41 protein-coding genes and 21 tRNA genes are annotated in these 43,129 nt (G+C 36.3%); 3 read left to right on the top strand and 59 right to left on the bottom strand.

Annotated features, from left to right (window positions below; all coding sequences use genetic code 11):
* Window positions 1-54: 54 nt before the first annotated feature.
* From FD688_RS00800 to FD688_RS00675, 26 genes are all read right to left on the bottom strand, one after another.
* The gene (locus FD688_RS00800; protein ID WP_225426080.1) at window positions 55-234 is read right to left on the bottom strand and encodes a ribose-phosphate pyrophosphokinase-like domain-containing protein; all 180 of its coding nucleotides are present in this window, start codon (window positions 232-234) and stop codon (window positions 55-57) included.
* Window positions 235-314: 80 nt separating this feature from the next.
* Window positions 315-2,873, bottom strand: coding sequence for an ATP-dependent RecD-like DNA helicase (locus FD688_RS00795; protein WP_138741402.1), 2,559 nt, complete (start codon window positions 2,871-2,873; stop codon window positions 315-317).
* Window positions 2,874-2,898: 25 nt separating this feature from the next.
* Window positions 2,899-3,612, bottom strand: coding sequence for a tetratricopeptide repeat protein (locus tag FD688_RS00790; protein ID WP_138741397.1), 714 nt, complete (start codon window positions 3,610-3,612; stop codon window positions 2,899-2,901).
* A gap of 16 nt (window positions 3,613-3,628) precedes the next feature.
* Window positions 3,629-4,285, bottom strand: a complete 657-nt coding sequence (locus FD688_RS00785) for a histidine phosphatase family protein (protein ID WP_138741396.1) — start codon at window positions 4,283-4,285, stop codon at window positions 3,629-3,631.
* Between the two features lie 105 nt (window positions 4,286-4,390).
* Complete coding sequence (gene mnmA, locus FD688_RS00780; RefSeq protein WP_041152391.1) at window positions 4,391-5,518, bottom strand: tRNA 2-thiouridine(34) synthase MnmA; 1,128 nt, start codon at window positions 5,516-5,518, stop codon at window positions 4,391-4,393.
* A gap of 141 nt (window positions 5,519-5,659) precedes the next feature.
* Window positions 5,660-5,998: a DUF1831 domain-containing protein gene (locus FD688_RS00775; protein WP_034531775.1), complete on the bottom strand. Its 339-nt coding sequence runs from the start codon at window positions 5,996-5,998 to the stop codon at window positions 5,660-5,662.
* A gap of 1 nt (window position 5,999) precedes the next feature.
* A complete protein-coding gene (locus FD688_RS00770) occupies window positions 6,000-7,154 on the bottom strand; it encodes a cysteine desulfurase family protein (RefSeq protein ID WP_138741395.1) in 1,155 nt (384 codons plus the stop codon).
* A gap of 17 nt (window positions 7,155-7,171) precedes the next feature.
* Window positions 7,172-7,864, bottom strand: a complete 693-nt coding sequence (locus FD688_RS00765) for a 5'-methylthioadenosine/adenosylhomocysteine nucleosidase (RefSeq protein WP_138741394.1) — start codon at window positions 7,862-7,864, stop codon at window positions 7,172-7,174.
* Window positions 7,865-7,874: 10 nt separating this feature from the next.
* Complete coding sequence (locus tag FD688_RS00760; RefSeq protein ID WP_138741393.1) at window positions 7,875-8,126, bottom strand: hypothetical protein; 252 nt, start codon at window positions 8,124-8,126, stop codon at window positions 7,875-7,877.
* Between the two features lie 22 nt (window positions 8,127-8,148).
* Entirely contained in the window at window positions 8,149-8,703 is a 555-nt protein-coding gene (locus tag FD688_RS00755; protein WP_138741392.1) for an NUDIX hydrolase, read from the bottom strand.
* A 66-nt stretch (window positions 8,704-8,769) separates the two neighbouring features.
* Complete coding sequence (locus FD688_RS00750; RefSeq protein ID WP_138741391.1) at window positions 8,770-8,973, bottom strand: cold-shock protein; 204 nt, start codon at window positions 8,971-8,973, stop codon at window positions 8,770-8,772.
* A gap of 51 nt (window positions 8,974-9,024) precedes the next feature.
* Entirely contained in the window at window positions 9,025-11,823 is a 2,799-nt protein-coding gene (gene ileS / locus FD688_RS00745; RefSeq protein ID WP_138741390.1) for an isoleucine--tRNA ligase, read from the bottom strand.
* A gap of 228 nt (window positions 11,824-12,051) precedes the next feature.
* A complete protein-coding gene (locus tag FD688_RS00740) occupies window positions 12,052-12,693 on the bottom strand; it encodes a DivIVA domain-containing protein (RefSeq protein WP_138741389.1) in 642 nt (213 codons plus the stop codon).
* A gap of 17 nt (window positions 12,694-12,710) precedes the next feature.
* Window positions 12,711-13,493 (bottom strand): RNA-binding protein, encoded by a 783-nt coding sequence (locus FD688_RS00735; RefSeq protein ID WP_138741388.1) that lies wholly within the window; start codon window positions 13,491-13,493, stop codon window positions 12,711-12,713.
* A gap of 1 nt (window position 13,494) precedes the next feature.
* A complete protein-coding gene (locus tag FD688_RS00730) occupies window positions 13,495-13,899 on the bottom strand; it encodes a cell division protein SepF (RefSeq protein ID WP_138741387.1) in 405 nt (134 codons plus the stop codon).
* 38 nt (window positions 13,900-13,937) lie between these two features.
* Window positions 13,938-15,173 carry a cell division protein FtsZ gene (gene ftsZ / locus FD688_RS00725; protein WP_138741386.1) on the bottom strand — a complete coding sequence of 412 codons (1,236 nt, stop codon included), beginning with the start codon at window positions 15,171-15,173 and terminating at the stop codon, window positions 13,938-13,940.
* A 29-nt stretch (window positions 15,174-15,202) separates the two neighbouring features.
* A complete protein-coding gene (gene ftsA / locus FD688_RS00720) occupies window positions 15,203-16,564 on the bottom strand; it encodes a cell division protein FtsA (protein ID WP_138741385.1) in 1,362 nt (453 codons plus the stop codon).
* Between the two features lie 106 nt (window positions 16,565-16,670).
* Entirely contained in the window at window positions 16,671-17,462 is a 792-nt protein-coding gene (locus tag FD688_RS00715; protein WP_190242853.1) for a cell division protein FtsQ/DivIB, read from the bottom strand.
* 118 nt (window positions 17,463-17,580) lie between these two features.
* Window positions 17,581-18,672, bottom strand: a complete 1,092-nt coding sequence (murG, locus tag FD688_RS00710; RefSeq protein WP_138741383.1) for an undecaprenyldiphospho-muramoylpentapeptide beta-N-acetylglucosaminyltransferase — start codon at window positions 18,670-18,672, stop codon at window positions 17,581-17,583.
* Window positions 18,672-20,051: a UDP-N-acetylmuramoyl-L-alanine--D-glutamate ligase gene (gene murD / locus FD688_RS00705; protein WP_138741382.1), complete on the bottom strand. Its 1,380-nt coding sequence runs from the start codon at window positions 20,049-20,051 to the stop codon at window positions 18,672-18,674. The genes murG and murD overlap by 1 nt, the downstream gene beginning before the upstream one ends.
* Before the next feature lie 23 nt (window positions 20,052-20,074).
* Window positions 20,075-21,031, bottom strand: coding sequence for a phospho-N-acetylmuramoyl-pentapeptide-transferase (gene mraY, locus FD688_RS00700; RefSeq protein ID WP_138741401.1), 957 nt, complete (start codon window positions 21,029-21,031; stop codon window positions 20,075-20,077).
* Window positions 21,032-21,052: 21 nt separating this feature from the next.
* On the bottom strand, window positions 21,053-23,206 hold the full coding sequence (locus tag FD688_RS00695) for a penicillin-binding transpeptidase domain-containing protein (RefSeq protein WP_138741381.1): 2,154 nt from the start codon (window positions 23,204-23,206) through the stop codon (window positions 21,053-21,055).
* On the bottom strand, window positions 23,203-23,580 hold the full coding sequence (gene ftsL, locus FD688_RS00690) for a cell division protein FtsL (RefSeq protein ID WP_138741380.1): 378 nt from the start codon (window positions 23,578-23,580) through the stop codon (window positions 23,203-23,205). The genes FD688_RS00695 and ftsL overlap by 4 nt, the downstream gene beginning before the upstream one ends.
* 20 nt (window positions 23,581-23,600) lie before the next feature.
* The gene (gene rsmH / locus FD688_RS00685; protein WP_138741379.1) at window positions 23,601-24,548 is read right to left on the bottom strand and encodes a 16S rRNA (cytosine(1402)-N(4))-methyltransferase RsmH; all 948 of its coding nucleotides are present in this window, start codon (window positions 24,546-24,548) and stop codon (window positions 23,601-23,603) included.
* 18 nt (window positions 24,549-24,566) lie between these two features.
* Entirely contained in the window at window positions 24,567-24,992 is a 426-nt protein-coding gene (gene mraZ, locus FD688_RS00680) for a division/cell wall cluster transcriptional repressor MraZ (protein WP_034531808.1), read from the bottom strand.
* Window positions 24,993-25,164: 172 nt separating this feature from the next.
* Complete coding sequence (locus FD688_RS00675) at window positions 25,165-25,515, bottom strand: DUF3397 family protein (protein ID WP_138741378.1); 351 nt, start codon at window positions 25,513-25,515, stop codon at window positions 25,165-25,167.
* Window positions 25,516-25,631: 116 nt separating this feature from the next.
* On the opposite strand from FD688_RS00675, the gene FD688_RS00670 reads away from it, so the two are divergent.
* Window positions 25,632-25,751 (top strand): DUF4044 domain-containing protein, encoded by a 120-nt coding sequence (locus FD688_RS00670; protein ID WP_080695541.1) that lies wholly within the window; start codon window positions 25,632-25,634, stop codon window positions 25,749-25,751.
* Window positions 25,752-25,789: 38 nt separating this feature from the next.
* Here the strand turns inward: FD688_RS00670 and FD688_RS00665 are convergent, their stop codons facing one another.
* The 6 genes from FD688_RS00665 to FD688_RS00640 all read right to left on the bottom strand — a co-directional run bounded on the left by FD688_RS00665 (window position 25,790) and on the right by FD688_RS00640 (window position 31,980).
* The gene (locus tag FD688_RS00665; RefSeq protein WP_138741377.1) at window positions 25,790-28,162 is read right to left on the bottom strand and encodes a DNA translocase FtsK; all 2,373 of its coding nucleotides are present in this window, start codon (window positions 28,160-28,162) and stop codon (window positions 25,790-25,792) included.
* A gap of 19 nt (window positions 28,163-28,181) precedes the next feature.
* Window positions 28,182-28,694 carry a tRNA (cytidine(34)-2'-O)-methyltransferase gene (locus FD688_RS00660; protein ID WP_053795643.1) on the bottom strand — a complete coding sequence of 171 codons (513 nt, stop codon included), beginning with the start codon at window positions 28,692-28,694 and terminating at the stop codon, window positions 28,182-28,184.
* Between the two features lie 14 nt (window positions 28,695-28,708).
* Window positions 28,709-29,560: a methyltransferase domain-containing protein gene (locus FD688_RS00655; RefSeq protein WP_138741376.1), complete on the bottom strand. Its 852-nt coding sequence runs from the start codon at window positions 29,558-29,560 to the stop codon at window positions 28,709-28,711.
* Window positions 29,561-29,655: 95 nt separating this feature from the next.
* A complete protein-coding gene (locus tag FD688_RS00650; protein ID WP_138741375.1) occupies window positions 29,656-30,543 on the bottom strand; it encodes an RluA family pseudouridine synthase in 888 nt (295 codons plus the stop codon).
* A complete protein-coding gene (locus tag FD688_RS00645) occupies window positions 30,536-31,345 on the bottom strand; it encodes an NAD kinase (protein ID WP_034531818.1) in 810 nt (269 codons plus the stop codon). Before FD688_RS00645 ends, FD688_RS00650 begins: the two co-directional genes overlap by 8 nt.
* Window positions 31,346-31,347: 2 nt before the next feature.
* The gene (locus FD688_RS00640) at window positions 31,348-31,980 is read right to left on the bottom strand and encodes a GTP pyrophosphokinase family protein (protein WP_138741374.1); all 633 of its coding nucleotides are present in this window, start codon (window positions 31,978-31,980) and stop codon (window positions 31,348-31,350) included.
* A gap of 178 nt (window positions 31,981-32,158) precedes the next feature.
* Here FD688_RS00640 and FD688_RS00635 point away from each other — a divergent pair, with 178 nt between their 5' ends.
* A complete protein-coding gene (locus FD688_RS00635; RefSeq protein ID WP_190242851.1) occupies window positions 32,159-32,800 on the top strand; it encodes a DsbA family protein in 642 nt (213 codons plus the stop codon).
* 41 nt (window positions 32,801-32,841) lie between these two features.
* On the opposite strand, the gene pepF is transcribed toward FD688_RS00635, so the two are convergent.
* From pepF to FD688_RS00615, 4 genes are all read right to left on the bottom strand, one after another.
* Window positions 32,842-34,641, bottom strand: a complete 1,800-nt coding sequence (gene pepF, locus FD688_RS00630) for an oligoendopeptidase F (RefSeq protein ID WP_138741372.1) — start codon at window positions 34,639-34,641, stop codon at window positions 32,842-32,844.
* 38 nt (window positions 34,642-34,679) lie between these two features.
* Window positions 34,680-35,762, bottom strand: a complete 1,083-nt coding sequence (locus FD688_RS00625) for a competence protein CoiA (protein ID WP_190242850.1) — start codon at window positions 35,760-35,762, stop codon at window positions 34,680-34,682.
* Window positions 35,763-35,826: 64 nt separating this feature from the next.
* Entirely contained in the window at window positions 35,827-36,888 is a 1,062-nt protein-coding gene (locus tag FD688_RS00620; protein WP_138741370.1) for an adaptor protein MecA, read from the bottom strand.
* Between the two features lie 60 nt (window positions 36,889-36,948).
* A complete protein-coding gene (locus FD688_RS00615) occupies window positions 36,949-37,710 on the bottom strand; it encodes an MBL fold metallo-hydrolase (protein ID WP_138741369.1) in 762 nt (253 codons plus the stop codon).
* A gap of 92 nt (window positions 37,711-37,802) precedes the next feature.
* Between FD688_RS00615 and FD688_RS00610 the strand changes: the two genes are divergently transcribed.
* Window positions 37,803-38,255: a hypothetical protein gene (locus tag FD688_RS00610; protein ID WP_138741368.1), complete on the top strand. Its 453-nt coding sequence runs from the start codon at window positions 37,803-37,805 to the stop codon at window positions 38,253-38,255.
* A gap of 38 nt (window positions 38,256-38,293) precedes the next feature.
* On the opposite strand, the gene FD688_RS00605 is transcribed toward FD688_RS00610, so the two are convergent.
* From FD688_RS00605 to FD688_RS00495, 23 genes are all read right to left on the bottom strand, one after another.
* Complete coding sequence (locus tag FD688_RS00605; RefSeq protein ID WP_190242849.1) at window positions 38,294-40,594, bottom strand: heavy metal translocating P-type ATPase; 2,301 nt, start codon at window positions 40,592-40,594, stop codon at window positions 38,294-38,296.
* Between the two features lie 41 nt (window positions 40,595-40,635).
* A complete protein-coding gene (locus FD688_RS00600) occupies window positions 40,636-41,046 on the bottom strand; it encodes a CopY/TcrY family copper transport repressor (RefSeq protein ID WP_225426077.1) in 411 nt (136 codons plus the stop codon).
* 110 nt (window positions 41,047-41,156) lie between these two features.
* Window positions 41,157-41,244: transfer RNA gene (locus FD688_RS00595), tRNA-Ser, on the bottom strand.
* A gap of 8 nt (window positions 41,245-41,252) precedes the next feature.
* Window positions 41,253-41,325, bottom strand: a tRNA-Glu gene (locus FD688_RS00590).
* A 55-nt stretch (window positions 41,326-41,380) separates the two neighbouring features.
* Window positions 41,381-41,455 (bottom strand) — tRNA-Asp (locus tag FD688_RS00585).
* A 4-nt stretch (window positions 41,456-41,459) separates the two neighbouring features.
* Window positions 41,460-41,533 (bottom strand) — tRNA-Met (locus FD688_RS00580).
* Between the two features lie 25 nt (window positions 41,534-41,558).
* Window positions 41,559-41,631 (bottom strand) — tRNA-Glu (locus tag FD688_RS00575).
* A 14-nt stretch (window positions 41,632-41,645) separates the two neighbouring features.
* Window positions 41,646-41,733 (bottom strand) — tRNA-Ser (locus FD688_RS00570).
* A 2-nt stretch (window positions 41,734-41,735) separates the two neighbouring features.
* A tRNA-Ile gene (locus tag FD688_RS00565) sits at window positions 41,736-41,810 on the bottom strand.
* Between the two features lie 7 nt (window positions 41,811-41,817).
* A tRNA-Gly gene (locus FD688_RS00560) sits at window positions 41,818-41,888 on the bottom strand.
* A gap of 32 nt (window positions 41,889-41,920) precedes the next feature.
* A tRNA-Phe gene (locus tag FD688_RS00555) sits at window positions 41,921-41,993 on the bottom strand.
* A 7-nt stretch (window positions 41,994-42,000) separates the two neighbouring features.
* Window positions 42,001-42,075, bottom strand: a tRNA-Asp gene (locus FD688_RS00550).
* Window positions 42,076-42,079: 4 nt separating this feature from the next.
* Window positions 42,080-42,153: transfer RNA gene (locus tag FD688_RS00545), tRNA-Met, on the bottom strand.
* Window positions 42,154-42,162: 9 nt separating this feature from the next.
* Window positions 42,163-42,250: transfer RNA gene (locus FD688_RS00540), tRNA-Ser, on the bottom strand.
* A gap of 26 nt (window positions 42,251-42,276) precedes the next feature.
* Window positions 42,277-42,350: transfer RNA gene (locus FD688_RS00535), tRNA-Ile, on the bottom strand.
* 9 nt (window positions 42,351-42,359) lie between these two features.
* A tRNA-Met gene (locus FD688_RS00530) sits at window positions 42,360-42,433 on the bottom strand.
* A gap of 34 nt (window positions 42,434-42,467) precedes the next feature.
* Window positions 42,468-42,541, bottom strand: a tRNA-Pro gene (locus tag FD688_RS00525).
* A gap of 5 nt (window positions 42,542-42,546) precedes the next feature.
* A tRNA-Arg gene (locus FD688_RS00520) sits at window positions 42,547-42,620 on the bottom strand.
* A 3-nt stretch (window positions 42,621-42,623) separates the two neighbouring features.
* Window positions 42,624-42,712 (bottom strand) — tRNA-Leu (locus tag FD688_RS00515).
* A 19-nt stretch (window positions 42,713-42,731) separates the two neighbouring features.
* A tRNA-Gly gene (locus FD688_RS00510) sits at window positions 42,732-42,803 on the bottom strand.
* A gap of 4 nt (window positions 42,804-42,807) precedes the next feature.
* A tRNA-Thr gene (locus tag FD688_RS00505) sits at window positions 42,808-42,880 on the bottom strand.
* A gap of 17 nt (window positions 42,881-42,897) precedes the next feature.
* Window positions 42,898-42,970 (bottom strand) — tRNA-Lys (locus tag FD688_RS00500).
* Window positions 42,971-42,977: 7 nt separating this feature from the next.
* Window positions 42,978-43,050, bottom strand: a tRNA-Val gene (locus FD688_RS00495).
* Window positions 43,051-43,129 lie beyond the last annotated feature (79 nt).

Genomic DNA, 43,129 nt, shown 5'->3' with positions numbered 1-43,129 from the left:
ACAGAAAATCAGTTGCCCAATTAAATAGTTAGAAAGCTGCTTTTATTTATTTGTTCAAAATAATAGTTGCAGTTCCTCCCCTCGGATACTTTCATCAATTTTAATTTGAATTTCACCATCACTAAAACGATTAATCGTTGCTTCACCAAGCTTAAGTCCGCAAGTTTGGGCAATCTTTTCTGCTAACGGTCTGTTAGAACTTAAGGAAAAGATTTTCATATTTTTATTATCCATTAACTCCACCATGAAAGTGCTCCTCTCGAGTTCTTTTAATGCTTAAATTTTACCACAAAAAAAGCAAATTGATATAACAATTATGGTTTGATTCCATGCATCCCAATCATCGGATCAACCTGATTCAATAAAATCATGTCCTTAGTTAAGCGATATGATTTTGGCTTGTCATCAAATGTTGCTTCATCAAAAGGTGATTGATCATCCTCATCAGTTGCCACATTATTTTGCTTAGTATCTGAAACTGAATCAGCTTTAAGTTTTTCCACCGGTTTATTATCAACAAGTGCTTGTACCTTCTTTTCTTCAGCAACTTCTTTAACGATACTACTTTGGTTGTTTACAGACGTTGTAACTGGTTTGACTTCACCATCCAACAATGATTGGATGCGTTGCATCAAACTAGTATTTCTGTTGTCAGATTCACTTTGTGCACATGATAGAAATGAATTGTAATCACCAATCATAATCAAAGTATCACTGGCACGAGTAATCGCTGTGTACAACAAGTTCTTTTTCAACATCTTGGTAAATTGCGGAACAATTGGCAAAATGACCATCTTAAATTCGCTACCTTGAGCCTTATGGATGGTTGTACAGTAAGCCAACGTGATTTGAATCCAATCTTTACGTTGATATGTTACCTCGCTTTGGTCAAAGGCAACCGTAATCTTATCTAAACTTTGTTTGCTACCCTTTTCGATATCGATAATTTGTCCGATATCTCCATTAAAAACATTATCTTCGGGACTATTTACCAGTTGTAAAATCTTGTCGCCAAGACGGTAATGAATGCCACGATATTCGACTTGGTTATCGGTATTGTTAGGATTCATGATTTGTTGAATGACTTCGTTTAAATGGTTAACCCCAGCATTACCTCGATACATTGGTGATAGGACTTGAATGTCGGTTGCACTAAATCCCTTTTGTTTAGCCCGTTTGACAATTTGTTCAATTACAGAACTCATTTGGTGAGCATTACATGGAATGAAACTACGGTCTGATTGTTTATCGTTAAAATCATCAGGCAGTTTTCCCTGTTGAATACTGTGAGCTAACGGAATAATTGTTGAGTTACTATCTTGACGATAAATAGTGGTCAATTGCATGCTATCAATTCTCTTCGAATTCAATAAATCAGTGAAGACCTGTCCTGGTCCAACTGATGGTAATTGATCCTTATCACCAACAAATACAACTTTCATTTGGTTTGGAATGGCACGTACTAAAGCTCTAAATAAGAAAGTATCAACCATCGACATTTCATCAACAATTAACAAACCACCCTCGATGTCTTGAGTACCTTCATCACTATCTTCATAACCGTTTAATCCAAGCAAACGGTGAATGGTACTGGCAGGAATTCCTGTGGTTTCCTGCATTCTCTTGGCAGCACGACCAGTTGGAGCTGCTAAAAGAATTGGAAATTCACGTTCCTTGTACTTATTAATATCCAAAGATAGGTCGTTTAAATAAGCGTACAAGTAAATGATTCCCTTGATGATGGTGGTCTTCCCTGTTCCTGGACCACCAGTTAATAGGAACATTTGTGACTTGATGGCCTGTTTTAAAGCATTAGTCTGTGATTCATCATAGCTAATATTTAATTTCTTTTCGATTAAACGAATCTTCTTATCAATTGTCTCATCATCAAATTTTTTAACGACCGGATTCTTGATAATTCGACTGATATGTTCGGCAATGCGCCACTCATCATCATATAATTCTTTTAGGTAAACACGATCTTCTTCACCAACAATCTTTTGATTCTTGGCTAACTCTAAAAATTGAGCAGATAAATCTTCACCACTAACTGGTTCAGCATTACCGTTATTCAATAATTTTAGCGTTTCTTCGAGGATTGGACCGGTTTGAGTGTAAGTATCCCCATTACGTAAAGAAAGCGTCTTAAGGGCAGAAATTAGCCCCGCACGAATTCTTCCAGGATTGTTGGCAGACATCCCCATTTGTTTGGCAATATCATCGGCCTTTTTAAAACCAACACCGTCGATATCTTCAACCAGCTTGTATGGATTTTCTTGGATTACCTTTAGGGTGTCACCCTTGTACTTATTATAGATTGCAGAAGATAGACTACTCCCGAACCCATAACTGTTTAATCCAATAATCACCTGTTCCATCCCATTGTTCTTGTTCAATGTTTCTAACACAGTTGATTTTTGTTTATCGGATAATCCAGCTCGATCCAATAATGAGTTGTTTTCCAACACGTCTGAAATTAAATTGGTGCCTAAAGCATCCACCATTCGTTTAGCGGTTTGCTTACCAACTCCCGGAAAATTATCACCAGATAAGTATTCCACAAGTCCCTCTTTAGACGTTGGAACCGTACTTTGATAGTTATCTGATTTGAATTGCTTTCCATACTTGGGATGGTCGACTAATTCACCATAAAATTGATATTCGCTTTCTTCAGCGATATCCGCAAAATTACCAGTAATTACAATTTCATCTTCATGCCAATCTGAAATGTTTGTTTCAGAAATTTTTACCAATAGCACCTTAAAGAAGCTATCGGGACTTTCAAAGAAAGTAGCCGCAACTTTACCTTTTATAAATAGCTCTTGATTGTCTTCAATATGTTCGTCATTATCGTCTACTGAGAACAAATTCATTGATTCTGCCACGGCTTATCTCCCCTTATTTTTTGCCATTTTTTACTTGAATAAACTTTTCGATATCTGCTAAACGCTTTTGACCTTTTTCAAAGTACTTAGGATCTTCTCGTTTAGCGATTTCAAAGTATTGGTTAAAATCTTCTTCCAATACCATTGCGACGATTCCACGATCAAAGTTAGCCTTACCATCCTTTGGTTTCGATTGTAATACCTTATCATAGAATTCCGCTGCTTCAATAAAGTTTCCTAAAGCTAATAAACTACTTGCTAGTAAGTAATTTATTTCTGGGTCTTGTCTTCTAAAACCTTGTGCAGTTAAAGCAAAAACTACCGCTTTTTTGTAGTCTTCTTTAGCCATGTAACTTTGTGCCAACATGATATAAGCATCTGTCTTCATGTCACCATCCGATAAATTATTGAATTGTTCAATCGCCTTATCGTATTCTCCTGCTGCATAGTAGACATTACCTAATCCGTATACCAATGTTTCTTTGGCTTTCTTACTTCTGTCAGCGAATAAACCTAAGGCTTTCATCATTAATTCTTCGGCTTGGGTATAATTATGTAATTGAACTAAAAAACTACCTAAGTCATAGTAAGTTCGGTAATCATCTGGATGATTATCAATATCTTCAACTAATTTATGAAGAGTTTCATCAGCCTTTTTTTGTTGTTCTTCGCGTTTCTTTTCAACAGCTTGTTGTTTTTCTTTAATTTCTTGAGACTTTTGATCCATTTTAATCACCTACATATTAAATTACGTCAGTTTTATCAGTTTTCTTTGTAAGATATTCAGTATTATTCCAAATTACTAGTGCAAAAGACTTTCCGCCATCGGTTGTTTCTAGAATGGTTGTACTAGTGTTAGCTAGTCCACCACGTTTTCTTAGATCCTTAATCTCAACACCCAAAAGTGAATTGATTAGTGCGTTTAGGGCAGCACCGTGGCTGAAAATAATAACGTTATCTTCATTATCGTTTTCATTTACAACACGTTTAATAGCATACTGCATTCTGCTAATTACGTCATTAAAACTCTCTCCACCAATTTCATCAGCATCGTATTTTTCCGGATGATTTCTGAAATTGTCAAAACTTTCTGGAAATTGTTTTTTTACATCGTCAAACTTTTGGCCTTCCATCTTACCTAAATGAAACTCTTCCAATCGGTTCCATAGACTCAATTGAGGTTTGCGATGGAAGTGTTGGATAACACGGTAAGCAGTAATGCGTGCACGCTTAATTGGACTGGAATAAGCATGACTAAACTTAACATCTTTTAGGTACTCACCTAATTGATCCATTTGTTTATAGCTTTCCGGCAACAATTCTGAATCTCCTCCGGCTCCTTGATATCTGCTTTCTAGATTCCATTCAGTTTTTCCATGTCTTACAAAGTAAAGTTTCACTTTTATCCCTCGTTCATTTTGATTTATATATATTATCTCAATTTATGCGGATAAATTCAAAGTTTATATAAAAAAAGATGCTTAATAAATAAGCATCTTTTGGTTTTAAATGTATTGTAATTCTTTATCGTCTTGATATGCTGCATCGATAATTGCTGAACCTAGACATTCATCACCATCGTAGAATACAACGGCTTGTCCTGGTGTAACGGCTCTTGCAGGATCATCAAAATCAACACGTAGTGACTTCCCGTCATCGTTTAGATGGACAGTAACGCCAACGTCTTTTTGACGATATCTGAATTGAGCTGTACAACGGAAGTCGTTGCCACGATCAGCAATGTCATTAATCCAGAAAATATCTGAAGCTTCTAGGTAATCTGCGTATAGGTGCTTGTTTTCATAGCCCTTACCAACATACAAGATGTTCTTTGAAAGGTCTTTTCCAACTACGAACCATGGGCGGTTATCTTTACCGTCTCCACCGATTCCTAATCCCTTACGTTGACCAATTGTGTAATACATTAGGCCATCATGGTTACCCTTTACTTCACCATCAAAAGTCATCATCTTACCAGGAGTTGCTGGTAAGTAGTTACTTAAGAATGACTTGAAGTTCTTTTCACCGATGAAACAGATTCCCATTGAATCCTTCTTTTCAGCAGTGGCTAGACCAGCTTCTTTTGCAATTTCACGAACTTTAGGCTTTGGCATGTCACCTAGTGGGAACATAACACGGTCTAATTGTTCTGCGGATAATTGACTTAAGAAATAAGTTTGGTCCTTGTTGTCGTCGCTTCCGCGAAGCAAGTGGTTGTGACCATCTGCATCACGTTGTAAACGAGCATAGTGACCAGTAGCGATGTAGTCTGCACCTAAATCTAAGGCGTAGTCTAAAAACGCTCTGAACTTAATTTCCTTGTTACAAATAACATCGGGATCTGGAGTTCTACCTTTTTTGTATTCATTCAAGAAATAAGTGAAAACGCGATCCCAATATTCTTTTTCAAAATTAACAGAGTAGTAAGGTATTCCGATTTCTGAGGCAACTTTGGCTACGTCCTTGTAGTCTTCTGTTGCGGTACAAACACCGTTTTCGTCAGTGTCGTCCCAGTTCTTCATAAATACACCTACAACGTCATATCCTTGTTGCTTCAAAAGGTATGCGGTAACGGATGAATCCACCCCACCTGACATTCCGACAACAACACGGGTATTACTATTGTCTGCCATTTAAAATCACCATCATTTCTTTTAGATTCTTAGAATCTACGATTTGAAGGTCGTATATTCCATAAAAAGTATAATAACCCATTTAAGGCACCAATTGCAATGAAGATGCAAAAAAGAGGGCTATAAAAGCCCTCTTTTTAATTATTTTCTCACGAAAACTTTTCTTTCCACAAAGTTATCCATCAAGAAATTGAATTGTTCCACTAATGCATCAGCATTTTTGTTGGTAAAAATATTAACCTTATTTAAACCATTTGCAGTAATGGTGCTCATCTTGAATGTTTTTAAATCACTCTTAAAAATAATCTTTAACTTGATACCATTGTATGGATCTTCAGGATCTAATGTTCTTTCAAATTGAAAGTTACCAGCATTAGTCTTTACAAAACCCATGTCAGATAGTGTGAATTTTTTGATTTCAGGACTAACTGCGTATGTTTTAGAATCACCTTGTAATTGATTTGCTGTTTCAAAAGCCATATTAGTTAACCTTCTTTATTCTCTTAATTACCTTTACTAATGCAGTGGTAAAGGCATCGATTTCTGAATTTGTTGTAAATTTACCGAAACTAATTCGAATTGATTGAGATGAACGATTGGTATCATTACCAAACATTGCCATCAAAACGTGTGATGGTTCAATGTTTCCAGCGGTACATGCTGAACCAGCTGAAATCGCAATTCCTTCCAAGTCCAAATTAGCCAAAATAATGTCTGAAGAAATTCCCTTAATCCAAATGTTAAATACATGTTGGACCGGATTATCTTCAACAGTTCCGTTAACAACGAAATCAATATCATTATCATTTAAAGCATCAATGATTTGATGTTTGAATCCATAATAACGATCGTGTAGTTCGTGCTTTAATTCAGGTGTAATTTGAGAAACCGCGGTCGCAAATCCGGAGATTGCAGGAATGTTTTCTGTTCCAGCACGACGCTTCTTTTCTTGGTCTCCACCTTTTACAAAACTTGGAAAATCTACCCCAGTTCGTCTGTATAGGAAACCAGTCATCTTAGGACCATTAATCTTATGAGCAGATGTTGATAATAAATCAATGTGGTCCTCATTTACATCAATATCTAACAATCCATAAGCTTGGACGGCATCAGTATGGAACCATGCCTGATGGTCCTTTAAGATTTCACCAATTTCGTGAATTGGCATGTGAGAACCAACCTCATTGTTAGCAGTCATGATGGTTACCAAGATGGTATCATCGTCTAATGCATCCTTGAAGTCGTCTAAACTAATTACCCCAGTTTCATCAACTGGTAGATAAGTTACTTTAAAGCCTTGTTCTTCAAGATATGCAAGTGGTTTTAACACTGCTTCGTGTTCAATTGCAGTTGTAATAATATGGTTTCCTAAATTCTTTCTCGCTTCAGCAGTTTGAAGAATCGCGGTATTATCACTTTCACTACCACCACTTGTAAAAATAATTTCGTCTGGCTTCGCATTAATACTGTTGGCGATAATGTCTCTACTATCTTCCAATACAGTATGAGCCTTTCTACCGATGCTGTACAAGGTAGAAGCGTTACCGTAAACGTTTTGCATCTTATCATACATGTCATTCAAAACGTTTTTATCCATTGGAGTGGTAGCGGCATTATCTAAGTAGATTTCAGTCAAGTATACCTAAACCCCTTCTATTTTTGATTTGCGAATAAGTCTAATAACATTTGAGCAGATTTCTTACCTGCATCAATGATGAATTCGTCAAAGCTACGATCAGCATCGCCATTGGCATTATCTGACATTGCTCTAACTACTACGTATGGGATATCAAATTGGTTAGCAACTTGTCCCACAGCTGCACCTTCCATTTCACATGAAAGTGCGTCAGGGAAGTTCTTTAGAATGTTATCAATCACTGCTTGGTCGGCAACGAATTGATCACCTGTAACGATTAATCCCTTTTGAACATTTAAACCAACTTCTTTAGAAGCTTCAGTAATTTCTCTTACCCATTTTTCTGACGCTTTAAATCTTGCTGGTTGCCCTGGTAATTGACCGTATTCGTATCCAGCTGCTCTAGCATCAACGTCGTGGTATGCAGTTTCAGTTGAAACAACAACATCACCGACAGCTAATCCTTGGCCAATTCCACCGGCTGAACCTGAGTTGATAACGATATCAACATCAAAGCTAGTAATTAATTGAGCAGTTGTTAAACCAGCTTCAACTTTACCGATTCCTGAACGAACAAGAACAACTTCTTGTCCTGAAATGTTACCTTCGTAGAAAGTCATTTCTTTGATGTCGACTTTCTTAGTGTTATCTAAGTTATCTAGCAATGATTTGATTTCTTCGTCCATTGCACATAAAATTCCAAATTTCATAAATATCTCCTTAAGGATTAACGTAGATTAGTATTAAGTAAACGACAATGATTGCAAGGATTAAAAATGCAATTGCCCAGTTAAGTCTTCTACCTAAACGTTTTGTCTTTTGTTCAGTTGTCATTACATGAGCCTTACCCTTTTTTTCTTCGGGTCTAATTCTCTTCAATGAAGGTTGCTCAACTGGTTCGTCTCTTTTTATAAAATCATCGTCAATAGAATTTCTTTTTTGACTATTTTGATACTCTTTTCTAGTTATCATATTGGACTTGCTCCTTTATTAATTAAAGACCAATCTTATCATGTAACTTCCAATAATAAATAGCAGTAATTGTCTTAGCATCTTCGATTTCGCCACTTTCAATCATTGACATGGCTTCATCAAGTGAGTATTCCTTAATTTTCAAGTATTCACCTTGATCTCTTGGTAGTTCATCCTCAACTGGTTCTAAATCAGTTGCCAAGTATAGGTCCATGTATTCATCACAAAAACCGACACTTGAATAAAATCCGGTGATTCGTTTGATGTTATTAGCCTTGTATCTAGTTTCTTCGTTCAACTCACGAACTACAGTGTCCAAGGCAGTGCCATGGTCTCTACTATCAACTTTACCGGCCGGAATCTCGATGGTTTCTTTAGCAACAGGAGCTCTCCATTGGTTTTCTAATAACATCTTGTTGTTCTTAGTTAAGACTAAAATACCAACGGCATTGGAATGATGAACAACATCTCTAGTTGATGTTTCCCCATTTGGCAATTCAACTGTTTGCTTTTCAACGTTGATAATTGCGCCATCGTACTTAGGCTCAACACCTAGTACCTTTTCCTCTAAATCCATAATATCAGCCCTTTTTTAGTTATATATTCATTCTATATATATTTAATTATTTTTTCAATGGACTGACTAATCAATTACACGAATTTTGACAGCTTGTGGTCCCTTCATGCCTTGTGCAATTTGGTATTCCACTTGTTGACCAATTTCAATTTCATTTCTAGTTTTGTTTTCGACCGCTGAACCATGGAAGAAGACCTTGCTCTTGTCTTCGCCCTTTAGAAAACCAAAATCGTGATCCGGGTTAAAATTATTTACTTTACCTTTAATCATATTATTTCTCCTTAAAAATAAAAAACTGGGATAGTCCCAGTTTTTTATCGATTATTCTTCGAATCCTTCAGTAGCTGTTTCTGGGAAGTTATCACGAACAATCTTAGCACAACGTGCACAGAATTGTGGATAATCTGCATCAGAACCAACATCTGTAGAGATTAGACGACAACGTTCACAAGTGTCACCTTCCGCATGTTCAACCACGATTGAAATACCGTCGTTAAAGCTTTGTGCATCACTTGGAGCATCAACTAAATCTTTAACTTCTAGTTGTGAAACCATCAAGATTTGACCAACATTTGTGTGTAGGCTATCTAGTAATGATTTTACTTCATTATTTACAAATAATGATAGTTTAGCTTCTGAAGCCTTACCAATTAGCTTATTATTTCTAGCTTCTTCCAATGCCTTCAATACGTCATCTCTGATTTCCATGAACTTGTGCCAGTTTGATGAAAGTTCATCTGCACCAGTTAATTCCATTGGTTCTGGCATTTCTGATAGTTGAACGAATTCTTCTTTTTCAGATAAGAATGGCCAGATTTCTTCAGCAGTGTGAGGAAGAATTGGTGTAATTAATTTAGTAATTGCAACAGCTGCATTGTATAGAACTGTTTGCATTGATCTTCTTTCGGCACTATCTTCGGCGTAGATGTATAGGATATCCTTAGCGAAGTCTAGGTAGAAAGCTGAAAGATCAGCATTGATGAATGAAAGTAAACGACGGTTTAGACTTAGGAAGTCAAAGTTGTCGTAGTCTTCCTTAATGTCTTTTACAAAGTTGTTTAACTTAACCATCATGTATTGGTCAGCTGACTTCATGTCTGCAAAATCAACACTGTTTTCCTTAGGATCAAAGTCAGAAGTGTTGGCAAGCATGTATCTCATGGTATTTCTAATCTTCTTGTATGAATCAGAAATCTTAACAAAGTTTTCCATTGATACACGAACATCGGCAGAAGTATCTACGGAAGTTACCCATAGACGAACGATTTCTGCACCCATCTTCTTAATAACTTCATCAGGAGCAATTGTGTTACCAAGTGATTTACTCATCTTGTGGCCTTCACCATCAAGAGTGAATCCTTGTGATAATAATTGCTTGTATGGAGCCTTACCGCTAAATGCAACACTAGTAATTAAACTTGAGTTGAACCATCCACGGTATTGGTCAGAACCTTCTAGGTATAGGTCTGCAGGGTATGTTAGGTAATCACGTTCAGCACAAACACCTTGGTGTGATGAACCTGAGTCAAACCATACATCCATGATGTCGTTTTCCTTAGTAAACTTACCATTTGGTGAATGTTCACTAGTGAAGTCTTCTGGTAATAGGTCCTTAGCTTCTTTTTCGAACCAAATGTCTGAACCATGTTTTGCAAATAAGTCTGCAACGTGGTCGGTAGTTTCTTTGGTAATGATTGGAGTACCATCTTCACCGTAGAAGATTGGTAGTGGAACACCCCAAACACGTTGTCTTGAGATTACCCAGTCACCACGATCTTTAATCATGTTGTATAGACGTTTTTTACCCCATTCTGGCTTGAATTTAACGTCTTCGATAGCATTTAGAATGTCATCTCTAATCTTATCAACAGAAGCAAACCATTGATCAGTAGCACGGTAAATAACCGGCTTCTTAGTTCTCCAGTCGAATGGGTAACTATGAGTGATTGGTTGGTACTTCAATAATAAGTTCTTTTCTTTTAACTTGTTTAATGAAATTTCGTTTGCATCATCGTAGAAGACACCTTCGAAATCTGGACCGGCTTCCTTAGTTAGGTAACCTTGTGCATCAACATCAACAAAAATGTCTAATCCGTATGATTTACCTACGTAGTAGTCATCTTCCCCAAAACCAGGAGCAGTATGAACTAAACCAGTACCAGTATCGATAGTAACGAAATCACCTAGCATGGTTAATAGTTGTCTATCCATAAATGGATGTTGAGCTAATACACCTTCTAGTTCTTGACCTCTTACAGTCTTTACAATTTCGTAGTCTTCCCAACCGAATAATTCGGCATCTTTTTCAAATAATTCTGCAGCTAAAACAAACTTACGATCATCGTTAGCTGGTTTAACAACAGCGTAGTCGAAACCGGCATCAATTGTGATACCCATTGAAGCAGGAATGGTCCATGGAGTAGTAGTCCATACAACCATGTATGTGTTATCTTCGTCTAAAACACCTTTACCATCGACAACTTTTTCAGCATAGAAAGCTGAAGGTGATTCGATATCGTGGTATTCAACTTCGGCTTCAGCTAGAGCTGATTCTGAAGACCATGACCAGATAACTGGTTTCTTACCACGGTAGATTAAACCCTTTTCAGCCATCTTACCGAATACACGAATTTCAGCAGCTTCAAATTCAGGTTTTAGAGTTAGGTATGGATTGTCCCATTCACCAGTAACTCCTAGACGTTTGAAACCTTCTCTTTGACGATCAACTTGCTTCAAAGCATATTCATGACAAAGTTTTCTGAATTCGTTAGTATCCATTTTCTTTCTGTCATATCCAGCTTGAGTAAGCTTTTGTTCGATTGGTAAACCGTGAGTATCCCAACCTGGAACGTAAGGTGCTCTAAATCCGTTCATTGACTTGTATCTTACGATAAAGTCCTTTGAAATTTTGTTTAAAGCGTGTCCCATATGAATGTCACCATTAGCATATGGAGGTCCATCATGAAGTACGAATGATGGTTTCCCTTCGTTTAGTTTTTGTCTCATTTGGTAGACGTGATTGTCTTCCCATGCTTTTTGTCTTTCAACTTCTTTAACAGGTAAGTTTCCACGCATTTTAAACTTGGTCTTACCTAGGTTCAAAGTATCTTTTACACGCATAACACACACTCCCTTTTCAAATTAAAAAAAAGACCTCATCACAAGGGACGAAGTCTTCCGCGGTACCACCCAAATTAGGATTTTAAAAATAAAATCCCATCTTTATTTACTACATTAAAAGAGATTAGCCAGAGGTGATCTGCATAGAATGATTTACAACTGACCTTCCACCATTTGTCAGCTCGCTACATTGTATCGAATTCTAAGCTTTCTATTCTCTATCTCAAATTATTCAATTGCTTTGAATGAGCCATCAGGATAAATCTTAATAGTTGCATCTGCTGGCATTTCTTTACTTTCAGATTGTACAACTGTTTCCTTAAAATTGTCAAGGTTATTAATTTGTTCGTTAACCTTGTTGAAGTTACCGTCAATTCCGGAAATCATTTGATCCCATTCTGGGCTATTAACAAACTGCATTTGGCTTTCGAGCAAAGTTCTGATCTTTTCTCTGAATGATTCAGTTGTCTTTCTTAAATCATCATTTGCAATAAGTAGTGATTTAGATTGGTTTGAGATATTTTCAACGATGTCTTTAGCCTTAACACTTGCATCATTCAAAATTTCATCAGCTTGTTTTCTTGATTGTTCAGTTACTTTGTTAGCCTCGTTTTGAGCTTCAACCTTAACCTTATCAGCAGCATTTTGTGCAATGATAATTGATTGATTCAATGAATCTTTCATACCGTTAAAGTATTTTAGTTCATCTTCAGCTTGTTTCAAACGATTCTTCATATCGATATTTTCGGATAAAGTTAATTGGTAATCCTTGATAATACGATCTAAAAATTCGTTTACCTCGTCAATATTGTAACCTCTCATTTTTACAGAAAACTCTTTATTATGAATATCTTGTGGGCTAAGTACCATTGTATCTCTCCTCCAACCTATTTTTTTAATACAGAAATAATGGCTCTATATTTACCTTTTTTAGTTTGACCTTCCTGACGTTTTAAACGAATACGACCGAAGCGTCTAACAGAAACAACATCGTGCGTTGTAATTTCGTAATCCGGTCGACTGTTTACCGCCCAGTTAAGGTGAACCTTTTGATGACTAACTAACTCTTTAGCATCATTTCTGGATATATTAAATCCTTCAGAAATTACGTTATCCATTCTAAATGATGATAAAGTCGTTGATTCGTCTCTCCATTCATTTTCCGGCGTAATCACGTCAGAAAAGTTTGTTTCAATCAGTGAAACTTTCGTTTTACCAATTGAGCTAATTTGCATTTTCAAGAAGTCAGCAATGTCTCTTGTACATAGGAATTGCCATCTTGTTCCGTCAGTTAAAATATCTCCAATCGTTGATCTTTCTACACCTGAACCTAATAGAGTTCCCAATATCTTACTATGCCGTAGTTTTGAGAACTTTACCGGATATCTAATTTCAAACAACTTAACTTGATAATCATCCTCCGATGGTTCGAAATATTCTGGATATATCAAGCCACGTTTCATTTCTGAATTCGAATATCCTCCGAAAAAATCAATCGATAATTCACTATGGCGGTTAACTAATGTCGTTAAAATATAAATCTGTCTAGGATTTAAAAACTTAGTTAGTATTGGACGATATTGATTAATTGACTCATCAATTAAATCTGCACAAGAATCGATGAATGGGATTTCTTCTTTTCTAAAATGCTGTTCAATATTTTTATCCATTTTATCTTAAACGTTCATTCATTTCTTTTCTGATTTCCCCGTCTACATAATAGTTGTGTGGAGTGAAAAGAAAGACTAATTCAGAAATTCTCTCAATATTTCCATCAATAGTGAAAACAACTCCATTTAAGAAATCAATAATTCTTCTAGTTGCTTCATCGCTGGCAGCATCAAAATTAATAATTACAGCATTGTTATCAATTAATTTTTGCGCAATCGTTTTTACATCAGCATAAATCTTAGGTTCAAAGACGGAAATCTTACTTCCACGACTTTGGCTTGAGTTTTTGCTAATTGAAACTACCTTATCATTGTTCTCCACTTGGGAGCTATCTTCTTCGTATAAATCTTCGTCTTGATCGTAATCAGTTCCGAAAAATTTACTAAAACTAAACTTAGCTGTCATTTCAATTCATTCCCTTCAAAGAAATCTAGAAAAAGTGATTAGTTCTTACGACGGAATTTGAAGAATGGAGGTAAATCGTCATCGCTTGATTTATCTTCCTTTTGATTGTCACTTGAGTTGTTAGCATCAAATGGATCAAATTCTTTCTTTTGTACGTTTTCAAAACGTGTATCAGATGGATTATCGCTATCTGCATTTTCGTCATTATTTCTAACGTTGCCTTGTTCTTCTTTGTGATGTCTTGGACTAACTACCTTACCAGGGGTTTCAGAAACTCTTGAAGGACGACCTGCTTGGCCATTTAGTAGTTCTTCTGGACTAGTTTCGATTCCTGTAGCAATTACAGTAACCTTGATTTCATCGCCTAGGTCTTCATCAATTGAGGTACCAAAGATAATGTTTACATCGCTAGTTGCAGCTTGAGCAACGATGTCTGAAGCATCTTGGGCTTCAAATAGTGACATGTCTGGGCCACCAGTGATGTTTAATAATACTTGTTTTGCACCATCGATTGAAACTTCTAGCAATGGTGAAGAAATAGCCTTCTTGGTTGCTTCTGCAGTTCTGTTTTCACCTGTTGCAGTACCAACACCCATAAGTGCTGAACCAGTGTTTTGCATAACAGTCTTAACATCAGCAAAGTCCAAGTTAACGTATCCAGGACTAGTAATTAAGTCTGAAATACCTTGAACACCTTGTCTTAATACGTTGTCAGCTTCTTGGAAAGCTTCCATCATAGGTGTCTTCTTATCAACCATTTCTAATAGACGGTTGTTGGCGATTACGATTAAAGTATCAACGTTTTCCTTTAATGCTGAAACACCTTCTGCAGCATATTTAGATCTTCTTGGTCCTTCAAAAGTAAATGGTCTTGTAACAACACCAACAGTTAAGGCACCTGAATCCTTAGCAATCTTGGCAACGATTGGAGCAGCACCGTTACCAGTACCACCACCCATTCCGGCAGTTACGAATACCATATCTGCACCTTGAAGTGCTTCTGAGATAGCTTCTTCACTTTCTTCAGCGGCTTTAGTTCCTACTTCTGGATCTGAACCTGCACCTAAACCTCTAGTTAATTTAGGTCCTAATTGAATTTTTGTTTCAGCTTTTGATGTGTTTAGTGCTTGAACATCGGTATTTGCAACGATAAATTCAACACCTTTAACATCTTCAGCAATCATACGATTAACGGCGTTACTACCACCGCCACCTACACCAATAACTTTAATTTTTGCGCCTTGGTTTTCAGTAGAATCTAATGAAAATTCCATTTTAACTTCCTCCGTGTACTTCTGTTATTTTATTCGAAAAAGTCTTGATAAAAGCGTTTAAGTCTTCCCTTAGTGCTTTTAGCTAGTTTAGAACCAGACTTTTTAGGCTTACTTGGTTGTTGTGGTTGATTATCTTGTTGAATGTATTCAGATGAATTATCGATTACATCATCGCCATAATCATTACCAATGAAATCATCATTGGATTGAGTATTGTTCACTACAGTTTTGCCTTCTAGTGATGATCTTACTAACACTTGAATTTCACTCATGTTAGCACGATAAGTTACTAGTGACAATGGAAGTGAAAATGATGGGTGTCTTAATCCCATTTGATCTGGAATATAAACTCTAACGTTAGTATCAAATCTGTCAGCTGCTAATTCTGAAATTCCAGGCAATGCAGCAACTCCACCAGTTAAAACAATACCTCCAGGTAAGTTTAAAGCAGAGATGCTGCTTAAACTCTTATACATTCTAGTAAAAATTTGGTCTACTCTAGCTTGAATGATTTCTGCTAGGTATTTTTCAGAAATTCTGACTGGTTGGCTTTGACCAACAACTTCAATTGGAAATTCATTACTTTCTGATGCTTCGATTTCATCTGCGTAACCATAATCTCGTTTAACTTTTTCAGCACTTTCTAATGAAGTGTTCAGCACAACAGAAATGTCTTTAGTGATGTATTCTCCACCTTCACTATCTACAGTAGTGAATTTTAGTTGATGATCATGAACAACAGAAGCAGTTGTTTGCCCACCACCTAAATCGATTAGAACAGTTCCAAAGTCTTGTTCTCCATCATCTAGAATTGTCATACCTTGTGCTAGTGGCATATTGATGATTGAAGAAGGATTTAATCCAGCTCTTTGAACAGCCTTTCTAATATTATGAATAATAGTCTTTGGTCCAGTGATAATACGACCCTTCATTTCAAGTCGTACACCAACCATTCCTCTTGGATCCTTAATCCCATCAAATCCATCAACGATGAACTCATCAGCTAAGGTGTCCATAATTTCTCTTTCTGGTGGTAGGTTTTTAATCATTGCAGATACAGTAACGTTTTTAACGTCTTCATCTGAAATTTCTCTTGATTGTTCTGAGATAGCAACCATACCGCTGCATGGTTCAATCTTTAATTGGTTGGCAGGAATACCAACAATCACATCATGAATTTGAATACCAGCTTTTTCTTCTGCCTGGTTAACAGCTCTTCTAATTGATTCAGAAGCCTTGTCAATATCGACGATTATGCCTCGACTAACACCTTCAGAACGTTCGTTTCCTAAACCTAAAACGTTCATTTGGCCTTTTACTTTTTCGGCAACAATCACCTTAATTGACGTAGTTCCAATATCCAATCCAACATACATTTCTGAATTCATTATCTAAGGGAACCTCCAATTAAGCATAATTATTCTTAGATACTCTAGTTTATATTTAAGTTAGTTATAAGTTAATTTTAACACAAGAGTAGATAACTCTAAAGAACCATTATGAGTTTCTTTTTGTAGTAGTTGTTGTTGTTTTCTTAGCATCTTTATTTAGCGTTTCTTTTTGGGTATTTTTAGTAGATGCTTTAGTGGTTGTGTTGTTACTTTTTTTCTCATCATTGATTGGGAATGAGTAAGCACCAACTTCTAAATTAATAACACTTTTAGTTTTTAGTTGAGTGGCAATCGAACGATAAAAGCCCATCTTATCGTTAAAATCATGCATTAGGATAATAACACGATTACCATCTCGCATATAAACGTGTAATTCATCTGAATACACCTTAGTTGGTGAGTATGAAATAACACGGATATTGTCTCTGATATCTTTAGGAAGCTTTACGTACTTTTGAATCATTGATTTCAATAATGATTGATTATTAAATTTAACTATATAAGGCATCTTAGAATCATTAGGATTACTTACAGCAACATTAGTAACCTTTCCGTTTTCTAATATTAAATATTGCTTATTACCGCGAGTTTCATAACCAATTTCCTTATATGGTGAAACTTCAACAGAAAGATGATTAAATCCCGTAAATTTAAAATCTAACGATTTAACACGATGATCAACATTAATAACTCTTTGGTTAATTTTACTTTTATGACCAATAACTTTAAAAATACTGTCCCCTTCATCTAACTGAAGCTCTCTCTTAATATCATTTTGAGAGATATATCCATTTCCATTAATGCGAATACTACTAATTCTGCTCATTGGTGAAACCAAGTAAATCAATATTAGAAGTAATACTACTAATGGAATGATGATATACGAAGAAGATTTCATTTTATTTTTTATCTTTTGCTTATTCAATTCAACAAAATCATCGGATATTCTTGAAGCCTTATTCGAGGATTTTGTTGAGGAAAACAATTTAGACTTCATAGTAAAGTTCCTCCATTAACTAACGGCAAATTGATTTTGCAACTTCCAACAGACGACTTGCGGCATCACGACAACCCATTTTCCTTGAGTTTTCAGCCATCTCGTCTCTCTTTGCCTTATCATTCATGATAAAGTCAGAATTTTCAATTAATGTCTTTTCGTTTAAATCATTCTCAGTAATGATTAAAGCAGCATCATTTTTCACTAAACTTAAAGCATTCTTGGTTTGGTGGTCAGCAGTAACATATGGGCTTGGAATTAAAACTGATGGAATACCAAGTGCAGTAATTTCAGCTAGACTGGTAGCACCTGCTCTACCAACGATTGCATCCACCTTTGGTAAAACATTGGGCATGTCAGCAATGTAATCCTTAATTACGACATTGTCATTAATTGTTTGCCCTTTTAATTGTTCCATTACATCGTCATAACGTTTTTTACCCGTAACAAACACAACTTGGTAATTCTTTTCGTTATATTGACGAATGCTTTCACAAACAACTTTATTAATCTTCAGTGCACCTTGACTACCACCAAAGATTAATAATGTCGGAACATCATTATTTAATCCATATTGATCCCAAGAAAAGTCAGATTTTAAATTAGCGACTTGTTGGGCACGTGGATTACCAGTATAGACAGTCTTTTCCTTAGGAAATTGCCCCATGGCATCTTCGAACCCAACAGCAATCTTATCTACATGCTTACTTAAGAAACGGTTAGTTAACCCCACCACACTATTTTGTTCATGAATCATTGTTGGAACCTTCATTTGTGTAGCAGCGTATACAACAGCTCCAGAAACATATCCACCAGTTCCAATCACGATATCTGGTTTGAATTTTTTAATTAACTTCTTTGATTTATGTAAGCTCTTCATAAACAAGCTAACAGTTTTTAAGTTGTATAAAGAAAGAGAACGTTTGAACCCTTGGATTTCTAATTCTTCAAAAGCAATGTTGTGTTTTGGAACAATATCCTTTTCCAAGCCTCTAGTTGATCCAACATATAAAACTTCAGAATCAGGATCAACCCTGCGAAGTTCTTCAATCAATGCTAGTGCGGGATAGATGTGTCCACCAGTTCCTCCACCTGAAATTATTAGTCTCATTAGTTTTCTTCCTTTCTATCTGTTTTTTGTTCTACTAGCTGGATGAATTCGTCTCCTCTTTGTTCAAAGGTATCATATTGATCCCAACTAGCATTCGCTGGAGATAATAAAACAACATCGCCTTCTTCACTCATGGCCCATGCTTCTTCAACAGCTTCTTTCATGTTGTTAACAATTTTGATGTTTTTTACTCCCGCCTTCTTAGCTGTCTCAGCTAACAAATTCTTAGTTTCACCAAATAAAGTAATTGCCTTAACATGATCCGCAAAGTCCTTTTCTAATTTTTCAAAAGTATACCCGCGATCTAATCCACCAGCAATTAAAACAACGTTATCTTTAAAACTTCTTAAGGCCACTTGAGTCGCCTCAATGTCTGTAGCCTTTGAGTCATTGTAGAACTTTCTTCCATTAGCAGTTAATACATATTGCACACGATGTCTGACACCACCAAATGTACCTAGTGCTTTTTTAATTGCAGAGTTACTTTTACCCATAATCTTAGCAACAGCAATTGATGCCAAGGCGTTTTGAACATTTTGTTGACCCGGTACTCTAATTTCATCAACATTCATTATGAATTCATCTTTAAAGAATATTTTTTCGTCCTTTACATAGGCTCCGTCTTTACTTACCGCATTGTATGAAAAGGAAACGACATTGGCCTTGCTACGCTTACTTAATTCACGCCATTCTTCATTATCAAAGTTCACAACAAAGTAGTCGTTTTCATCTTGATTTTCAGTAATGCGCATTTTTGCATTAACGTAATTTTCTCTGGTTTTATGATAGTCAAGATGGTTAGAAAAGACATTGTTCAAGACAGCAATATGTGGATGTAATGTCTTAATTCCAACGAGCATAAAACTAGATAATTCTAAGACGATGTCGTCATCACTTGTTGCCATTGTAGTAACCGTACTTGCCGGCACACCAATGTTTCCAGCAACATAAGAATGTCCACTAGTTCTTTCTTCATTTAGGATGTCATTAATCATAGTTGCAACTGTAGTTTTGCCGTTACTCCCAGTTACACCAATAATTGGTGCTTCGCTAACTTGACTTGCGATTTCAACTTCAACTGTGATTGGAATATCTCTTTTAATTGCTTCTTTAATTAATTCATTATCATAAAAAATTCCAGGGTTCTTAACGATTAGATCAAAATTGTAATCATCTAAAATCTTTGGACTTTGTTTAGCATCAATTACCTCCACGCCAATTTTATCTAACTCTTTTTTGGCATCTGGTTTCAAAGGATTAGCGTCATTTAACCAAACATTAGCGTTTAATTGTTTTAATAGTTTAGATGCATTAATTCCACTCATTCCAGCACCTAAAACTAATATGTTTTTATTTTGATAATCGTCAATATTTTTCATAATTCATGCTCCCAAAAATATTATTATAAAATAATTGATAAAACTCCGGTAATTGCCAAAATAATACCTGCAGACCAGAAAACAATATCAATCTTCCATTCTGACCAACCTAACATTTCAAAATGATGATGGATGGGTGACATTAAGAACACTCTCTTACCAGTAAGTTTGAATGATGTAACTTGAATCATCACACTCAACGTTTCCAATACAAACATGAAACCAATCCAAATCAATGAAAGTTCATGATGAACTAGAATTGATACGGCAGCCAATGAACCACCAAGTGCTAATGATCCCATGTCTCCCATGAAAATCTTGGCAGGTTTGTGGTTAAATACCATAAATGCACATAAAGCACCAACAACTGCTAAACAGAAAATTGCAACATCCATTTGGTGTTGAACTAGTGCAACAACTGAATATGCTAAAAAGGCAATGATTGATAATCCACTAACTAGACCATCTAAACCATCAGTTAAGTTAACTGCGTTTGAGAAACCAGTTAGGTAGAAGATGATGAAAATTGCGTAGAACCAACCAAGGTGTAAATCACCCATAAACGGAATCTTTAATGCTAGTGGAAAGTGGTGTGCGTAAACGAATGTAAAGATTAGTCCACCCACGATTTGACCCGCTAGTTTTTGCCATGCTTTTAGACCTTCATTTTGACGTCTAAATAGCTTGATACTATCGTCCCACATTCCTAATAACCCGTACAATACTAGGATGAACAATAGGATTAGTAGTGTTGGGTTCATCATGTGAGCAACCCCACCGCTAATTAGCGACGCAATAATGATTGCAATGATGAAAAGAAGGCCACCCATTGTAGGCGTTCCTGATTTCTTTTCATGCCACTTTGGTCCTTCTTCTCTAATCATTTGGCCTTCGTGTTTTCTTCTGAAGTAGCCAATTAGAGATGGCATAAAGATTAATGTAATTAAAAAACTAATTATGATTGGTAAAACAATATTCATAAACATCCTGATTTCAATCCCCTATTTAAATTTTATGGTTATCTTGGTCCCACCATCTAGGCTTGCTCCTGGCTTGACAGATTGCTTATAGGCATACCCATCGCCGTCAAGCTCTGCACCAATACCTGCCATTCGACAATATGTCGCAACATCATATCTAGACCAGCCCTTTAAGTTAGCCATGATTTTACTACCATTAGTTTGAATGATTACCATTCGATTCTTTGAAACTTTCTCATTTGCATCAATTGATTGATCTAATACTTTATCCCCATCACCAATAATTGCATATTTCAAACCAGCAGCTTTTAATTCTGCCTTAGCTTCACTGGTAGACTTACCAGTAATACTTGGCACTTTTAGACTGTTTTCGTTTTCAGCATTTACGTTTTCTTCCAATGCTAGTCTCATTACTGGGTTAAAGATTTCCGCCATTAATTGTGAAGCTGTCTTAGTTCCAGTTAAATGAGGTTGTTTCATTGTTATATATAAGATGTATTTAGGATTATTTGCTGGCGCAATACCGGCAACTGAGTAAAGGTAACTATCGTCACCAGATTCGTATCCAGATTTACCGTCACTGACTTGGGCGGTACCAGTCTTTGCAGCAATCTTATAACCTGGAATTTTGTAAGCTCCACCAATCCCATATGATTTATAAACAACATCTTCCATATGTTGGATAACTTGCTTTGCTGTACTTGCGGTAATCGGATGACCAACTACCTTCTTTGGATATGATTTAATGACCTTCTTGGTCTTTGGATCCACAATCTTTGTAACAAGTCTTGGTTGTAACATTGTACCACCGTTAGCGATTGAAGTTAATGCTCTCATCATTTGCATTGCATTAACTTGGATACCTTGACCAAAAGCTGTATTTGCTTGTTCAATTGGGTAATTAAATTGAACGCTACCGGTTTCTTCTCCAGGAAAACCTAAGTTAGTTGAAGTAAAGAATTGGAATCGGTTCATGTAGTTTCGCCATGTCTTAGCACCCATTTGCTGTTCAAGATGGGCCATAGCAACGTTACTTGATAATGCAAAACCTTTATTATAGGTAATATTACCCCAACCATTGGTATTCCAGTCAGGAACAACCTTCCCGTCAACTAGGTATTTACCAGAATGATATGTGGCGTTCCCATCATAATGACCACTGTTAATTGAGGATGCAACTGTGAAAATCTTCATTGTTGAACCAGGTTCGTATGAATCTTGAATCAATGTGTTACGCCAAATACTATTTAGTCCCTGCTTAGTAGTAGCGTTAAATGTAGGACGTTGAGTAGCAGCTAAAATGTCACCAGTTTTTGCGTTCATTAAGACTGCATTCATTGTCTTTGGATGAACTTGGTTGTAAACACTGGTCATCTCAGTTTCTAGCAATGATTGAAGACGATAGTCTAGGGTAGTATACACATCATCACCATTCTTAGCGGGCTTATTAACACTTTCGCCGTTATCTACTTCAACCCCCGCATTGTTTAGTTGGGAGGTCTTGTATCCATTCTTACCAGTCAATAGTTCGTTATATACCTTTTCGATTCCCATTTGACCAGTTAGAGATACTTTACTTTCGCTAGAATTTGAGTTAGCAGAAGCATATCCAATGATATGCGAAGCAAAGACACCGTTTGGATATAATCTTGATGGTTGTTGCAAGAAGTTCAAACCAGAAATGTGGTATGAATCTAATTTTTGTTTTTGAGTTAATGAAATATTAGTACCCGCTGAACCAAATTCTACTTGGAACGCATTAGTACTTGGAGAAAGATCTTTTAATGCTTGTTTATAAGAAATTGGCAACACAGAAGAAATGGCTTTGGCAGCCTTTTCTTTGTCCGTGATATACATGGGTTTGTTATCCAATCCAACTTGCTTTTTATTTAAGATGGCATACATTGTATAAACGTTAGTGTCTTCGGCAAGAGGTTGGCCGTTTGCGTCGTAAATAGTTCCACGTTTAGCAGAAATAACGTTGCTTTGAGTGTACAAACTCTTTGCCATTTCGCTTAAGTTGTATCCACCAACGTTTTTAAATACTGACACATATGTAAATCTCAATACCATACACAAAAAAACGCCTAGACATAGCAATAGTAAAAATTGTCCATAGCGGCTACGGTTTTCTCGGCGTTTTTTTTGTTTGTTCCGATTATTTAATTTATTCATTTGCTAACATTCCTTACGTTTTTATTGGACAAAGATAAACCGGCTTGTTTAGCAATTTTTTGTAAACGATTTCCGCTTTGAAGTTCACTTACTTCTTGTTTTAGTGTGCTGTTATCATCTTTAACCTTGCCTAATAAATTAGTTGTTACTTGAAGTTCTGTAGAGTGGTTGCCTAGTGAAATCTTTTCACCAACTAAACCAACCATCAAAAAGAATACAAGTGAACATCCTAATATTACAACAGTTTTTTCAAATTTTGACAATCCAAGTCTTACATTTGATTTTACTTCTGAATTTTGTTGTTTTTGTTGTTCCCCCGCAGAGTAATAACCAGGGGTAGCGTATACGTTATTAGCTAGATTATTTTGTGCCATCAGATTAACTCTTCTCTCTATTATTTATTAATTCTCTCAATAACTCTCAGTTTTGCACTATGCGAACGATGATTATCTCTCAATTCATCATCACTCGGTAGTATTGGTTTTCTATTAATTAGTTTATAGTCTGGTTTCATGTCATCTGGAATAATTGGTAAACCACTTGGTAAATCCTCAATCGTAGTCTTTTCCTTAAACATTGTCTTAACCAATCGATCTTCTAATGATTGGAAAGTAATGACGCTTACTCTTCCGTTCACATCAATTAAATCGATTGCTTTTTCCAATGATTCTTCCAAAGCACCTAGTTCATCGTTCACGGCAATTCTCAATGCCTGAAAGACTTTCTTGGCAGGATGACCACCGTGACGTCTAGCCGCGGCCGGAATTCCTTCCTTAATCACATCAACAAGTTGTTCGGTTGTGTCGATTGAATGGTTTTCTCGGTTCCTTTCAATCGCTCTTGCAACTTGCTTAGAAAATTTTTCTTCTCCATAACGGAAGAAAATCTTCACTAATTTTTCGTATGGCCATTCGTTTACGATTTTCCATGCGTCTAATGGATTTCTCTGATCCATTCGCATATCTAATCGTGCATCGTGTTGATAACTAAAACCTCTACTTGCGTCATCAAACTGTGGAGATGAAACTCCTAAGTCATACAAAATTCCATCAACGGACTGAATTCCTAATTTATTCATTTCTTCTTGAATGTATCTAAAGTTACTTCTAACAAAAGTAACCTTATCCTCATTTATGTATTGCTTGAGGTTAGTTTTGTTAAATTCGATTGCCACTTCATCTTGATCGAATGAATAAAGATGACCAGATGTTAATTGTGACAAAATTCGGGCGCTGTGGCCTCCTCCACCAAGGGTACAGTCGATGTAAATGCCATCGGGTTTAATATTTAATCCGTCAACTGCTTCTTTAAGTAGTACAGTTTCATGATGAAATTCCGTCATAATCAGTCACCTTCTTTTCTAAAAATCAATTAAGTCTTCAGCAATATCATCGAACTCTTCGCCAGCAGTTGCTGAGAATTCGTCCCACTTTTCCTTGCTCCAGATTTCAATTCTTGTGGAAACCCCCACAATCACACATTTCTTTTCGATACCCGCGTAGTTAATCAAAGTATCTGGAATGTTAATTCTTCCTTGGCTATCAACCTTACTTTCGTCGGCGGCTGAGAATAGAAAACGTGAAAAGTATCTTGCTGACTTCTTGCTTACAGGAAGTTGATTAATCTTTTCTTGAACCTTTTTCCATTCATCCATAGGATATCCGAATAAACATCCATCAAGTCCACGTGTGATGATGAAGTTCGCACCTATTTCTGATCTAATCTTGGAAGGAATGATCAAGCGCCCTTTTGAATCTATTGAATGTTCATATTCACCCATTAACACGCTTCTTCACTCCTTCCAATTTATATTACCTTGATTTTACCACTATCCACCACTTCGTACCACCTTATTATTAAATTTCTTCCAATATGTACTAATTTTCACCACATTTAGATTAAAATCCACTAATTTTAGACAATAAAAAAAGAGCTACCAACGTTGGTAGCTCAGTGTTTTAAAGCGTTTTTGCAGCAATTATTAAAATAGTGGAGGGCCAGACCACAAAAAAGTAAATCACTGAAAATCTCCACAAGAATTTGTAAAAAATCCCCACTTTGGCATTACTACGTGTGAACAAGTAGTAGATTGCGTAAATAATCCCAATGATAACAAGCCCTAACCATACATATGGTAAGAACGATTGATCGTGTTTATCCAATGATAATTGGAAGATATCATAGCTCATGATAATTGGAAAGAAATCACTCGCTCTAATCGAAATCTTATAAAGTTTGCTAATAATTTTTTTGACGATATTGAACAGTAATGAAAATAGGAATAAGAATACCACCTGAACTAATACCATGGTCAAAAATCCAAACGGAGAAATAACAATCACCTCAATATGAATTAGTTTGCATTATTCGCTGATGAACTGTAAACTTTAAAATATATTATTAATTTCGGAAAGTGGTGTTAATAATGGCTAAGAAAAAGAAATCTAGATTTCAAATCATTACCATGATTTTTGTTTGGTTAATGATTATCTCAACTGTTGGTGGTTTAGTACTAGGTGCTGCCTTCCAACTATTTGAAAACTAATAAAAAATGGAACCTATCAAAATGATGGGTTCCATTTTTTAGTCATTATCAGGTTGTTTATAAACCTCTCTTGGTTTACTTCCTTCCTGAGGGCCAATGTAACCACGTTGTTCTAAGTCATCAATAATTCTAGCTGCGCGATTATAACCGATTCTAAAGTTACGTTGTAATAATGATGTACTTGCCTTTTGTTCTTTTACAACAAAGGCTAGTGCATCATCGAATAAGTCGTCTTGATCTTCGTTTTCTTCGTCGACCTTGATTTCTTCATCCGTAACAATCATATCGTCGTCATATTCGGCAGGTTGTTGTTCTTTAATATAATCTACCACATTTTCAACATCTTGATCAGATATAAATGCACCTTGCACACGGCTTGGCTTATTCTTATCAATTGGTAGATATAACATATCCCCACGACCTAATAGTTTTTCAGCACCATTAGTATCTAGGATAGTTCTAGAATCAATCCCACTTGAAACGGCAAAAGCAATTCTAGATGGCACGTTAGACTTAATTAGACCGGTAATAACGTCAACTGATGGACGTTGAGTTGCCAAAATCATGTGAATCCCGGCAGCACGTCCCATCTGTGCCAATCTAATGATGGCACCTTCGACGTCATTTGAAACAGTCATCATCAAGTCAGCCAATTCATCAACAACAACTACGATGTATGGAAGTGGTTTTAAATCGCCACGTTCTTCTTCGGTCATCCCTTTTACATATTCATTAAAAGTACTAATCTTTCTTTGATTATGCTTAGCAAACAAGTCATATCTGTGTTCCATTTCTGCAACAACCTTGTTAAGGGCTCTTGCAGCCTTCTTAGGTTCTGAAACAACTGGTGATAGCAAGTGTGGAATCCCGTTGTAAATTCCTAGTTCAACCTTCTTAGGATCAATTAGCATCATCTTAACTTCACTAGGTTTAGCATTCATTAAAATGCTAGTAATGATTCCGTTGATGGCAACGGACTTACCACTACCAGTTGAACCAGCGATTAATAGATGAGGCAACTTAGTTAGGTCGGTTGTAATAACATCCCCACTAACGTTTCTTCCCAATGGCACTGTCAATAATCCATGCTTGGATTGTTGTGATGTTTTGACAACATCCTTAAATGACACCATTGCGACCTTCTTGTTTGGTACTTCAATCCCGATTAATGATTTACCAGGAATTGGTGCTTCAATACGAATGTCCTTAGCTGCTAATGCCAATGCCAAGTCGTCTGCTAGGTTAACAATCTTGCTAACCTTAACACCTATTGCTGGATGTAATTCATATTCAGTTACTGAAGGCCCCAAGTTAACATTTTTAATTTCGGCGTCAACACCAAAACTGTTCAATGTCTTCTTCAATACGGTTGTATTATGGTCGATGTTTTTAAACTCATCTTTTTGGTCACTTCTAGCCACATCGGATAACAAGCCAATTGGTGGCAATTGATAGTTGGAATCATCAATATCCTTAATATCGATTCCCTTACTATCATTTTCGGTGTGTCCGTTGATAATTTCAGATAGCTTTGGTTTGTTTCTAGTATCTTGATTGTAGTCGTCTGCTGACTTAAAGTCTGAACGATCCAAGTTAGCTTCTGGCTTACTCTTTACCTCTGGTTTTTCAGGTTCGTTATCCATCCAACCTGAAAGCTTAATCTTAGGCTTTTCTTCAACAGCAGCTGGGTTCTTTCTTCTTTGAACCCTAGACATTTGATTAACGTCCTCGACTTGTTCTTCATGATCATGATTATCCTGTTTTTCTTCTAAACGGCGTTGCTTACGTTCTTCAATTGCAGAACCAATCTTTTGTGATGATTCTTCAGAGTACTTTCTAACGTTATCCATGACTTTATTCATTGGAACGTTAAAGAATACGATTAATCCGACAATCATCATAATAATTGATAGGATTTCTGATCCCAGAATTGAAACTAAGAAATCAAATACTACTAATAAGCATGCCCCAATCATTCCACCACCAACTGGTGAAGCATCGGTTAGGTGAATGAAATCCTGGCTAATTAAAGATAGTGTTTTTGATATAAAGGCATTGTCGCTACTGTTTGAAAACAATAATGCTGATAAGAACAGTGTTAAACCAAGGTAAAAGATGGTCCCACCAATTATCCAACGCTTATTGTATTGAAGCTTAGGTCCTTTAATTAGGTAGATAAACCCGACAACTAGTGCAATCAATAATCCAAATGGACTACTATCTCCGATAAAGAATCTAACGATATTATCGAAAGTGATTCCTAAAAAGCCCAATTTAAAGAGACTGAATGCACTGACCAAAATCATAACAAATCCAATAATATGATTTTGATACTTGCTATCGATATTAAATAATTTGGCATTGGTGGTTGTTTTTTTCTTTTTACGCGCGCTTGTTTTTCTCTTTGCCAAATTGATTACCCCTTATCATTTATTTTAGTTTGTCGTATTCGTACTTGTGTGTTCTTTCAAGATTTGGAAATGATTGTTGTCTTAATGCTTCGTAAATAACGATGGCACATGTATTTGATAGGTTCAATGCACGAATGTGAGTGTCATCTTGTGGAATTCTGATTGCCTTTTCTTCATTATCACGCATGAACATTTCAGGTAATCCAGTGGTTTCCTTACCAAACATGAAGTAATAGTTAAAGTCATCGTCTGTGTAATCACGATCTGTGTAGTCGTGGTTAGCAAACTTGGATACTAGGTAAAGTTTGTCCTTTTCGCCTAAAGTGTTCATGAATGCTGGTAAGCTTTCGTGATAGTTGATATCAACCTTGTCCCAGTAGTCTAATCCAGCTCTTTTTAGATGCTTGTCATCAACTGAAAATCCTAGTGGTTTGATTAAATCCAAAACAGTGTCGGTACCGGCACATGTTCTAGCAATGTTACCAGTGTTGGCTGGCATTAATGGTTCAAATAAAACAATATGGTTAGTCATAATTTTTCCTCGCTTTAAAACTGATTATCTAATATTGATACATCAACTGTGATTGATGTTAATGATTCAACCTCTGCTTGTGTTAAATCTTTCGCATTATGGCCCCAATGAAGTGGTGTCATAATCATTAAATCGTGAGTTAACTCCTTAGGTAACTCAACGGTGTATTTCACATCGTATTTCTTCGCATTTGGATAATGCTCCATAAATAAATCGACAACCTTTTGGTTATCATAGCTACTGTTTTTGCTATCATTACCATAAAGTTTTTGACGCAATTCAAATAGGTAACGTGAGTTTGGCACAATCTTAATCAAGTGACCCTTAGGTGCAATAATTCGATTGAATTCCTTGTAAGCTGATGGTGAAAATAAATCCATAATAATATCAATGCTTTGATCATTAAATGGAAGGTTCGCCAAATCAGCAATACAGAAAAACATTTGGTCGCTTAATGCACTGGTTGATAGATTGACCCCTGGTTTAGAAATATCAAAACCAATCGCACTATCCACGTTTTTTCTTAAGTCTTCCAAACGTTTTAGTGGTGTTCCTTCTCCACTACCGATGTCAACGATGTTCTTATGCCCGGCATCAATTAGTTCATTAATCTTTTGTAAAGTCCCATCGAAGAAACCAGCCTGCATAATCCTTCGTCTAGATTCTAACATATCCCCATCATATTCTGTATTCACCTTATGGTTAATAAATTGAATGGTTCCCTTTTTGGAAATATCCAATGAGTGGTTGTTAGGACAAACGATTGAATTATCAACTTGGTTAATAAATGATTCTTTACATACTGGGCATCTAAATAAATCGATATTTTGTTTTAAAAATTGCTTTGCAACTTCGATTTTTTTCATATTTAAATCATCCTTATCCAATTCAATATATAAGTATATCATATTCGTAAAGCCATCATTTACAGGAACTAAAAAAAGACCCTAATATCAAGATATTAGAAGCCTTGAATAATTGAAGACATGTCTGTAGGAATTTTCGATTCACAGACTACGTCTTGTTGTATAAACGGATTATAAAATTTCATTTTATAGCAGTGTAATGCCTGACGATCCAACTCATGGTTGTCTGGATTGTAAAGCCAATCACCAATTAGTGGATGACCAATTGCTTCAAAGTGAACCCTGATTTGATGGGTTCGACCGGAATGCAGCTTAATCTTAACCAATGAGTGACTAGGTGTGTTTTGTTCCACCCATGCCTCCGTCTTGGAAGGTTTTCCACCCTCTATCACACATCTTTTGATAAACGAACCAGGTTGTCGATCAATCGGTAGGTTGATTTCTAGATGTTTGTCATTCAATGGATTTTCCACAATTGCGACATACATCTTTTCAATTTGATGATGTTGCATTTGATTATCCAATACTGAATGAGCAAAATGGTGTTTAGCAAATATTATAATCCCACTAGTGTCCATATCTAATCGATTCACGATATGAATCTTTTGATTGTCATAATCTTGTCTTAAGAAATAGCCCTTCACTCGATTAGCAATCGTATCATTTTTATATAAATGAGATGGTAAACACGCAACATGAGCTGGCTTATCAACAACTAAGAAGTGCTCATCTTCATACAAAATATTGATTGGTAAATTCGACACCGCAATGATATCGTTGGCTGGTTCAGGTGGTAAAGTAATCGTCACCTCGTCGCCTTGCGCCAACATATAATTGACCTTCTCTTCATCACCGTTGACCACAATTTTTCCGCCTTCGAATTTAATCTGTTTCAATAAAGTGCGCGAAATTCCATTTTGACGTAAAAATGTTCTTAATCGAATGGGACTGTCCTGTTGGTTAGACCAGGAAAAACTAGTCATCTTCATGAACTCCGATAAATGAATTACTTACACGTTTCCAGAAATGAGTATGACGGTACTGAGCAAAGTAAATTCTATCGTTGCAGATGGAATATGAAATTGACTTAATTGGACGATCAGAAATCAATAACTGGTCACATGTTAAAATATTATGCTTTGGTGAATCTGGAACAATTGTGATTGTCTCATCAGGTGGCACAATTACCGGCGATCCTAATGTTCTAAAGACACGGTTATTGATTGATGCCATTTCCGACACCTGAATGGCGTTTAGTTGTGGATTAATGATTGCCCCACCAACTGACTTGTTATAAGCGGTAGAACCTGTTGGTGTGGAAACGCAAAGTCCATCCCCCCTAAACTTTTCAAAGAACTCATCTTTGATGTAGATATCAGTAACCATTGTTCCATTAATGCGCTTTAAGGTAGATTCATTTAACGCAACGAAACTATCGTCCGGTCCACCATCAGTGTATTGAACCTTAATTGATAGCAATGGATAGCTAACGCTTTGACCATTATCATCTTCCAAACTGTCAACTAGTTCTTTTACCTCATAATCACGCCAGTCAGTGTAAAAACCAAGATGACCAGTATGGATTCCTACAAAGCGAATCTTACTAATTGCATCGCGATAATGATGAAAAGCTGACAAAAGTGTTCCATCTCCCCCAACGGAAATCACAATTTGTGGATTTAATCCATCGTATTCAAGTTTTTCAGACGCATCAATTTTTTCTTTTAATTGTGTAGCAACCTCTTTGGATGTAAATCCGTCGTTACTATAAATTGCAACTTTCATAACTATTCATCCCTATTATGTTCATTTTTGATTCCATCTTCTTGAGTTTCAATTAACTCATCTCTGATTTCAGACATTCCTTCATCCAACTTGAAAGCTGTTTCCGCAGATTGTTGAAGACGCTTTTTCAATTCTTCTGGAAATTCACCATTATATTTATAATTTAAGGAATGTTCTACTGTTGCCCAGAAATTCATAGCAAGAGTTCTTACCTGAATTTCTGCTAAAATTTTCTTTTCTCCACCGACTAATTCGATTGGATACTCAAAAACAATGTGGTATGAACGATATCCACTAGCTTTTTCTCGATTAACATAATCGCGTTCTTCCAGAATATTAATATCGCTTCTTCTTCTAAGAATATCTACAACGACATAAATGTCATCAACAAATGGGCACATAATTCTAAGCCCCGCGATGTCTTCCATATCTTGAGCTAGACGATCTTCTGATACATATCGACGTTTCATTTTTTCTTTAATACTGTCGATTGGTTTGACTCGACCAGTAACAAATTCAATTGGACTTCTTTTATCCGATTGAATGAATTCTTTACGAATTCCTCTTAATTTGACTTTTAATTCACCCACTGCTTGTTCGTATGGGAATAAAAAGTCACTCCAGTTTTTTATCACTAGGCTAACCTCCTTGTTAAACCTAATTTACTACATTATTTTACCACACAATTCAAGAAGTAAAAAAGCAAACAATTTTTTACGTTTATGAGCGAAATGGTTGTATTTGCCGGTGTATTTGGTATTCTATTTAATGGAATTCATAGAACGAAACAAAAATCTTAATGGAGGGATAAAAGTGTTTGAACTATTTCTGTTTATAGATCCATTGTGTAAAGCATGCAGGAATTCAGAAAATACCGTTTTAAAAATTTCTGAAGACGTTGATTCAAAATTTAAGTTGCAGTTCATTCCGATTTACAATCTAAAGGTTGTCCAAACTGACTTCTGTAACTCAAACAATCAACTTAAAAAGCGATTATCTTCTGAAGAACTTTCCACTTTATACAGAAACGTTGTCTTAGATTATAAGGCTGCCTTATTCCAAGGTATGAAAAAAGGACGCAATTTCTTAACAGCGATTCAGGATAAACTATTGACTGAAGGTTACATCTACTCAGACGAAATGGCAATTTCGATTGCCAAGAAATGCGGTCTAGATGTTGAAATGTTTAAGGAAGATCGCCGTTCAAACCTTGCTAAGAATTCAATCAAAAAAGACCAAGATTTGGTGCAAAATATGAAGATTGAAAAACCGGCATCAGCTGTTATCTTCAACTGTGAAGGAAATGATGATGGTATCTTAACTGATGACATTGAATACTCAACATTATTCAATGCCTGTTGTGATAAAAACTTAACTCCCGAATACTTAAAGGATGCATTAAGCGAAAGCAATCTAAAAGAAACAAAAATGAAACACCTTCGTGTTGTAAAATAACAAAAAAGCTTCCAACCACGAGTTGGAAGCTTTTTTTATTATTAAATTAATGATTCTAATTCGTTTAATCTTTCTTCAAAGACCTTGAATGCATTTTCTAGGTAGTCAGCATTTGTCATGTCGATACCTGCTTTTTTCATTACGTCCAGTGGATAATCAGAGCTACCTGATTTTAAGTAACCAATGTATTTATCAATCGCTTTTTGATCATTGGCACATATACCATCAGATAAATCAATTGCAGCTGCAAAACCAGTTGCATATTGATATACATAGTAATTCATGTAAAAGTGCGGAATTCTAGCCCATTCATATGCAATTTCTGGATCAGATACCACTCCGTCACCGTAATAGCGTTGGTTTAGCTCGTAGTAGAAATCACTTAACATCTTAGCTGTTAGTGGGTTACCAGTTTGTTCTTGTTGGTGGGCAAAGTCTTCAAATTCAGCAAATTGAGTTTGTCTGAAAATAGTTCCTTTGAAACCATCTAGGAAGTGATTTAATACGTACTTCTTAACTTCAACATCATCGGTATTCTTCAAAAGATAATCGGTTAAGATATTTTCGTTAGTGGTTGACGCGATTTCGGCTAAAAAGATTGAGTAATCACCATATTGGAATGGTTGATTATGGGTTGTGTAGTAACTGTGCATACTGTGACCTGATTCGTGAACCAGTGTAAACAAGTTATCAAGGTTATCTTGCCAGTTTAAAAGGATATATGGGTTAGTGTCGTATACCCCTGATGAGTATGCCCCACTTCTCTTTCCCTTATTTTCAACTACATCAATCCAACGATTGTTAAATTCTTCCTTGATGTGACTAATGTAATCATCCCCAAGGATTGATAATGCCTTGATTGATTCTTCCTTGGCTTCATCAAAATTGTATGAGATTGGTGAGTTACCAAATAATGGTGTGTATAGGTCATACATGTGCATTTCGTCTAAGGAAAGTAATTTCTTTCTTAGTTTAACGTAACGATGTAATAAAGGTAGATACTTATTAACCGTATCAATTAGTTGTTGATATACCTTTTCATCGATGTGGTTATTGCTCAATGCAGCTTCCTTAGCTGAGCTAAAGTGACGCATTGAAGCTCTGAAATTATGCACTTTTACTTCACCAGAAAGTGTTGATGCTAAAGTGTTTTTGAATTGATTATAAACTGTGTATAACTGTTGAAATGCTTCTCTACGAACACTTCTGTCTGTGGATTCAAGTAACTTACTGTAGACACCGTTTGATAGTTCCACCTTATTTCCATCTTCATCGGATACAACTGGGAACTTCAAATCTGAGTTGGTCATCACTCCATAAACGTTTGATGGAGTATCAAAAATGTTACCTAAGCTTGATAAAATCTTTTCATGTTCAGCATCTAAAATATGATCCTTTTGACTGAATAGTTCGTCAAAGTAGTGTGTGTAATCTACTAATTTAGGTTCTTTAGATAACATTGCCTTTATGTCATCTTCACTAATGCTTAAAACTGCAGGTTCAAACCACGCTAGTGCTGATGATGCTTTAGATGCTAAATCGGCACATCTAGCATTCATGCTTTGATATTCAGAATTTGATGTATCAGCATCACTCTTTAATGATGAGTATACATATAATTTTTCAACTTTACGTTCTAGTTTTTCGATTGCTTTTAAGTCACTTAAAAGTGTTTTGGCATCAAAATGATCAGTCTTTAACTTTTCGACAGCTTCAACTTCTTTGGCGCATTCTTTGAAATCCGCTTCAAAATCATCGTCTGTCTTATAAATAGTTGTTAAATCCCAGGTTAATTTTTCTGGCACTTCTGATCTCTTTGGTAATTGTTGTACTTTACTCATAAAAACACCGCCTTTTGAAATATACTATCTCCATCTTATCAAAAAATAGTGTTATTTTGCGTACTTAGCTCATTTAATTTTTGATAGTAGTCGTCAAACCACTTAATTTCGTCAATTATATGGACCCTGCCATTATTAATTTGAATTTTTCGTTTAGTTATCAACTGCATTATCAACAGTTTGAACTCATCTTTAATATATTGAGTAGCGTTATGCACAAGTGGATAATTCGTTTGTAATCCCACCATTTGATTGGCAAACTCAAACACATCTCTTAATTCTACGTGTTCCTTGATACTTGATAATACTAATATTTTCCATATCAAATATTTCTTCCCCATGATTGGAGTGGTCACCTGTTTTATATCACAAACAATCGGTGAACCGGATATATTATGGTGCTGGTTATAACAAACGTTTTGCCATTTGAGCATCTGTTTATTATGATAAAAAATCTGATTTTCAATTCTGTTTAACTGACTGAGCACACCATGCATACTACTTTTATACTTAACGATAGTTCCCGGATTGTGGATAAATCTCAATAATTGCCCTAGCTTATCAAACGTAATTCGTTGGTACATTAGTTTTCCACATACATACTGACAGTTATAGCGAACCTCAATTTTTCTTTCGTTTACAAGCCAGAAAAAGATGACAAAACCAATTGAATCGATATAATAATAAAACTTATTCACGCTGTCACTACCAAAACTCTTTCTGTAATTAATCCCCAAAATCCATAGTGATTTTATATGCAGTTTCCGGTATCCATCTATTCGTTGTTCCAATCGTTTTCGTGAGATTGGGCTGCATTGAAACTCGAATGCAATGTTTCGATACATCAAATCAGGACGTTGATTAATTTCAGGTAAATACTTTTCCACATGTGTATTTCTTTTATCAATAAAATTCAGTAGCTGCTCTTTTCCCGTCAAATGTTCATTACTCTCTCCATCTTCCATAGCAATCACACACTGACTATTCTTAGAATGCGCAAAGTGTGGAGCATTAATGTTGCCGCGTTTTAAAATTAGTTCTTTCTTGCAGATTGGACAGTAATACTTTTGGTTATCTTTTGCTACACTTGCACTAACTAAATTTTCTTTATCAGATGCCATTAACATTTTCATCACCCAGTAAATTAGATACGAAAAGAGACTGGCATTTTTGCCAGTCTCTTTATTAACCAAAGTATTTATTAACTTGAGTCATTGCGGAATGATTCATTATTACTTTTTTATCGTTGTAATGCTTGAAGTCCACTGCATTGATTTGGTTACCATATTCTACAGCCTCACTCACCGCACTTGTAAAGTGTTTAAAGTCGACTTCGTTCTCAGTTCTAGTGGTGGTTAATTGAACCACATAGAATGAACCAACCTTATACAAGGTTGAATCAACATCATCTATACCATGAATAGCATCAGCCAGTTTAACAACATTGTCGAAGTCACTAACTTTTAAGATCATTTCCCACTTTTCAAGTTGTGGATTAAAGTGACCTAAACTTGGTTGCTTAGCTTTTTTAACCATATCCTTAAATGGATCACTATTTGAGCGTTTGCTTGTTGAATCCAAGTCTTGACGTTCGCTTCTTGCTTGATTGATTGTTGCAATCATCATTAGCTTATAATGTACATAGTTATCGCTTCTTTCAAGTGCATCAATCATAGTTGAAAGGTTTAATTGAATGTTATCAATAAATTCCTTTGTTTTATCATCATATTGGTGATTTTCACTCTTCCAGTCCAGAATCTTACCTAGCATTTCCTTGGCACGAATCAAAGAATATAAACTCTTTGTATCAGTATAATCTTTAAAATGACCCATACTTGGTAGTTGTGCTCTCTGTTCATCAGTTCTATCTTCGCCAGTGTCAGTGAACATTTCTAAACCATTTTCATCATAAGTTTCATTATCGTTATCTTCGTCTTCTATTTCATTCTCAACGTTATCTTCCTCTGGTTGATCATCATCATTATTGATTTGGTTTTGATTATCAAAAACATTCTTATTTTTAATAAACATGTCTAAACCTGTACTGTTTGGCAATACTTGGAAAGATACCGCCCCTGTACTCTTGAATTCATCGTCGACATCGATTTCGTCCAAAATTGAGTATAAGAAAGATTCAATGCCATCTTCATCACCTAAAAGTGATAACAAATCAATTCCGCGTTCATCTAATTCTTGATTAGTAATTGTTACTTTAATTGTTCCAGAATTAATTTTTTCCATTCTCATCGTCGACACCTCTTTTCATGTCCAATATTTAATACTTATATTTTAACCTATTAACAACGGTTAGTTCAATGATTTAACGTCTTTTAAATCAATTACCATCCCTGTTTTAGGTAATATGACATTTGCCGAATTATTTGTTGCTATTTCAGTTTGTTTCTTTAAATCATTCAAGTCACCATATTGGGGCAAATGACTGATTAACACATTGCTAACATTAGCATCTCGTGCTAATCTACCAGTTTCTTCTGAGGTCATGTGCCACTTTTGACCTTCTTTGTCTTCATAGAAGTTAGTATCAGTCATTAATAAATCAGCGCCTTCACAAAACGAAGTCAAATCTTCAAAGTATCTAGTATCACCTGTGTATATTAGTACTTGATTGGTTGATTTGTCTTTAATCTTAATCGCAAATGTAATAACAGGATGTTGTGTTTTCTTAAATGTAATTTCTAAATCACCTAAAGTTAAAATATCGTCTTCATGATATGGTTTAGCAACCGTATCGTCAAACCAATTTAAAGCGTTGAAGTGTTCTTTATCCTCAGTATGACCATAAATTGATAGAGGACCTTCCTTTGTCTTATTAGGTGCTAATTGCCAGTAATGTTGTAAAACCCCAACATCAGCAATATGATCACTGTGGTAATGAGATAATAAGACTGCATCTAAATCATACGGGTTTAAGTGCTTTTCTAGTTCCAATAGAACACCACTTCCACAATCTAATAATAGATTGAATTTTTCAGTTTGAATTAAATATCCGCTTGTGGCAATTCCATTATCTGGATAACCACCATAATATCCTAATACCGTAACCTTCATTTTATATACCTTCTACTTGTTTTTATTTATCTTTAGTGTAAATATATAGATGTGATTTGTAAAATCTTTTTTATCATCTCGGAGGCGTAAAAATGGAAAATCAAATCAGTATGACATTTGGAAGTAACCAAATTTTAAGCAAAATCAGAAAACAACATCCCGATGTAAAATTAAGTTTATTCAAAAACGGTGACGATCAGTATCAAATCGTTGATTTTTCCGGGAACCATAACATTTTTAAAAACCCAATTATATTTGATGTATTGAAGAATCATAACTTTACTGAGAAATTTGAGTTTGTAAATTATTCATACTTTAACCTATCTGAAGATACTCAAAAAATTTTCGATGCAAATATTGAAAAAATGAGTAACGATGAGAAGTTAGATAATATGGTTTCCTTCGTTATACTTAAGGAAACAGTTAACCGTAAGAGAACTGTTCTAATGACTACTTGGCGTAATTATTTTGATTTCAATAATTGGAAAAAGAGAAATGAATTTTTAAACTTAGCAGAAATGTCATTAAACTATAAACGAGCATAATAAAAAAAAGCACTTTGAAGTTCAAAGTGCTTTTTAATTTAATTAATTTTTAACGTCATGGCATTAATTGCTACAATTACAGTACTTAACGACATAATAACTGCACCCAACATTGGTCCGATAATTATACCAATTGAGGAAAGTGCACCAGCAGCAAGTGGTAAGGCAATGATGTTGTATCCAGCCCCCCACCATAGGTTTTGAATCATCTTGGTATGAGCATGTTTTGCTAGCTTAACCAAGTTAATTACATCAGCTGGATCACTGTTAACTAGCACAACATCAGCTGATTCGATAGCAACATCAGTACCAGAACCAATGGCAACACCTAAATCTGCTTTAGTAAGACTAGGTGCATCATTAACACCATCACCGATAAACATTACTTTTCCTTTATCTTGATACTTAGTGACTAACTTTTGTTTATCCTCTGGAACAAGTTGAGCATTAACTTCATTAATTCCTAGAATACTTGCTACCTTATCGGCAGCTTGCTTGTTGTCACCTGTTAACATAACTGGAACAATATTTTGACTGTTTAAGAAATCAATCATATCCTTTGCGCCTGGCTTGATTGAATCACCTTCAGCAATATATCCAATTACATTATTATCTTCGACAACATAACTTAATGAGTTTCCTTGTTGAAGATACTTTTCAGCAATCTTTTGATCGTATGAAATATTATTTTTATCTAGATATGAACTAGAAACAACTTGATATTCCTTTCCATTAACAGTTCCCTTAATACCTGAACCAGCGATTTCTTCAACATTTTCGGATTGAAGTGGTGCTTCATTTAAATCCTTGAAGGCTTGAACAATTCCTTGAGCAAGTGGATGACTTGAAGAAGCTTCAATTGCTGCAGCAATTTTAATAATATCCTTTTTGTTGATATTAGAATCTAAGCTTTCGTAGGCATTCACTTTGAAATCACCTTGAGTTAAGGTACCTGTTTTATCCATTAAGGCGTATCTAATTTCTTTGATACCTTCTAAAGCAGTTTTATTTCTAATCAATAATCCGTGAGTTGCAGAAATTGATGTCATTCTTGAAATGATTAAAGGAATAGCTAACCCTAATGCATGAGGACAAGCAATGATTAATACACTAACAGTAATTGGAATTGCGTAAGCAACACCATGTATGATACTCCAAGTTATAAAAGCAATTAAAGCGACTACTAAGGCTGCATAAAAAAGATACCCAGCGACTTTATTAGCCAAATCTTCTGCTTCTGATTTTGATGATTGTGCTTCACTTACCATGTTCATAACCTTAGATAAGTACCCACTTTCACCGGTACCAGTAATCTTAACTTTAATCGTTCCGCTACCATTAATTGATCCACCAATTACAGAATCATCAACATTCTTTTGAACATCTCTAGATTCACCAGTAATCAAAGATTCGTTTAAAGAGGTGCTACCGTCTATAATCTTTCCATCAGCAGGAACTTTTTCACCTGATTTAATTAAAATTGTTTGACCTTCACTTAACTCATGAACTGATACGTCTTTAGTTTGACCATTTGATTGAACTAAATGAGCGTTATCTGGTAATAACTCAGCTAGCTTATTCAATGCTGAACCAGCATTCATAACTGAGTTCATTTCAATCCAGTGGCCTAATAACATAATCACAATCAATGTGGATAATTCCCAGAAGAAATCATTTACCATTGGTGTTACCTTGAAAACGTCGTTTGCAATAACTGCATAGACACTGTATACATATGCAACCGAAATTCCCATTGTAATCAACGACATCATTCCCGGCTTCTTACTCTTCATTTCGCTGATGCATGATGTAAAGAATGGATACCCACCATAAATGAATAAAATTGTTCCTAATAATAAAACAACAAAATCTGATCCTGGAAAGGTAACTTGAAATGGCATTTTCATACCCATCATTGGTGACATAATAATAATTGGAATAGTTAGTATCAATGAAATCCAAAATTTCAATTTTAGATTCCCCATATGCATATGACCCATACTACCATGATCCATATGTCCATGGTCCATGTCCATACCACAACCCATACCGTTCATATTCATATGATTCATATCGTGTCCCATATGGTTGTGACCCATTTCATTGGTATGGTGATGCATGTCTTCATGATTCATATGGTGCATGTCACCCATATGGTCTCCATGTGAATGGTCATGTTCCCCACCATGACTACAACAACTCATATTTTCATGTTCAGAATGGGAATGTTCCCTCATCTCCATACCATCATGATGCATATTACATTTATGTTCAGAATTACCATGATCATGATGCTTGCAACAAGACATTTCGTCATTATGTTTTTCTTCGTCAGTCATATTATGATTTTTTCCACACATTTATATCATCTCCAAGTAGATTATTCTTCTAAGCACTTACAATGAACTTCTTCTGGCGCTGTATCTCGCTTTTTCTTTAAAATATTAATAATTGAATCGATATCATTTTTACTCAATTCAACATTTTCAATAATGTCATGAAGTGTCTCGCCATAATGCATACAACACATCGATTCAAAAACTCTATTAACAGACATGTCATACGCTGTTTGTTCCTTAATGGCAGAATGATAAACATTTTTCCTACCATCTTTCTCAACACTCAAAAAATCTTTATCACATAAACGAGATAATAGTGTTTTGATTGTAGACGAACTCCAGTCCATTTTTTTGGATAATATGTTGATTAATTGGTTACTAGTTGCTTCTCCTAATGTCCAAACTATCCTCATTACTTCCCATTCTGACTTTGTAATATCAGTTTTTTCCAAAAGTTGTATCACCTCGCTAATTGATTTAACATTTTATAGTCTACAATTGTAGACGTAATAAGTCAAATAAAAAGGACTGCATTTACATGCAATCCTTTTTTTCTACGGTAAGGAGAATGAGAGATTCGAACTCTCGCGTGGTTTGACCCACCTAGCGGTTTTCAAGACCGCCCCCTTCAGCCACTTGGGTAATTCTCCATAAAAGATGACCCGTACGGGATTCGAACCCATGTTACTGCCGTGAAAGGGCAGTGTCTTAAACCACTTGACCAACGGGTCATAATAAACATTATGACAATAAAAAAAGATTATCCATAAAGGACGATCTTATTTACGGTTCGTACGAGACTCGAACTCGTGACCTCCTGCGTGACAGGCAGGCGTCCTAAACCGACTAGACCAACGAACCAAAATTGCGGGAGCCGGATTTGAACCAACGACCTCCGGGTTATGAGCCCGACGAGCTACCAGACTGCTCTATCCCGCGATAATTATATAAAAGAAAAATTTAATGACCCGTACGGGATTCGAACCCATGTTACTGCCGTGAAAGGGCAGTGTCTTAAACCACTTGACCAACGGGTCAGTCAAAACACTAACGGAGAAGGAGAGATTCGAACTCTCGCGCCGGTAACCCGACCTACACCCTTAGCAGGGGCGCCTCTTCAGCCACTTGAGTACTTCTCCAATGGGCCTAGGGGGACTCGAACCTCCGACCTCACGCTTATCAGGCGTGCGCTCTAAACCAACTGAGCTATAGGCCCATATAAAAGCGGGTAACGAGAATCGAACTCGCGACAATAGCTTGGAAGGCTATGGTTTTACCACTAAACTATACCCGCATAATATAAAGTATAACATATATTTAGTTAAATGGCGCGGGACAGAATCGAACTGCCGACACACGGAGCTTCAATCCGTTGCTCTACCAACTGAGCTACCGAGCCATATAAACGGTTCGTACGAGACTCGAACTCGTGACCTCCTGCGTGACAGGCAGGCGTCCTAAACCAACTAGACCAACGAACCAAAATTGCGGGAGCTGGATTTGAACCAACGACCTCCGGGTTATGAGCCCGACGAGCTACCAGACTGCTCTATCCCGCGATAATATAAAGGAGAATGAGAGATTCGAACTCTCGCGTGGTTTGACCCACCTAGCGGTTTTCAAGACCGCCCCCTTCAGCCACTTGGGTAATTCTCCATGTGAATGTGAAACAAAGTCCACAATGGACCTTGTAGGACTCGAACCTACGACCGGACGGTTATGAGCCGTCTGCTCTAACCAACTGAGCTAAAGGTCCAAGACCTAATCGCGGCAGAGGGGATCGAACCCCCGACCTCCCGGGTATGAACCGGACGCTCTAGCCAGCTGAGCTACACCGCGATATGTGACCAATATTATGAGTTAATAAACTCTATCGGGAAGACAGGATTCGAACCTGCGACCCCCTGGTCCCAAACCAGGTGCTCTACCAAGCTGAGCTACTTCCCGAGAAATGCACCCAGTAGGAGTCGAACCTACAACCTTCTGATTCGTAGTCAGACACTCTATCCAGTTGCGCTATGGGTGCATATGGTGCCGAGGACCGGGATCGAACCGGTACGGTTATCACTAACCGCAGGATTTTAAGTCCTGTGCGTCTGCCAATTCCGCCACCCCGGCATATATAATGAATTGGCAAAGCGGAAGACGGGATTCGAACCCGCGACCCCCACCATGGCAAGGTGATGTTCTACCACTGAACTACTTCCGCATAATGCCGACTAGAGGATTCGAACCTCCGACCCCCTGTTTACAAGACAGGTGCTCTGCCAGCTGAGCTAAGTCGGCATATTATAATAAACTAATGAGCCGTGGCAGGTTCGAACTGCCGACCCTCTGATTAAAAGTCAGATGCTCTACCGGCTGAGCTAACGGCTCGTATGGATGGAGGATACAGGGCTCGAACCTGTGACCTCCTGCTTGTAAGGCAGATGCTCTCCCAACTGAGCTAATCCTCCATAATTGCGCGGCAACTTCCTACCCTTGCAGAGGGCGATCCCTCAACTACTATCGGCGTTTAGAAGCTTAACTTCTGTG

The organism is Apilactobacillus kunkeei (assembly GCF_005930975.1).
Lineage (GTDB): Bacteria > Bacillota > Bacilli > Lactobacillales > Lactobacillaceae > Apilactobacillus > Apilactobacillus kunkeei_E.
This window is presented reverse-complemented; position numbering and strand designations above follow the sequence as displayed.

Bases quoted from the DNA above. Each gene is read 5' to 3' on its own strand.
- FD688_RS00735 (WP_138741388.1), bottom strand. From the start codon at position 13,493: ATGGATAAAAATATTGAACAGCATTTTAGAAAAGAAGAAATCCCATTC.
- FD688_RS00650 (WP_138741375.1), bottom strand. From the start codon at position 30,543: ATGACTAGTTTTTCCTGGTCTAACCAACAGGACAGTCCCATTCGATTA.
- pepF (WP_138741372.1), bottom strand. From the start codon at position 34,641: ATGAGTAAAGTACAACAATTACCAAAGAGATCAGAAGTGCCAGAAAAA.
- FD688_RS00610 (WP_138741368.1), top strand. From the start codon at position 37,803: ATGGAAAATCAAATCAGTATGACATTTGGAAGTAACCAAATTTTAAGC.
- FD688_RS00760 (WP_138741393.1), bottom strand. From the start codon at position 8,126: ATGATAACTAGAAAAGAGTATCAAAATAGTCAAAAAAGAAATTCTATT.
- FD688_RS00675 (WP_138741378.1), bottom strand. From the start codon at position 25,515: ATGGTATTAGTTCAGGTGGTATTCTTATTCCTATTTTCATTACTGTTC.
- FD688_RS00660 (WP_053795643.1), bottom strand. From the start codon at position 28,694: ATGACTAACCATATTGTTTTATTTGAACCATTAATGCCAGCCAACACT.
- FD688_RS00800 (WP_225426080.1), bottom strand. From the start codon at position 234: ATGGATAATAAAAATATGAAAATCTTTTCCTTAAGTTCTAACAGACCG.
- FD688_RS00620 (WP_138741370.1), bottom strand. From the start codon at position 36,888: ATGAGAATGGAAAAAATTAATTCTGGAACAATTAAAGTAACAATTACT.
- ftsL (WP_138741380.1), bottom strand. From the start codon at position 23,580: ATGGCACAAAATAATCTAGCTAATAACGTATACGCTACCCCTGGTTAT.
- FD688_RS00670 (WP_080695541.1), top strand. From the start codon at position 25,632: ATGGCTAAGAAAAAGAAATCTAGATTTCAAATCATTACCATGATTTTT.
- FD688_RS00750 (WP_138741391.1), bottom strand. From the start codon at position 8,973: ATGATTAAAGGTAAAGTAAATAATTTTAACCCGGATCACGATTTTGGT.
- ftsZ (WP_138741386.1), bottom strand. From the start codon at position 15,173: ATGGAATTTTCATTAGATTCTACTGAAAACCAAGGCGCAAAAATTAAA.
- mnmA (WP_041152391.1), bottom strand. From the start codon at position 5,518: ATGGCAGACAATAGTAATACCCGTGTTGTTGTCGGAATGTCAGGTGGG.
- ileS (WP_138741390.1), bottom strand. From the start codon at position 11,823: ATGCGTGTAAAAGATACTTTGAACCTAGGTAAGACCAAGTTTAAAATG.
- FD688_RS00655 (WP_138741376.1), bottom strand. From the start codon at position 29,560: ATGAAAAAAATCGAAGTTGCAAAGCAATTTTTAAAACAAAATATCGAT.
- FD688_RS00715 (WP_190242853.1), bottom strand. From the start codon at position 17,462: ATGAAATCTTCTTCGTATATCATCATTCCATTAGTAGTATTACTTCTA.
- FD688_RS00765 (WP_138741394.1), bottom strand. From the start codon at position 7,864: ATGAAATTTGGAATTTTATGTGCAATGGACGAAGAAATCAAATCATTG.
- FD688_RS00615 (WP_138741369.1), bottom strand. From the start codon at position 37,710: ATGAAGGTTACGGTATTAGGATATTATGGTGGTTATCCAGATAATGGA.
- FD688_RS00790 (WP_138741397.1), bottom strand. From the start codon at position 3,612: ATGGATCAAAAGTCTCAAGAAATTAAAGAAAAACAACAAGCTGTTGAA.
- FD688_RS00795 (WP_138741402.1), bottom strand. From the start codon at position 2,873: ATGAATTTGTTCTCAGTAGACGATAATGACGAACATATTGAAGACAAT.
- FD688_RS00730 (WP_138741387.1), bottom strand. From the start codon at position 13,899: ATGACAGCTAAGTTTAGTTTTAGTAAATTTTTCGGAACTGATTACGAT.
- murD (WP_138741382.1), bottom strand. From the start codon at position 20,051: ATGAAAAATATTGACGATTATCAAAATAAAAACATATTAGTTTTAGGT.
- FD688_RS00775 (WP_034531775.1), bottom strand. From the start codon at position 5,998: ATGGCTTTTGAAACAGCAAATCAATTACAAGGTGATTCTAAAACATAC.
- FD688_RS00645 (WP_034531818.1), bottom strand. From the start codon at position 31,345: ATGAAAGTTGCAATTTATAGTAACGACGGATTTACATCCAAAGAGGTT.
- FD688_RS00755 (WP_138741392.1), bottom strand. From the start codon at position 8,703: ATGGATTTAGAGGAAAAGGTACTAGGTGTTGAGCCTAAGTACGATGGC.
- FD688_RS00605 (WP_190242849.1), bottom strand. From the start codon at position 40,594: ATGACTGACGAAGAAAAACATAATGACGAAATGTCTTGTTGCAAGCAT.
- FD688_RS00695 (WP_138741381.1), bottom strand. From the start codon at position 23,206: ATGAATAAATTAAATAATCGGAACAAACAAAAAAAACGCCGAGAAAAC.
- FD688_RS00625 (WP_190242850.1), bottom strand. From the start codon at position 35,762: ATGGCATCTGATAAAGAAAATTTAGTTAGTGCAAGTGTAGCAAAAGAT.
- rsmH (WP_138741379.1), bottom strand. From the start codon at position 24,548: ATGACGGAATTTCATCATGAAACTGTACTACTTAAAGAAGCAGTTGAC.
- mraY (WP_138741401.1), bottom strand. From the start codon at position 21,031: ATGAATATTGTTTTACCAATCATAATTAGTTTTTTAATTACATTAATC.
- murG (WP_138741383.1), bottom strand. From the start codon at position 18,672: ATGAGACTAATAATTTCAGGTGGAGGAACTGGTGGACACATCTATCCC.
- FD688_RS00740 (WP_138741389.1), bottom strand. From the start codon at position 12,693: ATGGTACTTAGCCCACAAGATATTCATAATAAAGAGTTTTCTGTAAAA.